The organism is Puniceicoccaceae bacterium, assembly GCA_040224245.1.
GTDB lineage: Bacteria > Verrucomicrobiota > Verrucomicrobiia > Opitutales > JAFGAQ01 > JAKSBQ01.
In genome coordinates, this window is record JBEGIR010000012.1 from 1 (window position 1) to 57,671 (window position 57,671).

Consider the following 57,671-nt stretch of genomic DNA (forward strand, 5'->3'; position numbering starts at 1 on the left):
AAGCGAGGAACCCACCTGTGGAACGTACATCGCGTCTTTCACGATGTCATCAAGCAGGAGAAAAATCCCAAATCACTCATGTCCACGCTCAATCGCCTCTATCCCCATCTCTCAGCACTGCCCCTGCCAGAGGCACTCAAAAAGGACCATGACAACATGCTGATGACGCTCAACCGTATCACCAACGACCTTTCTTTCATCGATGTGCATGAAATGATCGGCGACGATCCGGAGGATCATCTGCATCAAATCATGGACTTTTTCTCCCGACATCAGCGCGAATCAGAAAAACTCTCCCAACTCATCCAGACCTACCTTGAGCTGTTTGAAACCTATATTCGCGAGCTGACGGAGGATGAGGTCTTCGAGTTTGAACTCTAGTCGATGCAACAATTACCGCCTTCCCATCGCATACTTTGGGCCAGGTTTGCATAACTTGGAACCACCCCAGACACACCACCCCTGCTCGTACAACATCCGTACTGCCCCACGACTCGGCACAGGAATTGCTCAAACACGACGGCTCTCACCATCCATTCCCATGCCGTGCCTTTCATGAATCTTGATCACTACCAAACCGACGCGTTTTATGACGAGATGTTTGAATCCCAGGGGGTTCCCCGCCCGCACTATCGAAACTTGCTCGAACGCCTGAGTGAACTCTCGACCGAAGCCTTTCACCAGAAGCGGGAATCCGTCGACCTGTCCTTTCTGCGGCAGGGGATCACTTTCACCGTTTACGGGGAAGAGGAGGGAACTGAAAAGATTTTCCCGTTTGATTTGATCCCCCGCATCATTCCCAACTCCGAGTGGGAACACCTCAAGAAAGGACTCGAACAGCGCATCATCGCGCTCAATCTTTTCCTTCATGACATCTATCATGAACAGCAGATCATCCGCGATGGAGTGATCCCCAAGCACTACATTCTTTCCGCACGCCACTATCGCCCCGAGTTCCAGAATATCAAGGTGCTCAAAGACATTTACATCCACATCTGCGGAACTGACATGATTCGGGATGAGAACGGGGAATACCTCGTGCTTGAGGATAACGCACGCTCTCCGTCAGGAGTTTCCTACATGCTCGAAAACCGCCAGGCACTCAAACGCGCCTTCCCCAATTTTTTCCCGCGAGCCGGCGTGCGCAGCAATCTCGATTATCCCGCCCATCTGCTCTCTGTTCTGCAACACATTGCTCCAGAATCCGCATCGGATACCCCGGTGATCGCCCTGCTCACTCCGGGAGTCTACAACAGTGCGTATTTTGAACACTGCTTCCTCGCCAGGCAAATGGGCATCCATATTGTCGAAGGACGAGATCTGGTCGTGCAAAATCACAAGGTCTTCATGCGCACCATCTCGGGGCTTCAGCAGGTGGATGTGCTCTACCGGCGCATCGACGATGATTTTCTGGATCCAACCGTCTTTCGCCCCGACTCCGTGCTCGGAGTTCCCGGTCTGGTAGAAGCCTACCGCCGAGGAAACGTGGGTCTGGCAAACTGCATCGGAACAGGCGTTGCCGACGACAAGGTCATCTACGCTTTCGTGCCTGCAATCATCCGCTACTACCTCGATCAGGATCCCATCCTCAACAACGTGGAGACCTGGATCCCCGCTGAGGGGAACAATCTGGACTATGTGCTCACAAACATGTCGAAGCTCGTGGTTAAGGCGGCCAACGAATCCGGCGGTTACGGCATGCTCATCGGTCCCCAAGCTTCCCGCAGCGAGATCGAATCCTTTCGGGAGCGGGTTAAAAAAGATCCGCGCAATTTCATCGCCCAAACCCCCATTTCACTCTCACGCCACCCGACCTGGTGTGGGGATCGCTTCGAAGGTCGTCACATCGACCTTCGTCCCTATGTGCTCTATGGAGACAAGGTCCGGATCACCCCTGGAGGGCTAACCCGGGTAGCACTCAAAAAGGGTTCACTCGTTGTCAACTCCTCCCAGGGCGGAGGCAGCAAGGACACCTGGGTGCTCTATGGTGACTCCTGACCCACAAGAACTTTCACCCGCCGCTTGACCACCCGATTATCATGATGCTCTGCCGCGTTGCCGATTCCCTGTTCTGGATGTCCCGCTACATCGAACGTGCCGAAAACACGGTGCGTTTGGTTGATGTGAATCTGCAGATCCTGCTCGAAACCGATGGTGCCAATCGAGAAACCATCGCCACCTTCTGGCATCCCATCATCGAAAGTACTGGGGATTTGCCCATTTACAGCCAGCTGTACCAGGATTTTGAAAGTCAATCCGTCATGGAATACCTCACGTTCTCCCGTGAGAACCCGAGTTCGGTGATCAGTTGCATCGCAGCTGCCCGCGAAAATGCTCGCATGATTCGGGATCAACTCTCGGAGGACATGTGGGAAATCATCAACCGCTGCTATCTCTTTCTCAAACACACCGACCCCAAGCAGATCTGGAGTTCCGGTCCCTATGCCTTCTACAAGGAAATCCGTGAGTATTCAAACCTGTTTCAGGGCGTCACCGAATCCACCTTCCCTCATGCGGTTGGCTACGAGTTCATCCAAGCCGGACGTTTTCTCGAGCGCGCCGACAAGACAGGACGCATCCTGCGTGCAAAGATTTTGCTGGACCATTTCTGGGGTGACCAGGAAGTCATCAATCCACTGGATGCGGCCCAGTGGCTGTCGGTCCTGCGTGCGTGCAGTGCAGAGGGAGCCTTTCAACAGATGCACTCACAGCGCTTGGAAGGGGATGACATTGTGGAGTTCCTGGCATTGTCGCGCTATTTCCCACGCTCCATCCGCTTTTGCGTCAGCCAGCTGCAACGACACATGCACGCGATCTCCCAATGCCCGCTCACCCATTTTTCGAACGAAGCCGAACGAAAGTGCGGCATCCTGCTCTCCAAGCTCAACTACTGCCGCATTGAGGAGATCACAGGGGTCCGCACAGATCCGTTTCTCAATGATGTACACCGGATGCTGGATGAGATCGCCATCGAACTGAACAATCACTACATGTTCTTTCCCATCGTCGATCCCGCACTCGCAACAGAATCGGTCGAGCCACCATCCGAACAGCAGCAGTCGCTCTGAACGTTCCAACACACAGCAGCATACCCCATTTTTCAACGTTCCGCCATGGCCATCCACGTTGCACTCACTCACACAACCCACTACCGCTACGAACGGCCCACGTCCCTTTCGCCCCAGACCATTCGCCTGCGTCCCGCTCCCCATTGCAAAACGCAACTCCACAGTTATTCACTTGAGATTCTTCCACGCGAACACTTCATCAACTGGCAACAGGACCCCTACAACAACTACCTCGCCCGTGTCGTTTTTCCTGAGAAAATCCCTGAGTTCAAGGTGACCGTCAATCTCGTCGCCGAACTCTCCGTCTACAACCCCTTTGATTTTTTTCTCGAACCCAGTTACGAACGCTTTGCCGAGCGCAGCATCGATCCCGAACTGCAATCCCAACTCGCAATCTATTCCCTCCAGGCAAAACCGAGCGAGCCGTTGCGTGACTATCAGCGCAGTCTGCCGAAACCACCCCCAAACACAGTGGACTTTCTGGTGCAGCTCAATGCACAGCTTCAGAAGGACATCGCTTACACCATCCGTCTCGAACCCGGCATTCAAACTCCCGACGAAACGCTCAAGCTCCGAACAGGCTCCTGCCGGGATTCCGCCTGGTTGCTGATCCACCTGCTGCGTATCTACGGCTTCGCTGCTCGTTTTGTCTCGGGCTACCTCATCCAGCTCACGCCCGATGAAAAATCACTCGATGGTCCAAGCGGAACCGATGTCGATTTCACCGACTTGCACGCCTGGGTGGAAGTTTACCTGCCCGGTGCAGGATGGATCGGACTCGACCCCACTTCGGGCCTGTTTGCCGGGGAAGGACACATCCCACTCGCCTGTGCCCCCGATCCCCAATTTGCCGCTCCCATCACGGGGGCACTCGAGCGCGTCGAAACCCAATTTGATTTTGACATGCGGATCCAACGGGTGAGGGAAGTTCCGCGGGTCTCCCTTCCCTACACCGATGAAGCCTGGCAACGTCTCTACGAACTCGGGGAGCGCATTGATGAACGCATCCATCAGAGCGACCTCCGCCTGACCATGGGAGGAGAACCCACGTTCGTCTCCCTTGACGACATGGAAAGCCCAGAGTGGAACACCAGTGCCGTCGGTGCACACAAACTTGACCTCTCGGCAAAGCTCCTACGCAAGCTCTGGTTGCGCTTTGGGAAGGGTGGATTCCTGCATCACGGTCAGGGCAAATGGTACCCGGGTGAGTCCCTCCCACGCTGGGCATTTACCTGTTATTGGAGCAAGGATGGCACCGTGTTGTGGCACCATCCCGAGCTGCTCGCCGACATCGAAAAGGACTACGGGCACACTCAGGAGCTTGCCGAGCGCTTCGCACGTACACTCGCTCACGTTTTGCAAGTGCGCGTCGACACCCTCATGCCCGCCTATGAGGATACGTTTTATTATCTCTGGAAGGAGCGCAAACTTCCCAACAATGTCGATCCGGTCAACAATCAGCTCAAGGATCCGGAAGAACGACGACGTCTGGCCCGTCTGTTTGAGTCAGAACTCGACTGCCCCAAGGGCTGGGTGCTGCCCCTTCAAAAAATGTGGCAGGCCCGACAGGTATGGGTGAGTACTCCGTGGCCGCTCCGCCAAGCACACTTGTTTCTGACTCCGGGGGATTCTCCCATCGGCCTGCGTCTCCCGCTGGACTCCCTGCCATGGACGCGCAGCAACGACTACCCCTACGTGGTGCATCGCGATCCCCTGAGCAGCTCAGGTGAAGCGCTCGATCCGCCCACCCCCCGTTTTCAGTCCTATCATTCACGGGCTCGTCGCGTGGTCGAGGCGGAAGAGGCACAAATCCCCCTCGACGATACCAAACCCGCAAACCCATCAGATCCCGATGTGCTTGCCCGTACTGCCATCTGCGTCGAACCGCGCAACGGAAAGCTTTGTGTCTTTCTTCCACCCGTTGCGACCCTGGAGGATTACCTCGACCTGGTCGCTGCAGTGGAAGCAACCGCGCTAAGTCTGAACTGTCCCATCATCCTAGAAGGCGAAAAACCTCCCTTCGATCCCCGCATCGCAAGCTTCAGTGTCACACCCGACCCAGGTGTGATTGAGGTCAATATCCAACCCACACACTCCTGGAGGGAACTGGCATACCTGACCACAAGCCTGTACGAAGACGCCCGGCAATGCCGTCTGGGAAGCAGCAAATTCATGCTCGACGGTCGACACACAGGCACTGGCGGCGGCAATCATATTGTTCTGGGGGGCGCCACACCCGAGGACTCGCCCTTTCTGCGACGCCCGGATCTGTTGCGCAGCATGATCGCATACTGGCATCATCATCCCAGTCTCTCTTACCTGTTTTCGTCCATGTTCATCGGTCCGACCAGTCAGAGTCCGCGCATCGATGAAGCCCGGGATGACAGCCTCTACGAAATGGAAATCGCATTTCGCGAGGTCGACTCACACCGGGACTACTATCCACCCTGGCTGACTGATCGTCTCTTCCGCAACCTGCTCACCGACGTCACGGGCAATACTCACCGGGCCGAATTCTGCATCGACAAACTTTACAATCCCGATGCCTCCAACGGCCGCTTGGGGCTGCTCGAATTGCGTTCCTTTGAAATGCCGCCGAGCGCACGCATGAGCCTCGCCCAAAACCTGCTGTTGCGTGCATTGGTCACGCACTTCTGGGAAAAACCCTACGATCCACGTCGCCTGATTCGCTGGGGGACCGATCTGCACGACCGCATGATGTTGCCACACTACCTTTGGGAGGACCTGCTCGATGTGCTCGCAGACCTTCAGGCCAACGCCCTTCCATTCGAAGCAGAGTGGTACAAAGCCCACCTCGAATTCCGCTGTCCAATCCTCGGCCAATTCGAATACCGGGACATGCAGTTCGAGTTGCGCCAGGCGCTCGAACCCTGGCATGTTCTGGGAGAAGAGGGCATGGCGGGCGGAACTGTGCGCTACGTCGATTCATCCCTCGAGCGAGTGCAAATCCGAAGTTCCGGCCTGCTCAGCGACCGCTATGTACTCACCTGCAACCGGCAGCGTATTCCTCTGCGATCCACCGGTACCGTCGGCGAATGCATTGGTTCCATTCGTTTTCGCGCCTGGCAGCCAGCTGCAGCGCTGCATCCCACACTGCCAGTGGATGCACCCCTGGTCATTGACCTTGTCGATACCTGGAACGGCCGTGCTGTGGCGGGATGTCGCTACCACGTCTCTCACCCCGGAGGGCGCAATTATGAAGTCTTCCCGGTCAATGCGTATGAAGCAGAAAGTCGCCGACTCAGCCGCTTCGAGCCTTTCGGTTATTCCATCGAACCCTATTTGATCATTCCCGAAGTGAAACATTCCGTTGATTTTCCCGGAACCTTGGACTTACGTAGGTTCAACTGAACTGCCGTTTCCACGCACAGGTTTGTTTTCGTGATTGAATGATCCCACACCCGATACTCGATTCATACGCCAATCATGCCACTGACTATGATGAATACCACGATGCATCGGGAACCATCCGTCCGATCTGGCAATCCATCACAGATCGGCTGAGGCAACTCCAACCCGCAGAGTTCGAGCGCCGAAACCAACTTTTGCGGCGCTTGATCACCGAAAACGGCATCACCTACAACGTCTACTCTGACGCTGAGATGAGTCGGCAATGGGGCATGGATTTACTGCCCCTGGTATTCTCCAAAACAGAGTGGCAGCGCATCGAGGCCGGACTCCGCCAGCGCGCGGAGCTGATCAATCAGTGCCTGAAGGATCTCTACGGCCCGCAGGAGGCACTCCTGCATGGCATTCTGCCACCCCACCTCGTCTATGCCAATCCCGCCTTTCTTCGACCCTGCCACGGTATCGAACCAGTGGGAGGGGATTGGGTAAATCTCTACGCCGCCGATATCGCACGCTCCCCCGATGGAAACTGGTGGATCCTCAATGATCGCATTGAAGCCGCATCAGGCATGGGTTACGTGCTCGAAAACCGATTGCTCTCCAACCGCCTCTTTCCCGAACTCTTTCGCGAGCAGCCGATCAAACGCCTGCATCCGTTTTATGATGGCTTCAACGAGTGCATCAGCAACCTCCACCCCGCATCTGAGCGGGGTCAGCGAGTCGCATTGCTGACCCCGGGACCCGCCAACGAAACCTTCTTCGAACAATCGTTTCTTTCAAAAAACCTTGGTTTTCAGCTCGTGGAAGGAGCCGATCTCACGGTTCGTGATAACACACTCTTTTACAAGACCCTCAAGGGCATTGTCCCGATACGCAATCTGCTGCGCAGATTGGACTCTGACTGGTGCGATCCGCTCGAACTGCGCAATGAATCACTACTCGGCGTACCCGGTTTGCTCCAATGCCTGCGCAGTGGTCAATTGAGCATGATGAATGGACTGGGAACCGGACTCATGGAAACGGTAGCCATGCCTGCTTTCATGGAAAACCTCTGTCAATTTCACCGTTCTGAAAGCTTACTGCTGCCCTCGGTTGCGACCTGGTGGTGCGGGCAGCCCGCAGAATTTTCCTACGTGATGCAGCATCTTCAGGAGTTGGTGATCAAACCCACCTTCCGCCAGCACTCCGAGTCGGCCGTTTTTGGCCCGGCATTGAGCAAATCCGAACTCCGTGCGCTGCGGGAGCGGATCGAGCGCACACCCGAACGCTACTGCGCCCAACAAATTGTCTCACGTGCAACCGCTCCCGCCTATCATGACGAACAGCTCCACCCCCATCACTTCCTCATCCGCGTCTACCTCACCCGGATGAACGGACAATTCCACATGATGCCGGGAGGGCTGGCACGCATCGCACCCACACCCGGATCTCAAAACGTATCGATGCAGCACGGTGCCATCAGCAAAGACGTCTGGATTCTTGATGAGGCGCGCAAAGGTTCGAGAGCAGCCACACTCCCCCGTCAACTGGCAGAGAGCACACTTCCCCCCATCGAAGACAACCTTTCGAGTCGCACCGCCAACAACCTCTACTGGTTTGGCCGTTACATTGAGCGTGTTGAATGCCTGGCACGCCAACTCCACATTCTCATGCAAACCCTCACAGAGGATGTTCACAACGCCACCCTGGCAAACCTCCATGCCTTTTTGTCAGTGCTGCTGTCTGAAGAAGAACTTCAATCCCTTCAGGCAACGGAATCCACTCGCGAACAACTGACGGTACTCGATGCATTGCTGACTCGCTGTGTTTCAGATCCAAACCACCCCAACTCTCTTGCCAGTGATCTCAACCACGTGCGGCGCATTGCATTTCACCTCAAGGATCGCCTGTCCACCGACAGCTGGCAGATTCTGAGTCACCTGCAGCAGATCTCAACGGATACCCCCGGCACGAAGGGTGCGAGCATCCTGCACGAACACAGCATGGATGTGCTCGATCATACACTCGATTCACTGGCTGCCTTTTCAGGGAAGACCGCAGAGAACATGGTGCGCACTCTCGGCTGGCAGTTCCTGATGCTGGGGAAACGCCTCGAGCGCAGCTATCAGCTCATCGATTTGCTTCGCAGTTCACTCATCGAAAATCCCAACCCGGAGGAAGAACACCTGCAATTGCTGCTGCAATACGCCGACAGTACCATCACCTATCGCAACCGCCATCTCAATGCCATCGACCCGATCCGCGTCTTCACCCTCTTGCTCAAGGATGCTGGCAATCCACGTTCGCTGACCTTCATGGTCGAACACATCATTCAACACCTTGGCAAACTGCCCTGGCGCACCCAGTCTGGAGAATCTCACAACGAATCGAGCCAGCGTCTGAGCGTGCAGTTGATCGAAGCCATGAGTCGCCTGAATGCCGAAACATTGATTCGCTGCAAAGCAGCGGACCCCTTCAATCCCATCACCAGTGCGCTCGACGAACTTCACCTGCTGATCGAACAGCGCTTTTTTGCCAATACCTGATCTTCTGCTGCCATGAGTTCTGCTTCGCCAGTCAACCCTTCCCCTTATTCTTTTCCTTTCGCTGAATACCGGGTCAAACACCGAACCACTTACGACTACACCTATCCCGTCTCCCTCTCCTATCACACCCTGCACCTCAAACCCCGCAACTGGTCCGGCGTACAGCACATTTCCGATTTCTCAATTGAAATGGATCCCGATCCCATGGACTTCACCGAAAACAGGGATTTTTTCGGAAACTCCGTTCATTCGTTCTCCATTCAGGAACCTCATGAGCGCTTCTCCGTGCTCACGCAATTCAATGCGCGCGTGATTTCAAATCCGGCGCCCATTGATGAACTGACGATTAACTGCGCACAGGTGCGAAACGCTCTGCACGGAGACACCAGCTTTCGCATGCTCCAGGCTCTCCAGTTTATTTATCCCTCGCCTCAGACTCACGCCGATCCCGCTATCGCGGAATGGGCTGCTGCGTTCTTCCCCGATCAGCGGCCTTTCATGGAGGCCGTTCTGGAGTTCAATCATGCACTCAAGTCCGAGATTGCCTTTGATCCCGCAGCGACCGAAATCACCACTTCCGTGAGCGAGGTTTTTGCGATGAAGCGCGGCGTCTGTCAGGACTTCGCACACCTCATGATTGCCGCCCTGCGCAGCCAGGATCTCCCGGCACGCTATGTGAGCGGCTACATCCTGACCCACCCCCGTCCGGGTGAACCTCGCCTTGAGGGTGCCGATGCATCCCATGCATGGGTATCGGTCTTTGTCCCTGGCTACGGCTGGATCGATCTCGACCCCACCAACGATCTGCTCGTGAACGACCAGCACATCCGCATTGCAGTAGGGCGCGATTTTGATGATATCAGCCTGATCAAGGGTTCGGTCACTGGTGGAGGCACCTCGACCCTTGCGGTGGAGGTAACGGTATGGCCCATTGATGATGCGTCCAGGCGCATCACGCATCCCGATCTGAGTTACAGCGAATAATCCATGTTCGAAGGCATAATTTCCATCACGATTGCACTGATTCCGGTCTACCTGTTCATTCTCGGGGGATATGCATTTCGCCGCATTGGTTGGCTCAAACCCTCTGCCGATGACAGTCTGCTCAAGCTGCAAATCCATGTCTTCTACCCAGCCCTTATTTTCAGTTTTGTCTTTCGCAATGAGGCGTTGAACCAACCCAGCCTCCTGTTGCTGCCACCGCTGGTTGGATTCCTGTCGATCCTCCTGGGCTTTGCGGTAGGATATGCCATCGCTCGCATGCTCGGACTCTGCAAGGGCAAGGGTTTGCGCACCTTTGCATTCACCACAGGCATTTACAACTATGGCTTCATCGCCATTCCGCTCATCGATTCGCTCTACCATTCGAAGGAGGTCATGGGCGTGCTGATGGTGCACAATACCGGTATCGAGGTTGCGATCTGGACGTTGGGCATCCTGTTGCTCAACGGAAATATCACACGCCACGCCTGGAAAAAACTCATCAATCCTCCCATCCTCGCACTCGCCGCAGGCTTGCTGATGAACCGTATGTTACCCGGCACGGTCGACGCGGATTCAACCCCCCTTGACGCGATGTTCGAGTCCGTGATCACCACCGTTCAACAACTGGGACGTTGCGCGATTCCACTGGCACTCATCCTGATCGGTGCCTCACTGCGGGACTTGATGCACGATGCATCGCTCAAACTGGATTGGCGAGTCGTCAGCGGTGCATGTTTGGCCCGTTTGCTTGTGCTTCCCGCCCTCTTCATTGCGGCGGCCCTTTGTTTGCCGCTCCCCATGGAGCTGCAAGCGGTCATCCTCATTCAGGCAGCCATGCCCTCCGGCATGTTCCCCATCCTCATGGCCCGGCATTATGGTGGCAGTCCTCAAACAGCAGTGCAGATCGTCATCGCCACCACCCTGTTGTCTGTCGTTACGATCCCACTCTGGATCGCAATCGCACAGCGACTCGTGGGTTGAGTTTTGCCTCCCGCATGCATTCGGAATACGCGCGTGAACGATGCGTTGTTGGCTACACGAAACTTTTTAAGCTGTCCTGCAAGTAGTCGCGGTCGCTCCACTCCGGATGTTCCGCACGCACCTGATCGATCAAACGCTGCTCGAGTTCCGATTTGCTCGGTAGTTTCTTTTCGATGTAAACCCCAAACCATCCGGGATAGTCTGCCTCGGCCAATCGGTAGGCTGCCACTTCGTCTGTGGGATCATGACGGGCCGCATCTTCGGGACTCCCGTCTCCTTTCTTTTCATCAATAATCGGAAAGGAACCACCCTTGCGTGGGTTCAAGCCCTCGAATGACCCAAGATTGAAATGGGTGCACTCCGACAAACACTCGATTACCGCAAATCCCGGGTGTGCATACGCACGCTCCAGCATCTCCATCACATGGGAAATGTTCGATGCACTCGTGCGCGCCACAAAGGTCGCTCCACAGGCAATCAGCCGCTTCATCGGATTGATCGGCTCGTCAATCGCACCCCAGGGATCCGTCTTCGATACAAATCCCTTCGGCGATGTCGGAGAGGTCTGCTTTTTGGTCATGCCATAGACCGTATTGTCCATGATCAGATAGGTGAGATTCGGATTCTTGCGCGCGGTGTGATCCAGATGATTTCCACCAATCGAAAAACAATCCCCATCCCCACTGAAAACGAAGAGATGCAGATCGGGTCGCGCCAGACTGACCCCGCTCGCAAAGGGCAACGCTCGCCCGTGCAGGGTGTGCATCCCGTGGCTGTTCACAAAATAGGGAAAGCGCGACGAACAGCCAATGCCCGACACCGTCACAATATCCTGATGTGGCAGCTGCAGCTTCTCGAGCAGCCGGTAGTAGGCCGCGAGGATGGAGTGGTCACCGCAACCCCGACACCAGGTCGGCTGCTTGGCGGTGAGGTTCTTTTTGGTCAGTTTACTGTCTTTCGCTAAATTCATGATGAGCGGGGGGTTGAGGATTTTTGAGTGGGAACCAGTTGGGACAGGATTTCCTTCACCTTAAAAGTGAGTCCATCGGTTTTGCAGATGCTGCCAATTTGGCTTAGCCCCGTCACGGCGCGCAGGTACAGAGCGAACTGACCCACACCATAGACGCCCTGGTCGTTGAGTTCCACGGTCTTCACCTCTTCAAAGGCTGCAAGCATGTCGCCCACCGCCGAACTCAGGGGGAACAATAGTTTCAGGTGCAGGTGCGAAACCCGTTGGCCTTGTGCAAGCAGTGCATCCACAGCTACCCGGGTCGCCCCAAAAGAGGAACCCCAGCTCACCAATAGCAGGGGTCCAGAGTCCTCCCCGTAAATTTCCGGTGCAGGTTGATGCTGCGCGAGTAGCTGAAATTTCCGACGTCGCTTGGCACTCATTGCCACGTGATTGGCTGCACCCGCATTGGGTCCGCCTTTGGGGTCGTGCTCCAATCCTGTCACTGTGGGGTATTTCCCACTACCAATCACACTTCCCGGTGGAGCGTGTCGGGTGATCGAATCGAGCGGATATGGCTCCCAGTGCTCCGGACGCTCCGAGGTATCCAGCACGGGTTCCAGCATGACTTCATCCAGATTTGGCATGCGAAACCCTTCGATGCGCGTGGCAAGCCCCTGATCCGAAAGGATGATCACTGGAGTGCTGTACTCCCGGGCAAGCTGAACCGCCTCCCTGCAGATATAAAAACACTCCTCTACGTCGCGTGCAGCCATCACAATGCGGGGTGCATCTCCATGGCTGCCAAAAAGGGTCTGCATGAGATCACTCTGCTCGACTTGCGTCGGAATACCCGTGCTCGGACCTCCGCGCTGCACGTTGACCACAATCAGCGGAATCTCCGCCATGGTAGCCCAGCCCAGTGCCTCCATTTTCAGGGACATGCCCGGACCTGATGTGCTCGTCACCGCCAGATGCCCCGCATACGACATCCCGATCGCCGCACAGGCAGCTGCAATTTCGTCCTCGGTCTGCAAAAAGATGCCCTTATACTTGGGCAGCTCTTCGCGCAGCACTTCCATGATTGAGGTTGCCGGAGTGATGGGATAGGCTGCGCCATAGCGCACTCCCGCAGCAATCAGTCCGAACGCAATCGCACTGTTGCCGTCCATGGTCACATGTTCTGCCATTTCTGCAGGTTTGGTCAAACCCACCTCAGGAACACTGCCAGACCACTCGTAGTCAAAGCCCGCATAAAGCGTGCGTTTCACATTCGCGAGCACCGCTTCACCCTTGCGGCCAAATTTATCGAGGGCCAGCGCCTCAACCTGGACTCGCTCAATCCCCAGCAAATGGCAGAGCATGCCAAGCACCACCATGTTTTTGCCTTTGCCGACTTTGCCTTCGCTTCCTTCTTCGAGCAGCGAAGTCAAGGGCAGGGGTCGCAAGTCGAAGTTACCCGAAATAGACGATACGTCGATCTCATCGCAGTCCACCATCAGCGTACCACCCTCACGCAAAACATTAAGGTGTGCTTCCAGGCTGTCCGGGTGAAAAGCCACCAGCACATCCACCTCATCCCCCGAAACTCTTACGGGATCCACCCCGATGCGAACCTGATAAATGGAGTTTCCTCCGGCAATGGTCGCGGGTATGGTCATGTAGGTCATGACGTGATATCCCGAACGTCCGGCAAGTTTTGCCAATAGGGTTCCAAGGGATTGGATGCCGTCCTGGGCATGGCCGGCAATGCGAATTGTGATGCTGCGGTTGTCTGACACGGTAAGCTATGATCGCGGTTGAATGTGACGGGAATGGAAGTTCCCGCAGCCAGGAGCACAGGCTCAGCATGCTTCTCCTGGATATAAATTATTTTGATGAGGAATATGATTGTAATAAGCAATTCTTTTTTTATCATTAAATTCTCTTGAATGTGAAAATCTGTCACACTGCTCCCCTAATGCTTTCCAGCATCTGCGTATTCGCTACGCTTGGACACTGGCGAAATACCCCTCACGGTCCTCTGCAGCACAGCTGCATCCCTCCACCTATTCCAACGGATCCACCGTCTCCGCCAGTCCCCACTGGATTCACAATCAATTTATAATCAACACTTTACTTTATTCATCATGCCTCAACAATCACTCGACCGTATTCGGAATTTCGCCATTGTCGGCCATCGGGCCTCGGGCAAGACGCTGCTTGCCGAAGCCATGCTGGCAACTGGCGGAAACCTCAATCGCATGGGAACCATCGAAGCGGGAACCACCGTTTCCGATTACCACGCCGACGAACAGAGTCGGCAGATTTCCATCCACTCCTCGATTCTGCACACGGTGTGGCTGGATCTAAAATTCAACATCATCGACACTCCGGGATACCTTGATTTTATCTCTGAAGCCATGGGCGCCCTGCGCGTCGTGGACTTTGCCATGATCACGGTTGATGCCCAATCGGGTATCGAAGTGGGCACCGAGCAGGTCTGGCAGTTCGCCGAGTCCTATCAGCTTCCAAAATTCATCGTCATCAACGGTTTTGACAAAGAAAACACGAATTTTGAAAACTTGCTCGCACAGCTGAGAGAACGATTTGGCAGCAAAGTATTTCCCCTTGCGATTCCGGTCAACGCAGGTCCGGGATTCAATCAAGTTCTCGATGTCATGCGTTCCGACATCGTCACGTATGCGGATGACCAGAGCGGGAACTATACAGAGGTGAAAGCCGATGGAGAATGGGCGAGCCGCGTAAAGGAACTTCACCGCGAACTCATCGAACATGTCGCTGAGGCAGATGACTCCCTGCTCGAAAAGTTTTTCGAAAATGAGGGTCTCTCTGAAGACGATCTGCGTGCTGGTGTTCACACTGCCATACAGGAGCAAAGCTTTATCCCGCTCTGGGTAACGGCAGCAAGTCGGAATGTGGGCGTTGCCCGACTGATGGACTGGATCGCAAAGTATGGTTCTTCTCCCGTCGACCGAGCGCGCGTGCAGGCGGAATCCACCGACGGACAGGCCGTCGAGGTGGATCTCAATGACAGCTCTCCGGTAGCCTATGTCTTCAAGACCATCGCAGAACAACACGTTGGCGACTTGTCCTTTTTTCGAGTCTACAGTGGTGAGGTTGGTACCGGAATGGAACTGTATAACTCTGACCGCGATGTGATGGAAAAGGTCGGGCAGCTCTACCTGATCAATGGAAAACAGCGCGAACAGGTTTCCAGTCTGCAAAGCGGCGACATCGGAGCCGTGGTGAAAATGAAGGACACCCACACTGGCAATACCCTCTGTGCCAAGGACCGCAAAATCCGCCTGCCAAAGGTGCACTACCCCGAGCCCAATATTCACAGTGCCATCCGTCTGACCAACACGGGAGACGAAGACAGGTTGTCATCCGGTCTCGCCTCACTGCACGAAGAGGATCCTACCTTTCTATATCGGGTCGATGAGGTGACCCACGAAACCGTGATTTCCGGTCAGGGAGACCTGCACCTGCAAGTGATTAAACAGGGGCTGAAAGAGCGGTTCAACGTTACCATTGAACTCGCCGAACCCCGAATCCCGTTTCGCGAAACCATTCGAGGAAAAGCCGAATCCAAGTACCGCCACAAAAAGCAAAGTGGTGGTGCCGGTCAGTTTGCAGAGGTTTGGATGCGCATCGAACCGCTCGAGCGGGACTCAGGGGTCGTCTTTGAACAATCCCTGGTGGGACAAAACGTAGATCGCGTGTTTGTCCCCTCTGTGGAAAAGGGAGTGATGAAGGCCTGCCGGACTGGCGTCATTGCAGGATATCCCGTTGTCGATGTGCGTATCGACTTCTATGATGGGAAAATGCATCCGGTGGACTCGAAAGATGTCGCCTTCCAGATCGCAGGAGAGAAAGCATTTCGCGAAGCTTTCGCGTCAGCCAAGCCCTGTCTGCTCGAACCGATCTTTATGATTACCGTGAAGGTTCCGGAAGATTCCGTGGGTGATGTCATGGGTGATATTTCTTCCAAGGGAGGCCGCATCCAGGGGATCGACATGGACGGTTCGATGCAGATCATCAACGCATTGATTCCTCAGCGTGAACTCTATCACTATTCCACCCGATTGCGCTCCATTACGGGAGGTCGCTGCCTCTACGCCGAGAAACTCGACCACTACGAGGATATGCCCAAGGCCTACGCTCAGAAGGTGATCGAGGCCTGGAGCGGTCATCACGATTGATCAGCACAGCGGTTCACTTTTCCCGATCACCGCTCCAGAGCGCTGATTGAGGAACCAGGTCCCCTTCCTTCCCTTCAGGAGGGGGACCCCCAACCCTGAATCCGCCGTGTGATCGGTTTGGGGATTTATCATCACTAAGGTGGGGCATCAGCTGCAAATGACACCTGAAGGGATCACGCGTGATGCATTTTCAGATTGCGCCCTCGCTGTATTGCGCTAGGGTTTGCACGCTCTCACTTCTTGTCCTCTTATACCTCCTGATTCTCCTCCATGTTAGCTGAAACTCAATCCGCCGCACTCGCTGGCATTGAAGCACTGCCTGTACAGGTCGAGGTCAATACCGACCTTGAAGGTGAACCCCGCCAACTTGTGGTGGGGCTGCCCGATGCCAGTGTTCGCGAATCCCAGGAACGCGTGCACTCCGCCATCGTTAACAGTGGCTTCCGCGCCCCTTACACCCGCACCGCGATCAATCTCGCCCCCGGCGATCTGCGCAAGGAGGGCCCATCCTTTGACCTGCCCATCGCAATAGGTCTGTTGGCTGCTACCGGTCAGATCCGCGATGCAATACCCGATGATTTGCTGATCGCAGGAGAACTCAGCCTCTCTGGGGAAACCCGCGCCATCAAGGGAGGGCTGCCCATGGCGCTGATGGCAAAACGGCGAGGCTACCGTGGGCTGTTGCTCCCGCTCAAGTCGGCGCAGGAGGCCGCACTGGTCGAGGGAGTTGCCGTCTACCCACTTGGCAGTTTGGCGGAAACCGCACGCTTTTTAAACGGGGAACTATCCCTGCAACCCCTTCCAACAGCCGACAGTCTCGTGAGGGCACGCGAAGAATCTGCCCATGGACTCGATTTTTCCGAAATCAAAGGTCAAACCGCCGCAAAGCGCGCGATCGAGATCGCTGTGGCAGGTTCGCACAACCTGCTGATGATTGGACCACCCGGTTCGGGCAAGTCCATGATCGCCAAGCGCATCCCCTCCATCATGCCGGAACCGAGCATGGATGAGTATTTGGAGATTCTCAGCATTCATTCCAGCGCTGGTATTTCCCTGCAAGAGGGAACCCTGCGATTGGAACGACCGTTTCGCACACCTCACCACACCATCAGTGATGTCGGTCTGCTCGGAGGAGGCAGTATCCCCGGACCTGGTGAAATTTCACTGGCACACCATGGTGTTCTGTTCCTGGACGAACTTCCAGAGTTCCGGCGCTCCACCCTGGAGGTGCTGCGCCAGCCACTCGAAGATGGGCAAGTCAGTATCTCGCGCAGCCGGGGAAAACTCACCCTGCCCTGCTCCTTCATGCTGGTTGCTGCCATGAATCCGACTCCCTGCGGGGGAGACAGCCGCTCCGGACAGGTCGTCCGCTCCACCCCTGCCCAGATCCAGCGCTACCGCTCCAAAATCAGCGGACCGCTGCTCGACCGGATCGATATCCACATCGAGGTACCCGCACTCACCCTCAAGGAGCTGCGCACCACTCGCGAGGGCGAAAGTTCCGCCTCCATCCGGGAACGCATCCTTCAGGCAAGGGAAATACAGCAACACCGCTTTGCACAGACCCGCCTTTACGCCAACGCTCACATGGGACAGCGACAAATCAAAAAATTCTGCCAGATCCGGGAGCAGGACGGTCTGATGCTCGAACACGCCATGGAAGAACTCAACCTCTCCGCACGCGCCTACGACCGCATCCTTCGCGTTGCCCGTACCATAGCCGATCTCGCCGCATCACCATCCATTGAAAACAACCATCTGATGGAAGCCATTCAGTACCGCAGCCTTGATCGATCCGTCTTCCAGTGAGCCCATTCAGATGGAGGTTGTGTCATCGAAACGATTCATGAACTCCTTTGGGAGCGGATTGCCTTACTCGGATCGCCAAGGACGCTCACCCCAGCGGTTTCACTATCAGATTTCGAACCACTCGCAAGTCCCCCCAATCCGCACCTTTCAACACGGCAAATCGGGCTTTCCGCTTCTCGGAAAACCAATCCTGATGTCGAACATGAAGTTTCTTCAGAAATCCGGAACTTCCTAGAGCCATTCCATCACTGAAATACCTTACTCTGCACCTGAGCACCTCCGCCATCTCCAACTTACCCCCGTTTGCCAACACCTGCTCAATCTTCTCTTCGCTGATCCGACCATAGTCCTTACCCCTCTCCCCCTTACTCTGGAAACCTTTGCCATACAAATAGATACGATAGGAGCGAATAAATGACCTCCAAGCTCTTCCAAAGTAAATGACCGCATAGCCCCTGCGAGCTTCCAACTGCCCTCCCATCGCTGCACCGTAGCTGCAGAAACGATATGATGCAGGGTCATCCACCAACTCTGCACGCACAGGATTCAAGTCAATGTAAGCTGCCACCTTGCTCATTGCTTCCCGACTGGGTTCCACAATCAAGCTCTTGAACCGGTCCGCCCAGATACTTCCTCGATTCTGGTGTCGATGGTTATACCAAATTCCAAACCGTTGCTTTAGTTCCCGCATGAATACCGACACATCTCCCATCCGCTCTTTCAGTTTTTCCCGCCACTGCTCAGCTTCCTCTCCACCAGAGCGAAACAGGGATTCGAGCTTTTCGGGATCAATCGCCCTCCCTCCTGCACGATCTCCTCCATACAATGCACGATGTCGTTCCAAAAGTGCTGCATCCGATAAATTTGGCTCATGCCTCACTTTCGCCAGGATATGGAAGTGATTGCTCATCATGCAGTAAGCTAATACATCCACTCCACAAAACTCCGCCTGCTTGCGCATCATTCGCACAAACACTTCCTTCTCTTCATCCCCAAACAGAAATTGACCACAACTGGTCCGACTCACCAGATGATACACCGCATCCATCCCCCGAATCACCGCCCTTGGTCGTTTTTTGCTTCTCATGCTCAACCCTACCCCACTCTCCTCAGATATCAAGCCAAACTCGTATAAACAGCCTGGGTGTTTATTGTAAGTTTGATTTTTATCATTTTTCACTGTGTTGTTTCCCCAACTTGCTTCTGCGGCGTGAGTTGCTTTTGATAGGGCCATGTCGCAGACGGAGTCGAAACGTGCCGCGCCGCACAGGCGGCAGCGCAAGCGATCCCGCTACCCTTATACCCGCAAGGAAAAATGGATCGTGGGGTGGGCGTGTGCACAGCTTTCGCTGGCGCTGTGGATGCTCGCGCTCACACCACTGTGGGCACAATGGCTGATGATGGGAATGTCATTTATCGGTCTGACCTTCAGTCTGCTGCCGCAGTTTTATGCTCCGGAATCCCAGAGGGACCCGCGCTTACATTCTCGGCCCTCCCTCGACCGACTTCTGCGCTACCCGGTATTCTGGATGGGGGCACTGCTGCTTAGCTACATGCTGGTGCAGGCGGTGAATCCAGCCTATGGCTACGAATCAGATGCGGACTATTGGCGTGCGTTTCCAATCCCCTCGATCTCCTGGCTACCGAGCGGCGTGGACAGTCCCTTTGCCAAAATGAATGCTCAGCGACTGGCACTCATCGTTGCTGGTGCCTGGGCAATGCAGTGCTACTTGAAAGTGGGTATCGTTCGTCGACCCTCCTTTCTGTTTCTGCTTTGGTGGATCACGCTCAACTTTGTCGCGATGGGCGTGTTGGCGATTGCACAAAAGCAGACCGATGCCATGGATGTGTACTGGAGCCTTTCAATCAGTCCTAACTTTTGGGGTCCGATTCCCTACAACCATCGAGCGGGATGCCTGCTCATCATGGGCATGGTTTGTGCGATGGCACTGTACTTTCTTCACCTCAAAGCCATGCGCATGGAATTGCGCCACTCCGGTCCGCACTTGGTTGTATTGATTGCGATCGTTTTCATTTTTGGACTCTTGTGGTCCACTCAATCCGAGGCCACCGTCATTTTGGGATCCTTACTGATGGCAGTATTCCTGCTACTGACCCTGATTCCCAGCCTGCGGGACGGTTCCACGCTCATGCACAAGGTCATCCTGTCAGTTACGATGATACTGCTCGGTGTGATGGCGGTGTTCTACACCCTTCGCTTGCCCGACCGCAACCTCACCATCGAGCAACTCGGCAACTTGCGCGAGGAGATCCAGAACATCGACTCAAGCGCACGCGCTATCGCCACACGCATTACCTTGCAGATGGTCGCGGAACGTCCATTCCTTGGGTGGGGAGCAGGCAGCTGGCGCTATGTGTTTGCCTACTACCAACTGGAACACCCGGAAATCCAGTATCTCGACGCCACCCAGACGGTGCCCGCGGTGTGGGATGATGCACACAATGACTGGGTACAGTATCTATCAGAACTGGGTATTGCAGGCATGGTGCTGTTGCTGGGTCTGCTGCTTTGGCCGCTGATTGAATCCATCATTTTCATCCGCTCACTCCACCTGACCCAAGTGATGCTGGCCCTGGGTTTAATTGCGGTATTTACCCATGCCTTTCTTGAACTATTGCTGCAAAATCAGGCGGTTCTCAGCTACGTAGCTTTTCTGAGCTTTCTGATCAACCGACTGAATGTTGAGCAGGTTCGTGTCAAACACTAAGGAATGGCACACCTTTACCCCTTTATTTTACTCGATTTTAGCATTGCGGGTTTGCATCCGCGTGAAATGAGCCTTTGAATATAGGTTGAAACACCTTCATACGACTATGAAAACGTTCAAAAATGTCCTCGCACTCAGCGTGCTCCTGTTCGCATTTGTCATGAATGCACAGGTATTGGAAAGATCGGAATCCCTTGCTGATGGCACGGTGATTCCCGCTGGTGCTGAAATGATCATTGGTGAAGACGGAACTGTCCAGTATGTGGACGAAGGAATTATCCTTGCTTCTGTCAAAACCTTCGTGAGTTCAGCAGGTACCACGACCGAAATCACCAAACGCCTCCGTGATGGAAGCTATGTTCTGGTGGTCATCGCTCCCAATGGAACTGTCAGTAATCCCGTTCCCACCTCTGCTCCTACTCCTGTCACCCCAGGAACCGGAGGATCAGTTGGCGGTAGTGGTGCAGTACAGGGTCCTTCCGGAGCCAGTATCCCGAATAACCCAGCAACCGTGATCTGATTCTTTCATCAGTCTCAATTGTTGTAACCAAAAACCTCAGGATCACTCCTGAGGTTTTTTGCTATCCAAATTTCTGCACCTGACAGACAATCCATCAGCGTGCGGGGATCTGCCCAGAAGGGAACTCCCATCAACCCGAAGCAAGTGCCTCGTCAATACTGGAATGGATCTTCCAACCCTTGGACTCCTCAAATGCACGACACTCCTGAGAAATTTTGTCGTTCCCGATGATGTAGTATTTGAGGGTCAGCTCCATGCAGTTTTTCATGGCATCGAGCAGGAGTTTGATCACGTTCATGTTGAGCACCTCGAGGTCGTGCACATCAAAAACCACCTTCTTGAGTCCGGCATCCACTGCTTTTGAGATTTTATCGATCAGGAACCCATTGACCTCGTTGATGGCGTGAGTGGTCGGATTCGCTGGCAACATGACCTTCAGGTAGTCCTTTTCGATCACAAAGTATTTCTCAGAGGTATCCAAGTTTGCAGCATTGGCGATCTTGGTTTCGACCTCGTGAAAATCAATCGGTTTGGTGATGATGTTCGTAAAACCGGTATCCTGCGCTCGTGTCTGCTCGTGCAAGTCTGTTTTCACCACCAGTGCAAAAATGGGAGTGTATTTGTTTCGAGGATTGGAACGAAGAATGCGAAACAGCTCGATTCCCTGATCACGCGGCAGCGAGAGACTGATGATGATGATATCCTGCTTGCTCTCCTGAGCTGCATCAATGGCCTCCCCTGTTGACGATACACAGTTAACCGTCCAGGCGGGATTCGAAAAGCCCGTCTTGAATTGCTCTTCAATCGCAGGTTTGTCTTCAACCAGAAGAATATTGAGCGGGTCGGTCAACTTTTTGCGCACCTCCTGTTGCTCGGAAATCGGACGCAGGTCGATCACACGCCCAACCTTTTCAATCAGTGTGTCTTCGCTGAACGGTTTGACGATGTAGTCCCGAATACCGATCTTAGCAATCTTCAACACCGTTTCCTTGCCAGCCTCTGCAGTCAGCATGATCACCGGAATGTGACGTAGATTTGCATCCGCTTTCAGCTTGGTGAGCATCTCGATTCCGTCCATCACGGGCATCGTGATGTCGAGAAGGATCAGATCCGGGGCTTCTTTGCTCGCCGCTGCGAGTCCTTCTACCCCGTTTGTAGCTTCAGGAATTTCAAGATCAAAGTCCTTGAAGGCCTTTTTCACAATCATTCGTACGGCCTTCGAGTCATCGATGGTAAGGAGTTTCTTGCTCATGCTCGTGATTCAGAATGATGGATTATTCGTCACCCTTTCGGATGAAAAGATCGGCGACAAAGCGCTGTCCTTCGGTGTCAAAATAGAAAGTTTCCCGCTGAGCCTGTGAAGTCGACTCCACCGTAAATGCGGTTCCACGCAGAATGGAAGGGATCGTCAGCTGGCAGCTGTAGCCCTTATGGCTCAATTGGTTCTTAAACCCGCCCACGGTCATGTTCGCAAGTTCTCCGAGGGCGTCATTGATCGTCTCATGGTCGTCGGCATCCACATCGTCCATGCCCAACATCTGCATGGTGAGTGAACGTGCGAGACTCACATCCATGCAAAGGTAAACCATTCCGTAAATTTTTCCGCTGAATCCCACATTCGCTGCAATCATCTCCGATGTGGTGCTGAATGCCGGAGTACAATGCTCTTCCGAAGGCACGGAGGACTCATGTTTATCGAGGTCGACCTGAAGACTCAGCATCGTTTTGAAAACGTCCTGAACCGAGGACATCATCATTCCGACGAGTTCTTCTTCTGGAATATCTATTAACTTTGACATATGTTTGGAACTAAGGATTTCTGAATTACTTCACGCCTGGATCGGGAACCTCTATCCCTTCGATTCGATACTGGTTAATCTTATTTCGAAGGGTTCGAATACTGATATTGAGCATTTCGGCGGCATGCGTGCGATTACCTTGGGTCAGGTCGAGGACGCGAAGGATGTGATTTCGCTCCAAGTCCTCGAGAGTCACCACACTACCCGCTTCCTGTCCATCCATTGAATAGTCGTCCATTCCGCTCGATTCACCCTCCAGAACGGCTACATCAGCTACACTTCCGTTCCCCTGCACCGAAGGCACGGGTTCGGACATGCGGATCAACCCCAAGTTGGATGGAGTGATGTAACTGTTGCTGTCGCTCAGGATCACGGCTCTCTCTACGGTATTTTGAAGTTCACGGACATTTCCGGGCCAATCGTGGCTCACTAATGCTTGTTCGGCAGTTTTTGAGTATCCTTTAACCCGATGCCCATGTTTTCTCGAAAATGTATGAAGAAAGCGCTCAGCCAACAGCATGATGTCGTCCTTGCGTTCCCTAAGTGCCGGAACATGAATGGGAAATACATTCAAACGGTAGAACAGATCCTGCCGAAACCGGCCTTCCTTGACTTCCTTGATCAAGTCCCGGTTGGTCGTCGCAAGCACCCTTACGTTCACCTGTATCGTCTTGTTGCCACCCACGCGCTCAAACTGTTTTTCCTGCAGGACCCGCAGGAGTTTGGCCTGCAACTGCGGTGAGATTTCACTGATTTCATCGAGCAGAATGGTTCCATTATTGGCCAGTTCGAAGCGTCCCTCCCGACGCTGTGTCGCACCCGTAAACGAGCCCTTTTCATGCCCAAAAAACTCGCTTTCGATCAGGTTTTCCGAAATCGCAGCACAGTTCACACGAATAAAAGGATTGGCCGATAAGGAACTGAGACGATGGATGTCATTGGCAACCATTTCCTTGCCAGTACCATTCTCTCCCATGATCAGTACCGTTGCCTCTGTTGCTGCAACCTTGCGAATCACGTTCTTGAGTTCCTTCATCTTGGGGGACTCTCCGATGATTTCACTCTTGGCGCTCGCCTCTGTATTCAGGTAGCGACTGACCTTCACCAGCTGTGAATAGGACTCCGCCTTCTTCAGAGTCACTTCTATCTGGTCTGCGGAAAAGGGTTTGATGATGTAGTCAAATGCGCCCAAACGCATGCACTTCACTGCGGATTCCACAGAACCATAACCAGTCATCATCACCACCATGGGTTTGTCCGGATCCTCAGCAATCCGCTCCAGCAGTTCGGTGCCATCTCCATCCGGCAATCGCACATCCAACAGAATCAGATCAAATTGATCCTTCGCAAGATAGGCTTCGCACTCCGCAATGGAGGAGGCACTCGCCACAATGTAACGCTTGTTTCGCAGTTGCTGTTCGAGCGTCTTTCTGATGATCATTTCGTCATCAACCACGATAATTTTGTCAAATGCCATGCTATTGGGTCACTGATGTCGGGGTTCAGATCGGTAAATCCTATGAAAACCAAGGATTTTTACCACAAATAACGGAAGGATTCACGAAATTTAAAGGCCATATCCCAAATTCTATGCCATGATGCTATCCGCTTCCCTTGATCCTGCTATGCAAGGGTTGATCTTTTTCAGAAATTCTCCGATGCTTGCTACTTCAATCCAGCATAGCCTGCCGCGTGAAAACCACACCCATCAACTTCACCACCTTTCTCGAACCCCACCTCATTCGTTTCTGGAAAGGCCATGCATCCTGCGACGGGAAACACATCGAGGTCCAACGCACCCACAACCTCAATCTCTCCCAGACAACACTCAACGCGATTGCACGGGAACCCGCTGGCACGGCAACTCTTCTCGGCAGCATTCAATTGGTGCAGATCCCCCAGCAGGAAAAAAATCCTGCGATTAATGCCCTCATACATCTGCCCCATCTTGACCAACCCACGCCGTTGCTCATGGTATTCAAATCCGCTGGTGACAACGAAAAATGGGCCGAGCGCCTCGTGAAGCGTCTCGAAAACCTGATGGCAAGTGCACCCAAGCCAGCAGAACCGGAACCCACTTCCACCAGCGAGAGTGCTCCATCAAACTCATCTGCTGATGCTGACACGGATGCATCGGAGACAACCGATGAACCTGCTTCCGAATCCTCCGAAGCATCGACTCCAGAACCGCCGGAAAAACCAAAACCTAAACGTCCAACAGCACCTCCAGCCAGCGAGTAAACCTACTGTCCAGGGATTCGGTGTTTTTCGTAAATGCCCTTGATGGATTCCATGGAACGTTTGGGAGGATTGGAGCCTACCTTCGGCAACAGCGCCTTCAGCAGCAGCTGCTCGTTCTCACGATCAAGCAAGAGGATGCGCATGATCTTGTTCTGCGCTGTTTTGAGCTTTTCCTGAATGGCTGGCAGAATTTCAGGAGATTGCTCATGCAAGGTTTTGAGCGCGGCGAGCGAAGCATCCAACTGTGGTAACAACTCCCGCTTCTGCGCAAGCAGCTCATCCTCAACCTCTGCTGGCTGACGACGCAACATGCGATTCTCCTCACTTAGAATGGCAAGAATATCCTCGCACAAACGCAGATGCTGATCCACGACCTCGCTGTTCGTTGCTGCACACATTTGTAGAAAGTATCGAGCACAGCTCAGCAATTTGCAATCACTTCTGACAGGAGTTCCTTCAAGCAGGAAGCGGGAATCTTTCCCTTTGCATCATAGGGAAGGGCATTCACCCACTTCCATGTTTTGGGAATCTTGTATGCCTCAAGCCGCTGCTCCAACGCTCGCCGTAATACCGATAGCTCACGCATCTCATTATCAGGCATCGGCACCAATGCACAGACAACCCGCTGCCCCCACTCCAAATCCGGGACTCCGGCAACCAGGCAATCCGCCACGCCCGGAACGGATCGCAGCACCTGCTCGACCTCCCTCGGATTGACCTTTTCACCACCAGTGATGATGAGATCGTCCATGCGACCCCTGACGTACAATTTTCCATCCCGCGTCACGCTTCCAAGATCACGGGTACCCCAACCTGAGCTGCACATGCGTTCGAGTTGAAGCACTCCCTGTTCGTCGATTCGGACATACCCGTCGCACAAGCTCTGCGACTGTAGCAGGATTTCCCCTTGCGCCAGTTCCTCCGAATCCGTTCCCGAATGATCCCCCGTGTCGATGCGCACTTTGGTTCCCGAAAACACACTCGCACCCCTGTCCCAATCCCCTTCCCGACAGATTGCATTGGCCGCGATCATGCCCAGCGTTTCGGTCATGCCATAAGTCAGCCAAGGATGAATCCCGGCATCGAGACAACAGCGCATCAGGTCCACCGGGCAGGGTCCACCGCCAAGGATCACAAAATCAGCTGCGCGCAGTTGCTCAAGGCCCTCGTCCTCGTGCAGCATACGGCGCAACTGAGTGGAAACCAGTGACAGCCATTTTCCTTTGGGTTGACGCATCCACCTGCTTCGGGCCGATGCCTCCACTCCATAACTTGCGCCAGAGCATAGGGAACGCATCACCTGCATCCACCCACTGACATGCCAGAGTGGCAATCCGTGCACGTAGTGAAAATCCCCAGCTTCAGTTGGTCTGCCGAAAAAATGTTGTGCTACCGCCTGCACTGCCGCCTGCACTGTTTCCTGTGAGTGAATCGCAAACTTGGTGCGACCCGAACTCCCGCCTGTCGGAATCAATAGCCGTTGCGTCAAACTCAAATCACCCAACCCCACTTCCCTGAGTCGATTTCCGGTCATCGCCATGCGTTCCCACCCGCTCCCACCAACCACCCAGTCCGGGCTGACGGTGCGGGCCAGTTGTGCAAGTGACCCGGATTTCCAGTTGGGTGGAACAAACCACGTGGTCGCACCCCATCGCAAACTTGCAAGTGCACCTCCAATCCACAGCTCGGGATTTGGCGAATGAATCCAGACATGGCAGGGTTCTGTCGAGGACTCGGATTGACCACGGGTCAAATGGCGTAGTCCCGACTCGTAGGCATTCAACGCCTGATGAAGTTCATTTGCTTTCAACCAGTCGATGATGGATGCATCCGTCCACATGCTCATGCCAATCGCTCCCACACTTCCGATGCACTCACCTGCCCAGGCACATACACGTTGCCCCGATGTGGATAACTGAGTTCATCTTCAAATACATTCTGAGTCTGCAAACCCGGCACCCGCTCAAACGGAGCCAATTCCAGCAAACTCGAAAACCCGATGGCCGTCTCAAAAACAGACGAGATGACGACGCGTGCCATCGGGATCTGCATCTCCCGTATCCAACGCAAATCTCCCAAGCTGGGTTTTGCGACAAAATGAAAGTTATTCAAATCCTCCGATTGCAGACCCAGGCCCGGCAGGATGGAGAGAGATTCATCGAGCGCGACAGGGATCGGTGACTGTTGCGCAAGCGTTCGCAGATCCTCAAAAATCCAGCGATCCAGGGGCTGTTCCAGAAACTCGATCACATCCTTGTAGACGTCCAGCGCTTCCACCCAACGCATGGCCGTATCCGGTTTCAATCGCTCGTTTGCATCGAGCCGCAACCGCCACCCGTGCTGCTGCGCGGCTTTTGCCAGTTTACACACTTGCTCTATTTCCTGCATCATCTCCGCTTCAGGTGCACCAATCTTCAGTTTCCAAACCTGAGACTCCCCAGCTGCAGGGATCGATTCCAATTCATCCGACTGCAAGAGTGCCGCACTGATCACCTTGCCCTGAAATCCCTTACCTTGAGTTGATGTTCGCATCGAGCCTCGGGCACATTCGAGCGCGTATCGCAGGCACGGATATTCCTGAGGATCCAAACTGTCGATGCCGTCGTCCCGGATCACTCCACAAAATCCTTTCAGAAGCAATTCCGCCCGATGAACCGATTCCGAACCAAACGATTCGAGAGGAGCAACTTCCCCATATCCGACATGGCCTTGATCGTCGTCGAATCGAATCAAGATGCCCGAACGCACCTCCGCAGGGTAGGCACCCAATCGAATCGCACGATTCAACTTCCGGCGGTAAGGGCGAAACTGCAAACGGTAGCGCATGATGAACCGAACTTGATCTTCGGAGTCTCCAGTATGACTTGCATGAAGTCAAATGCACACCGATTCCCTCGCTCAACACTCAACCAAAGGCACACTCGACTCGAACGTCAGCGTCGTATGCTTGCCTCAATGGAATCGCCTAATCTGGAAAATCAAGATTTGACGACCTGCGGTGTCAGCCTAAGCTTGGCGACGATTGATTCGAGGAAGCACTAACCCATCAACGCATGACCGAAGGTGAGCAAAGGTAAAAAAATCCTGGTAATCGACGACGAACCCGATGTAACCGATTTGCTGGAATACAAACTCAAGAGTGAAGGTTTCAGCGTCCGCACTTCCAATAACCCAGCCCTGATCCTCGGCGAGGTGAAGGACTTTCTTCCCGATTTGATCGTTCTCGACATCATGATGCCCGAACTCGATGGGCTTCAAGTGTGTCGCATGATTCGCTCCAATGCATCATTGGAACGCATCCCCATTATTTTTCTGACCGCCAAGGGGGAAATGGAAGATCGCGTGGAGGGCCTGGAAGCAGGTGCCGATGACTACCTCAGTAAACCCTTCAACACGAGGGAACTGGTCCTGCGGATCCACTCCATTTTCAAGCGCATCGGCGACGGGGATGAACGAAAATCCTCCACCTTGTCGGTCGGCGGCATCACCATCGATATCGAGCGACACCGTGTTACGATCCGAGGTGAAGACCTCACCCTGACTGCAACCGAATTTCGCCTGCTACACCTGTTGATGAGTCGCATCGGCAAAGTACTCAGCCGGGACGAGCTGCTCTCCCATGTCTGGAACTACAGTGCTGACGTTGAAACGCGAACCGTGGATACGCACATCCGTCGACTGCGTGAGAAACTCGGAAGCGAAGGGGACATCATCAAAACCGTCAGAGGAGTTGGTTACAAGATTGTCGATGTGTCCTGAGTTCTCACTTCCCTGCACTTCCAGCAATCTTTGTGGATGACTGATATCTTGCTCATTCTGCTGGCCCTCGCCAGTCTGTTCCTGGCGTGGCAGTTGTTTCGAATCTGGAGCATCCTACAGGATTTTTCTGAGGCGATTGAACATCGCAATCCATACCTGCAACACACACCGTCCCGCACGGTGAAGTTCTTTCGAATAGACCTACTGATTGAACACTACACGCGCTTGCTTGACCACGAGCGCCGCATGCAGGGATTTGAATTGGAAATGCAAAATCAGATCGAAGCCGTGCTGGGAAAAATCCAGGAAGCCGTGTTCTCGATCGATTCCAACAACATCATCATCCACGCCAACCAATCCGCATGCACGACCTTCAACGAAGGCCGCCCCATCCGGGGAAAACGCATGGAGGAACTCATTCGCAATCCCGAATTTCTCGACAGTGTGCATCACGCAAAGCGCGGACGTTCGCGTTTCAACAGGGAAATCGCCATGCGCGTCTCCGGTAAGTCGCTCTGGTTTGAAGTTTCGGCCACGCCCATCCCCAAATCAGCCGCCCACCCCTATGGTTCTATCATTTTTGTGTTTCACGACATCACTCGACTCAAAGAACTCGAAACGGTGAAAAACAACTTCGTGGCCAATGTCTCCCACGAACTCAAAACACCCATCACAATCATCAAGGGCTTTACCGAAACCCTCATCGACGAAGGCCATGCGATGGATGAGCAGACTCGCTCCAAGTTCCTGAAAAAAATCGAGACCAATTCCGAACGCCTGCATTTGATCGTTCAAGATTTGCTCACTCTCTCCCGTATCGAATCCGAACCATCCTATCTGCAAAAAACTCCTACGCCCATCAAGCCCATGCTGGAAGCTGTGGCAGATACCACACAATCCCTGATCCGCCCTCAGCAGCACTTCACCCTCAACAATGAGGCAGGGGATATTGTCGTTCCGATGGATGAATTCAAAATCAGCCAGGTACTGCAAAACCTGATCGACAATTCCATTCGTTACGCCGACGAAGACAGCCACATCGAGTTACACGTTTTCACCCGAAGTGAACCGCAACCCCGTCTCATTTGCCAGGTAATTGACGACGGAAAGGGCATCCCTGAAGCGGATCTGCCCAATATTTTTCGACGATTTTATCGTGTCGATAAGGCTCGGTCACGATTGCGTGGCGGCACTGGACTCGGGCTAAGCATCGCCCGGGGCATCGTGCAGCTGCACAACGGTGATATTTCAGCCCACAACCGGAAATCCGGAGGATTGTGCGTCGAGTTTCATCTACCGCTCAATGAAGTGGACGAAGCTTCGCCCACTTCGCGTCATTGACCTTTCCCAAACTCCGGCCAAGGGACGACAAACGCCGATTTGATTCGCTGCAGCACCCAGCCCATTACCGGGTGCCGACAATCTCATACCCATTCTTGTTAATAACACTGATCATCAATCACGTTTCCGTAGGGCTCGCGTTCACCGCGGTGCCGCATCTTGTGAGGTAACGGAGGTCTCCGACTAGCGAAGACCCTACGTTTCTGTTCAGTGAACAAAACCAGAACCCGTGTCAGTTGTGACGGACTGCCGAATCCGATGACGATTCCCGATCATCCTTCTCTGCGGTTTCCGGGCGATCCGGGTTCACGGACGCTGCTTCCGAATCAGAAGCAGGAGGATTCACGGCTGATGCCTTCTCAGATTTTGATTTTCCTTCGGTTTCGGTAGAGGCATCGTCATTGACCACCATCACATCGGCGGTCTCAGATGGCTCTGCAGTCGCCGTGTCGGAATGCCGAGCTGTTTCCGGATTCAAAGGAAGGCTTTTGCGGGCAGCTTTACCCGTCTTCACCCGCACTCCGACTACCGTCACGTTAATATTTCCCAACTTGCGAATGCCTAATCCCTCCTGCAGAGCCTCGCGCAGGTGCTGTTGCAGGATCTCCGAAACCTCTGCCAGACGACGACTCGGCAACAGCCGAATCTTCACATTGATCTGGAGCTTTCCCCGGCGATTGTGAATGCTAACCCCTGGCTTGTGTTCGATATCCACCTGCTCCGACTTGGAACGGATGATATCCACAAGCGCAGCTCGCGAGATCTCAACATAACCGTTGTTGTTCGCAAATGCCCGCACTCGGGAAGGTTGCCTGCGGGAAAGCAGCACGAGCAATCCTGCCGCAACCAATAGCAACAGCAGTGAGCCATAGACCCAGGGATCGCTCAAATAGGTGCCGACCGCCTGCAAGCCAGCCCAGACCGACTGCCATAGCCCCTGGACAAAGCTCTTGAAACTATCCATCAGTCAGCCTTGGTTTCCTTTTCCGGTTTCGGCTCGGAAGTCTTCTTTTTGGAAGCCTTTTCGGTGCTCTCCTTGGCAGGGGCTTCGTCAGTTGTTTCTGGTTTTGGACGAGCCTTCTCAACCTTGTCGATGAAAACATCCACCTTGGTTACCGATTTGGACGTCATCTTCGCAATGCGGTCGATCACGAGACTTTGGATCGTGTAGGCAACACTTGCCAATTCCACCCCAAACTGGAGCGACACCCTGATCTCGATGGAATATCCACCTGCCTCGTCTTCGCTCACACGCACACCGGAGCGGTTTTCACCCTTGTTGGAAAAGATACCGGAGATGGCATTGGAGGATCCACCCAAAACATCGACCACCCCATCCACTTCGAGCGTGATCATGCGCACCATGTTTTCGACAACGGGCAGCGCGATTTGGATTTCACCCAGCTTGCCCTGATCATCACTGATCTCGGGTACACCGGCATCATTACGGATTTCTTCAGAATTCAGTTCATTCATGATAGGAGGTAAGTAAGTTACTGTAGATTGAGTTTATCGATGTTGTCTGCAATGAAGCGGGTTGTTGTCTCCCCGCGCTGAAAAGTGGGATTTCCCAGGATTGCTTTCAGGAATGTCGTGTTGGTTTTGATACCATGAATTATACACTCATTTAGTGCTCTGTCCATTCGCTGGATGGCCTTCTCACGATTTTCACCAACCGCGATCACCTTCGCGATCATGCTGTCATAGTGAGGTGGAATGTGATACCCGCTGTAAACATGGCTGTCCACGCGCACCCCCAAGCCGCCTGGAGCATAGAAGAGTTCAACCATGCCCGGACTGGGCATAAAATTCTTCTTCGGGTCCTCCGCACAGATACGGCATTCGATCGCATGTTTGCTGAATTTCACCTGTTCCTGTGTGAAGCTCAGCGGCAGTCCGGACGCGATGCGCAGCTGTTCCTGCAACAAGTCCACTCCCGTAATTTCTTCGGTGACCGGATGCTCCACCTGGATGCGGGTATTCATTTCGATGAAATAAAAACTGCCATCCGTATCGACAAGAAACTCGACCGTGCCCGCATTTTCGTAGTCCACCGCTTTTGCCGCCTTGATCGCAGCATCCCCCATCTGCTGGCGCAGTTCAGGGGTCAAAAAGGGAGAAGGAGCTTCTTCGATCACCTTCTGGTGCCGACGCTGGATGGAGCAGTCCCGCTCCCCGAGATGCACGACATTGCCAAAGGAATCTGCCAAAATCTGAAACTCGATGTGGCGCGGATTTTCAATGAACTTTTCGATGTAAACATCCCCATTCCCAAACGCTTTCTCCGCCTCGTTTTTGGCAGTGGCATACTCTTTGGCAAAGGCCACTGCATTGTGCGCCACGCGCATGCCTCGACCTCCACCGCCAGCAACTGCTTTGATGATCACAGGAAAACCGATTTTCTGTGCTGTTTCGATCGCTTCCTTCTCAGATGAAAGCGGTCCATCGCTACCCGGGATGATGGGCACGCCAGCTGCCTTGACCGTTTCTCTGGCAGTCGCTTTGTCGCCCATGAGTCGAATGGCCTGGGGTGAGGGTCCGATGAATTTGATGTTGCACGACGCACACTGCTCAGCAAATTCCGCATTCTCTGCAAGAAAACCGTAGCCGGGATGAATGGCATCCACATCTCCAATCTCGGCTGCGCTGAGAATGCGTTCCACGCGCAGATAGCTCTGGTTGCTCGGCGGTGGACCGATGCAGATGGCCTCATTCGCCAATTGCGTGTGCAGGGACAATTCGTCCGCCTGTGAATAGACTGCAAGGGTTTTCACGTCGAGTTCCCTGCACGCCCGGATGATGCGCAGAGCAATTTCTCCACGGTTCGCGATCAGTACCTTTTTGAACATGATGTCTGGATCTATCGGGTATCAGTGCGCAGTCTGGCCTCAGGCCTTCACCTTGAACAGGGGCTGCCCAAATTCAACCGCATCCCCGTCCTGAACGAGGACTTCCACAATCGTCCCGCTGACTTCCGACTGAATCTCATTCATCACCTTCATTGCCTCGATGATGCACACCACCGTGTCAGCCGATACTTTTTTGCCCTCGGCAACAAAGGGTTCACTGTCCGGCGAAGGTGCACGATAAAAGGTTCCAACCATCGGAGATTTGATCACATCGGTCCCGGCTTCATTCGCTGCAGGTGCTGGAGCTGCCGCAGGTGCAACCGGTGAAGTCGCAGGCGCCGTTGGCGCAGGTGCATACACAGGCGTATGCACGGGTTCAGCTCCACGACGAATCCGAATCGAAAAATCTCCCTCATCGAGTTCAAACTCTCTCAGGTCATTTTCAGTGATGATTTCAACTAGTTTGCGAATCTCCGTAATATTCATGCTGTTGTTATATCGATGATAGAAAAGATCGTTCGATGAACCCAAAAGACGCACTATCCGACAAATCGATTCAAAATGCAATCGAATCCATGTTTGCAGCGCTTCCTCACTCTCCTTCAAGTTCAGGGATTCCCCTTTTGCAACCCACAATCTTCCCGCTGCTGGATTGACTCCAGTCCTGTGCGATTTCAGACTCCCTGCTGTATGAGTGATGCACAGCAAACCCCGTCAACCCAACTCACCGGGCAGGTTGCCGCGATCATTTCCTCCACCCCTGACCGACCTTCGTGGGACGACTATTTTATGTCGACAGCGCTGTTGATCTCAAGCCGTTCAGCCTGTGAGCGCCTGCATGTCGGTTGCATCATCGTATCAGGAGGAAACCACAAAAATCGCATCATCGCCGCTGGTTACAACGGATTTCTGCCCGGTGCGCCACACACATCGCGCGTGAGAGACGGACACGAACAGGCCACCGTACATGCAGAGCAAAATGCCATTGCAGATGCAGCACGACGCGGGATACCGCTCGAGGGTTCCACAGCCTACATCACCCATTTTCCGTGCATCAATTGCGCAAAGATTCTCGCTGCAGCAGGTATCAAGCAAATCAAATATCACCTGGACTACAAAAACGATCCCTTCGTCTGTGAGCTGCTTGCCGAATCAAAGATTACCATAGTGAAGCACTAATTGTTCCTCATGCACCCTACCCGGGATCTGCCGCCTGCACGATCAGGCACTGACGCTTCTGCCCCGCTCCTGCAGGTTCGCGGCATGGGGAAGCGCTATCCCGACGGCTGGGAATTGCAGCCCTTTGATCTCGAGGTCCACCCTGGCGAAATCGTAGGTTTGCTTGGACCAAACGGAGCAGGCAAAACCACAACTCTCGAAGGCATCCTTGCGCTTCGCCCACCCGACACGGGAAGCGTTACCATCCTGGGAATGGATGCACTGGCAAATCCGCTGCCCTGTCGGGAACACATTGGTGCCCTGTTGCAGACTACGGCACTGCCCGATGCCATGACGCCACTGCAAGCCCTGCGAATGATGGGCGCATTCTACCGCACCCGCATCCATCCCGGGGAGCTGCTTGAGGACCTTGGCCTCACGGATCAGGCGCACCAGCGCTTCCACACGCTGTCGGGTGGCCAACGTCAACGTCTCGCCCTGGCACTTTCTCTGGTCAACAATCCCAGGTTGTTGCTGTTGGATGAACCCGCAACCGGCCTCGACCCTGCCATGCGACATGAACTTCTCTCGCTGCTCGTAACACGAAAGAAACGGGGCAACGGCATCCTGCTGGCCACCCACCTGCTTGAGGATGCCGAACGATTCTGCGACCGGGTCATCATTCTTCACAATGGAGCACCGATTGCCTCGGGGACCCCGGTCGAACTGATCCGGCAAGCTGGACTTGCAACCGAACTGAATCTGCAAACCCAGCGTCCCGTGCAACTCGATTCCATCGGTCCCATCCGTGGAGCCATTCGCCTGCGAGTTCTCGACGACACGTTGCACGTGCTGACGAGCGACCTGCAATCCAGCTTGCTCGATCTGATACTGTGCCTGGAGCAACTGCAAAACCCACTGCTGCACCTCGACATGCACCCCCCCTCACTCGAGAGTGCCTACCTCGCCTTGACTCAAACAGAGTCGACTCCCTTTCCAGCCAACCTCAACCCTACACACTGATATGCGCGGTTGGTGCCAACACTTCTGGATCACACTGCAGCTCAACTACCAAAGCTGGCGCTCCCTGTCCTACGGGTATCTCATGCCAGTGCTGTTTCTGTTGGGATTTGGCAGCGTCTTTCAACAGGGACAACCGAGGTTGCTCGAACAGATGGGGCAAATCCTGACGATCACAATTCTGGGCAGCACCTGCATGGGCATGGCGACCGCCCTGGTTTCAGAGCGGGAGCGCGGACTTTGGCGACGCTATGAACTTCTGCCCATTCCCACGCATTATCTATTACTCAGTGTCGCAGCCGTTCGCCTGATCATCGTGCTGTTGGCGGTGCTGCTGCAACTTGTCCTCGCCCGCTGGATCTATGGAACCCCATTTCCGACACATGGATGGGCCTTCGCCGCCATCTTACCAGTGGTCTTCGGCGGGTTTCTCGGACTTGGCCTGATGCTTGCCGCCCTCGCAAAGGATGTTCCATCCGTTCAGGCTCTGGGGCAATGCATCTTCCTTCCCATGATTCTCATCGGCGGAGTCGGCATTCCTCTCTCTGCCCTGCCGGACTGGGCAGCACGTGTCGCATGCTTCATGCCTGGGCGCTACGCCGTCGAACTGCTTCAAGCCTGCTACCGCACCGAAATGCCTCCTTGGACCGATCTGCAGTTTGCCCTGCTCTCCCTCGTTGGGATCGGCGCATGTGCCAGCATCGCGGCCTTTCGTCTGGTGCGCTGGGATACCTGTCTACACCTTTCCCGCTCATCAGTGGGCTGGATCAGCTTTGCGCTGATCGCCTGGGCTGGAGTGGGAGGCCTTGCGATGGTAACAGATCGCACCGCTTCATCCATTCCGCTCAAGGGACCCGATAGCTTGCTGATCGGTCAAAACGAAATTGCTCAAATCTCTTTTGAAATCCTACCGGAAGATCACGGTTTTTATGCTCCGCTGGCTCCTCCTCTTGCAGGTCAACGCCTCACCCACCGCATGACCGAATTGCAGCCACGCCTGAACGCATGGGCACCCGGAAAAATGCAGGACCCCATGCAAACAACACTCAATCTGCTCAGTGTAGCCGCCATCGCCGACATCAGCCAGGACCGCTCCGAGGCGATTGTCGCCCGCATGGTCTTTGATCAGCTGAAGCTGCATTTTGATGAAGCAACCCTGACTCACACTCTCGCCTGGGTGATCCTGAACCCCGACCAGGGAAGGGTCATCACCTCCGCTCCCGAACTGGGATTTGTACACCAGGTCAATCCGCAAATCGCCCGGGAACGCTGCGACTGGTATGCGCGCAAGTTTCTGGGCAGGTTGATTGGAAAAATCCCGGAAAACCCGTAGCCTCACACCCGCCCCGAACCCATGGATCGGGTTTGACACAAGCGCTTGCTGATCCACCAGCTCAAGCCTGCGATGGCAAACACTGCTCCCGCAATCCAGGCACCGTGCACAGCGTTCACGGATAACGCTCCCGCAATCGCGTAAATCAGTGCTGGTGGAAATGCTCCCAGTGCACTGGCAATCATGACACGCTTCCAGCCCATGCCGACAAGTCCCGCCATAATCGAAACCGTCTCGCTGAGGATTGGCAGCATGCGCGAAATCACAATCGCCAAAAGTCCATACTGTTCAAACAGCTGCAGCACTCGGTCCTGTTCAGCCTGAGCGATGTGTCGCGAAACCCATGCCTTGCAGTATCGACCGATCCACCAGCCCAGCATGGCTCCACCGATTGATGCCACCCACGAGACTAGAAATCCAACGCCAACGCCCAGCATTGCACCATGCGCCATCATCACCACCGATGATGGAACCGGAATGAACACATCTGCCAACAGCAATCCACCGCCAATCAGCGCGGCCCAGCCCGCACCCTGTTGCATCGTGCTCGAAGGGTCGTTCAACCATTCCACACCCATCCACTGCACTCCGACAAATCCTGCTATTACAAACAGGACGATACATGCCGCGATCATTCCATAGTGCTTCATTCCTGCCAACGCATCATGAACATGCGCTACATGCAATCAACTGAAAAGGCAGCCCATCGGCATCCACAACAACCGTGGGCGGATACCCGAGCCTATGGCTTCAAAAACGTTAACAACTATCGCTTGCGGGTGATCGCCTTATGCGGATAGTAAACAAAAAAGTCCCCATTTCTTGGTGGAGACCCAGTGGCTGTGCCATCCGAAGCTTCATGCGTAGGATGGTGCTGAGGGAGGGACTTGAACCCTCACGACCTTGCGGTCACTAGAACCTGAATCTAGCGCGTCTGCCGATTCCGCCACCCCAGCAATCCAGGAAAACGCATATCAGAAGCAACGCAGCTACGCTTGTCAAGACCCGCATTCCAACAGAATGCAGAAATCTATGATTTCTAAGAATGGGGAGGTTTTCCCGGAAGCGAGTCCACCTCATCCATTCCATGGACATAGCGGATGCACTGTTGCATGGAATCCAGCAATGCCTTGATATTCACAGGTTTGGTGAGGTAATCATTCATGCCCGCATTCAAACAGCGCTCGCGGTCTCCCGACATGGCATGCGCGGTTAGCGCGACAATCCATAACTTCCGTTCCCGCTCCGTGTCCATCTCCCAGTTGCGGATGGCTTCCGTTGCTTCAATTCCATCCATTTCAGGCATGTGAATGTCCATCAGGATGAGATCGAAGGGTTCGGCCTGCACACGCTCGAGCGCCAGTCGCCCATTCTCGACAAAGGTTGCCTCATATCCGAGTCGTTTCAGGATCAGCCGAACTACTTTTTGGTTGGTTAAATTGTCCTCGGCAACCAGAATGCGAATGGGGAATCCGCGCCCAAGGCCATTGTTCATCAATTTCTGAAAATTCACTTTTGGATCGTTTCCGGCAGGTGGAATCTCAAATCCCTCAGGGCCTGGTACTCGTTTGGCCTGGACTTCAAAACTGAAGGTCGATCCTACGCCCTGCTCACTTTTCACTTCAATGTCTCCCTGCATGCGGCGGCAAAGGTTTCGCGCAATCGCCAGTCCCAATCCCGTGCCTCCGTATTTTCGAGTCGTGGAGGAATCCGCCTGGGAAAAGGGTTTAAAAATAAGGTCCAGTTTGTCTTCTGGAATACCAATACCCGTATCCTCAATCTCAACGCGAAGCCGCTGCAGCGATTCACCCGGCGTTGACATCACGTTAGCCCGAATCGCAATGCTTCCCTTCTCCGTAAACTTGATCGCATTTCCAAACAAGTTCACCATCACTTCCTTCAGCCTCGAATCATCCACTTCCAACCAAATATCTGAAGGGGGAAGTTCGGTCGTCACCTCAATGCCTTTGTCATGGGCCTCGTGTTGCAGCAACTCAACCGCTTCCTGCAAGACATTCACAATCCGGTTGGGTTTGGCATGGAAGGAAACCTCACCCGATTCCAGCTTTGAAAAATCGAGAATTTCATCCACAAGGCCAAGCAGACTCTTTCCGCTCAGTTGTACCATGTGCAGCCATTCCATGTATTCTTCCGGAAGATCACTGTCGAGCAGTAGGCTGGTGAATCCGATGATGCTGTTGAGCGGTGTGCGGATCTCATGGCTCATGTTCGCCACAAACTCACTCTTTGCCTGATTGGCCAGGCGAGACTCTTCAGCTCGCGCCTCTGAAATCCCAATTTGTCGCTTCAACTCCTCCTGCTTGCGATCAATCTCAAGCTGCTGCAAGCGATTCCGTATCGCAAGGGAAATGGCATCAACTGCCGCGACAATGATGCGCCGGTCCACGATTTTCCAGCGTTCCATGCCATCGATTTTTCCAAATGCCATGAACCCCCACAACTTGCCCTCTACCCACATGGGAACCAGAAACAGCGAGTTCGCGCCCGTTGCCTGCATAATGGGATGGGCAGTCGCCCAGGCAAACTCCGACTCCACCCGTTCAATCACGGCCCTGCGGTTCTGCAAGCGGCTTCGCCAGCTGGTTGCCGCACCCGCCCAGGGAAAGACCTGCTCCGACCAGGACTCGTCCGGAGCCATGCCCTGCCGATACCAGGAGTCCATGATGGCAAACCCATCATCACTGTGGCCCAGCAACGGGCTGGAATCTGGGTCGCAGGTCGCAATCAACGCAACATCCACCTGCAATGCCTTGCCAAGGCGCTGCAGCATCTCACGAAAAAAGGATTGTGTTGCCTGCGGTTCCCAGGCCGATCCATCGAGCAACTGGTTCATGGAGTGCACCAGTGCATGAATCAGTTGATCCCGGCGTGCGATTCGATGCTCTGCGACGCGCTCGAGCGTCACATCAACCACATGCACAAGGGAATATCCACCCCCAAGTCCATGGCCTCTGAGTTCAAAGCGCTGTTCAATCTGGCTGCGCGGATTGCATTGAATCTCGACCTGAGCCTCACCCAAATCCGACAGAGCCGCAAACCAGCGATCCAAGTCCCGTGCATTGGATGGACTCAGCAGATCCATCACCGTACAGCCCGGAGGGATTTCAGCACCATACCCAGTCTTCCGCCGCATTTCCTTGTTCAACTCAACGATGCACCCTTGCGCGTCGAGGATCATCACACCGCCAGGAGCGTTCTCCAATGTCATCTCAACATAGTCCCCACTCGTCGGCAATCGCTCGGAGTGGCGCTTCCACTGGGAAAGGTCCCAGCGTATTCCCTGAACCTCCACAACCTTGGCCGATGCATCCAACATCGGCACAAACTCATCGCGAACCCAATAAACGGACCCATCTCCTCGCACAAACCGGTATTCGAGCGCAGCAGGTTGACCCGATGTCAGCATGTCCAACGTTTTATCCATTCGCTGCCGATCCTCCGGATACACATGATCCCACCAGGTCTGTGGATGCTGCAGCAATGCATTGGGATGCATTCGCAGGATTTGCTCAGCATTGGCACTCAGGTGCTTGAGCTTCCACCCCTCACGAATATCGAATCGAAAAAACAGGGTGTCTCCCAGATGGGTTGGACAATTCAGCGTCGGATCCGGATCGTCCTTCGTGCCTTTCGAGGAACCAAAATACAGTGCTCCAAATACACTCATCGCACTGAATACCAGTGACTCCGTTCCGTTTCCACCCATCGAAGATGAAACAATTTCGCAGCCACAAATGACTCCAGCCACACAAGCAATCCTGCCCCAGACACGCCCCAAAGTCAGGTACCAGCGAAGGGGCATTTGAGGACAATAGGCAAAGCCCCCAAACGAAAGCGTGGTTTGACTGATGTTGTTGAGATGCATCCGAACGGTCTACATTCCATCGGATGCAAATGCGCTTCCTTAACCTGCAATCCTACCCAAATTCAGGCAAACAACGTGTAATTTGGGGGTTTTGATGCATTTTAACAGATTCTTCATCACTCGGTTGCGAGTGTCAGTCGAACGACAGCACATCGCTGCCCACACGTCCTGTCAGGACCGATGGCACGCGAATGCGTCCGTCCCCCAGGTGATAGTTTTCAAGGATCGCTGCGAGTGTTCGAGCCAAACCGAGTGCAGATCCGTTCAAGGTGTGTACCGGGACCACCTTGCCGTCTGCATTGCGAAAGCGAATGCCCGCACGCCTGGCCTGAAAATCTGTAAAGTTGCTGCAGCTCGAAACCTCCAGCCAACGCTGCTGCCCTGCCGCCCACACTTCCAAATCATACTGCTTGGAATGAGGAAATCCGATATCCCCGGTGCAAATCTGCAAGACGCGATACGGTAGTTCCAGTTTGCGAAGCATGTGTTCGGCGTTTTGGCGCAATTGTTCCAACTCCTCGAAGCTGGATTCAGGGTGTACCCATTTGACCAGCTCCACTTTGTCGAACTGGTGCAGCCGGTTCAATCCACGCACATCCTTGCCCCAGCTTCCAGCTTCTCTTCGAAAACAGGGTGTGTAGGCACAAAACCGAATGGGAAGTTCTGCGTCCTGCAGAATTTCATCGCGAAAATAGTTGGTCACCGGAACTTCGGCAGTCGGGATCAGGTAGAGATCATCCCCGGTAACGTGGTACATCTGCCCTTCTTTGTCAGGCAGTTGTCCCGTCGCTGTTGCACTGTCTGCGTTGACCAGCAGAGGTGCCTGAATCTCCTCGTATCCCAAGCTTGTTGCCTCATCGAGAAGAAACTGAATCAACGCCCGCGACAACCGGCTCAACGGGCCGCGATAGAATGGAAAACCCGCTCCGGTCACTTTGACACCGCGATTGAACTCCAGATACTTCGAAACGTTGGGGATGTCCCAATGCGGTTGACGTTCCTGAGTCTTGTCAAAACCCTCAGGCTCCCACTGATCCACCGCCACATTATCGGCTTCCCCCCGCCCCTCGGGAACGCTCTCGTGTGGAAGATTGGGGATGCTGAGCATTGCCTGTTTCCACTGTTCGTCGATCTGCTTCGTCGCCAGCTCCAATTCTTTCACATTGGCGGAGAGCTGCTTCATCTCCTGCACCTTTTGCTGAAATTCGGGAGACCCCTTGGGAAGACTGCGCATTTCCGAATTTGCTGCGTTTTGCTGTGCGCGCAATTGCTCAGTCGAGGTCACAATGCTGCGCCGTTTCTGGTCGAGTTCCAGCACCGCATCTACGTCGCACTGGAATTTCTTCTTTGCGAGACCGCGCTTCACAAAATCAACGTTCTGTCTGAGGAAATGGATGTCCAACATGATTCAAAAAGTTTAAGTGTTCCAACCTTTGCGGGCTTAGTGCTCACGAATGCACTTGTCGAGTGAATAGCACTTCACAGCCCTGAAACCCACGATCCAATTCGACACCTTGAGCATGGGTCTGCCCGCTATCTGCGAAAGAGAGTAGCGCAACAACCCATGGAGCCGATGCGTTCTATTTCGAGAGCATTGATCCCCGACGGGACTGACGCCACTTGTCGCGATGGTTGCGAATCCAGTCCAGCAACGCACGCTCAAAACCAATATCCCGTCCAATCTTTTCAGACTCCAACCATTTGTGTCGGAGAATTTCTTCACGCTCCTGCAGAAACTCCTGATACAAGCTGGATTTGTCAGCAAACATTGCTTTTTTTTCTGTTTCCTCAGCGTCGGCCATCAATCCCCTTCAAATTGAATGTGCTTTGATAATCGTGATGATTACCCAAACCTTAATTTGAATCAATCACATTCTACAACGTTCATTATTTTCCGCGCAATACTCAAAAAGGTTTGCCCTGCAACACCTTCCGGATCGGCCACTACCTGAGGGATTCCCCGGTCACCGCCCTCCCGAATGAAGGGGTCGAGCGGAATCTGCCCCAGCAACTCGGTGCCAAGCGCATCTGCAACCTTCTGTCCGCCCCCTTTTCCAAAAATGAACTGCTTGCTGCCATCTGCCAGATTCAGAAAGCTCATGTTCTCGGCAACTCCGAGTATCTTGACATTCACTTTTTCGAATAGACCGGCGCCGCGACGGGCAACGGTGTAGGCTGCGGTCTGCGGAGTCGTCACGATCAGTGCACCATCCAGCGGAAGGGTCTGCGTCAACGAGATCTGCGCATCACCCGTTCCCGGCGGAAGATCCACGAACATGAAATCCAACTCGCCCCAGTCAACGTTCTGCGCAAACTGCTGGATCGCCTTCATCACCATCGGACCCCGCCAGATCACGGGTTGATCCTCGTCGACGAGAAATCCCATCGACATGATTTTCACACCGTGACTGACCAGGGGATGGATTTGGTTTTCCGAAACCTCTGGACGACCGTTGGCCCCCATCATCAATGGAACTGAGGGTCCAAAAATATCGCAGTCCATGATTCCCACACGTTCGCCATTTCGCCCTTCCTGTTTGAGCAGTATCGCCACCGCTGCAGCCAGATTGCTCACAAAGGTGGACTTGCCGACTCCACCCTTGCCACTGGCCACCGCTATGATGTGCTTCACCCCTTCGAGTTGATCGGGCGGTGTGGGTGCGGACTTGGAGGCATTGGTTGAACCCGCCTCCGGGGCTGACTTTACAGAAACCACAACCTCACAGCCCTTCACGCCATCGAGCGCACTGACATTCTGCTTCACCGCCTCCTGAATCTTTCCCGGGATCTCCGCCTGGGCAGTGGTGATCTCCAGTAACACCTCCACCTGTCCTGCTTTGACCGTCAGGTCCCTGACCAGCCCAAAGGAAACGATATCCCGGCTGTAGCCCGGATAGGGAATCTTGCGAAGGGTTTCAATGACTTGCTCCTGAGTTACCATCAACAGGCACCATAAAATTCCGTTGCAAAATTGCAACACTGCCTCTCTTCGATTTTCCGTACTGGCAATTTCCTCAGCCAGTTATCAGACCACCCCCACTCAGCCTTCGCCCTTGCCTCCATTGCTGCGACGCTTGCGATTCCGCACATGCAGGGTTCCTCCACCATTGGAATTTTCAAGTCGCCGCACCTCAAACAGATCAATCGCCCGAAACAAATCGCTCAGCTTCGAAAATCCATAGTTGCGCGAATCAAATGCTCCCTGATTGGAGATGTGCGAACCGATCGGCCCCAGCGGCGCCCATCCATCTTCATCCTCCACTGCACTGATGGCAGTCCGCAGGCGATTGATCAGGCGGGTATCGCGCTTGAGCGTATCCACACTCGATGCCTTCTGCTTACGCTCGGTTTCCGCATTCTTGTTTTCATCAAGATACAGAAAATGCGAACAACTGTTCATGAATGGCACGGGAGTCTGCTTCCCTCCAAAACCAATCACTTTTTTCCCATCTGCACGCAGTCGCAGGATGAGCGGGGTAAAGTCAGCATCCGAAGAAACCAGACAAAATGTCTGCACTTGTTTCGTGTAAAGGATGTCCATCGCATCAATCGCCAGCGACATGTCGGTCGCATTCTTCCCCTTCACAATATCAAAATTCTGCACCGGTTGCACGGCATACTCATGCAGCACCTGTTCCCAGCCCGCCAACCCGCGTTTCTTCCAGTTGCCATAGGCACGTCGAATGTTGACCACTCCATAACTCGCGAGTTCCGCGATGATGAAGTCAATTTTTGCGGCGGGCGCATTGTCCGCGTCAATCAGGAGCGCAATGCTGTCGTGACCAGATGCCGAATGATCCATGGACGCAAGGTAAAGGGTTTATCGGGAAATGACCACTGTTTATTCCGGCTCCACCCTGTTCAGCCTCCACTCGCCAGCACATCAATGTGACCCTCCTGCGTTTCCACCCACACCCTTACCGCACCTTCCATCGATTGCATGAGTTCCAAAATGGCTTCACGATCCATCAAAAAACAGGCCGTTGACAATCCATCGACTAGTGCCGCATGTGGACCCATTACCCACACACGCCTCCACCGGGCATCCCGAACCACCTTCCCGTTCTGCAGGATGTGCGCGCCTTTCACCTCAAATCCCGAACTGCTCAGGCAGGCATTTTTCAATTCCCATTCGATCTCGTGCTTCGCACCGCACAACCGCGTGTTCCATCCGGCTCCTGCTGCTGTTCGCGCACCGCTCGCCTTGAGCGTGCTTCCACCCGCACTCAACAGAAAATCCCGCACCTCCATTTCCTCGAGCAGTCGGGAGAGCTCTTCCAATGCAAAGCCTTTGCCTATGCCTCCAAGATCGATCTGCAGTCCCGCTTCCAGGCAGCTTACCCTCGGATTTTCCGGATCGATCTGCAGGCTTCCTCTGCTGCGCCGCTCCTTCGCGCGCGCCCACTCTTCCTCGGTTGCAAGCACGGGTTCACCTTTCAGATCCCGCAACAGCTCCATAAACCCACCCGTTGCCATGTCAAAAACCCCATTCGTGATCACTTGCAACTCCATGGCCTGGATCAGGCACTCGTGACAGGTTTCACTGATCAACACAGTCTCCCCTGGATGCATGCGGTTGATGTGCGAGATATCACTGCCGTCACGAAATCGACTCAACCGGCTCTCAATAATCTGCAGGTCCCGAAACAGGAGGTTTGCAGCACTGTGAGCCAGCTCACGGTCCTCATGTCGAATCCAGCATTCGAAGTGGGTTGCCATCGCTTCTTCACGAAAGCGGTGAATCGGCGCATCTGCTGCCGGTGTGTTTGCACTGTTGAGCATTTCTTCAGTCATCGGAAGGATCAGATTCGTTAGGGAGACAGACATAGACCGGAACATTCGGACGCAGCGAAAACGGAAACAACTGGCGTTCCTTCATCCATCCCGGCTGTAAGGCAGCATAAGAGGCATCTGTCAGGATCCAAATGTTCGCAGTCGGACGTGGTTCTGTCCCCGGAACATACTCAACGCCATGGAAACGTCGCAGATACCACGGAATTGGCCAAATGTAGTCCCCCACTACCACAATGTCAGTATCGGATGCGGTTCCCTTTGTGCGCCATTCCAGAAAATGGGGAAGGTGTTCAATGTTCGCAGAGGTCGGAGCGTAGGCCAGCGGATTGCGCGGGTCAGAGTGGTAAACTGCATTGAGTCGATGAGCGTTCTGGAGCTGAACTCCCGCAAGCAGGATCAACACCACCCACGCCAGCCAGCGCAAGGGGGAAATCGACCATCCCCCTATCCATCGCGCACCTACGCCTGCAAGAAGAGCAGCATGCAACCACACTCCCAGCATCAACCATGGAGTTTTATAGGCTACGACAGTGTAGGAAATCAGCTGAACGACCGCGCTCACGCCCACAAAGCCTGCAAACCGACGAGTCCGCACATCCAAAGCCAATGCATGCTTCGGCGGAATCAGGCACGCCACAACCCCCGTAGCTGTCATTGCCCACAGCAGCCAGTCATAACTTCCAAAGGGTGCCTGGCGAATGGGCAAGAGCAAGTCAGTGAAATAATACGTCCAGGGCTTTTCATGCTCCACTGCCGTGCGATAGTGCCAAAGGGAGCGGATCGCATCCCCTGCACCTGCGGGATGACGCAGTCCATCCGTATACAGCAGTGCGGCAACTCCCAGTGCGAACAGAGCGGCAACCCCAAGCTGCACCCACCCCTGTTTCACCAACACCTTTTTGCGCAGATCTGGAGTCCACACCAGCAGGAACAGTGACGCACACCCCCAACCTGCAAACCAGATCAAGGCAGTCTGTTTCGTCGCCAACATGCATCCCGCGATCAGACCCAGGAGCCATGCACGTGTCCACGTCCGTTCATGCATCCATTGCCACCCGACCCATCCTGCAAGCAGTCCCAGAGCACCGAGCAGCGTTTCATGGATCACCATGTTCCCATAGTAGGTGAGCAGGCCGGATGTGCCTGCCACTCCCATCGCAATCAGAACACCAACCCGTCCCAACACCCGGGAAAATCGCACCAGCACCAGCAATGTGAGCAATCCCACCGCCCACACTGCTGCGCGCAAGGGGCGCATCTCCATCTGCGCGTAACTTTCATACCGAAACAGCTTTGCCGGCAAGCGCAACCAGGCATTGAGCACGGGTCCATGGTGATGTTCGGGGCTGAAAACATATCCGGCACCGGATTGGTCCTTTGCCAAAATCCAGGCATTTTCCGCCTCGTCTGTATGCACGGGTCGCAGATCCAGACTCTGCCATCGCAGGACTCCCACCACCAGTATCAATCCTGCAACCAGCGACCACACACCCATGCGTCCAAACATGGGACGCTCTCGAATGGCTGTCGGACGGTGTTGCATGGGGAAAGCCTAGCTGTTAGGATCTGGATTTGAAACCCCAAATTCGTCCCATTACCACCATGAATTTGTCCGAGTCAGCGCAGACCGCTCCCGAAGCAAACCTCAATGCGATTGCATCCCCCCAGCCCGCTCGCTGCCGTCTGGTACTGCCTCATTTCCAAAGTCTGCCCACCCTCAAGGCCTACTTGCCCGACCTGCTGCGATCCCTCAACTCCCATGCTGTGCCGGTGGAAGTAAAGATCGTGGATGATGGTTCATCCCGCCTAATGCAGAAGTGGATACTCAGCTGGACGAAGCGCCTGTCACAAACACATCCGGAATTACTGGATACCCAGTTGCTTGAGCAAAACCATGGAAAGGGATATGCCATACGGCAAGGTTGGAACGGTGTGTCAGATTCCATTGAACTGCTGGCATTTGTCGATGCCGATGGCAGCATTCCGGCAGATGCAGTTTCCAACCAGCTGCTGGCAGCGCTGCAGGAACCCCATCACCTGCACTGCGGCATCCGCCCAGCCCCTTCCCGTGCGACACGCTCTCTCAAACGACGTTTCATGGCCGCTTGCTTTGCCACCTACGCACGTCGCATGCTGAGGATCGAGGTCAAGGACCCACAGTGCGGGTTCAAGATGGTTCCCCGATCACTTTACCAGCAGTTGCACCGTCGCTTCAAAGTCAATCGCTTTGCTTTTGACTGCGAACTGCTCGCGCATGCAGCGCTCCTGAATACACCGATTCGGGAAGTGGAACTGCCCTGGGTGGAGTCTCCGACCAGCACCGTGCGCTCGATTCGCGACGGTTGGCGCATGATGCTGGATCTGCGCAGAATTCGCCGCTCTCTGCAATTGCGCAACCGTTTGCGGCGATCTGGCGACACCCACTGAAATTGAGAACTTCTGCGGAAGGCTGCATGGGGCACCCAAGAATCGCTTCCCTGCACGCCCCATCCGGCTTCACTGCGTTGAAGTGCGGACCGCTGCAGCCACTCAGATCACGCGCTGACAGCACTCATGATCGCCATGATCCAGGCAAGAATGACCGCACCCAGGGCTACCCATCCGGCCAAACGTGATACCCACTCACGGGAGAGTCCGGGAATCCACGAAACACTGCAGCCAATTCCCAGCCCCGCCATCAGTCCAAATAGGTGCCCCATGAAATCCGTATTCTCCCCAGAACTTCCCCACCAACCCAACACACCAAAGGCCACAAAAAGCGGTAGCATCAATTCGCGCAGGCGCAGCAACTCCCGTCGCAACATCAGGTGAGCCAGAGCATGCCCAGCCACCAGTCCCACTGCTGAGAATACAGCTGTCGACGCTCCGATGGCGGCAAAACTTTGCTCACCCCGCAAACTGGCGTTCAGGGTGTTGCCCAATGCCCCACTCAGCAGAATCAGCAACCACCCAAGTCTCACACCAAACTGCTGCAGGACAAAGAGCGAAAAAAAACACCCCATGCCAAGATTTCCGATCAGGTGGGCAGCGTCCGCATGCAGTGTGAGCGCAGTCAGTACACGCCACCATTGCCCCTTTTCATGAATAGCCTGCACATCCAGGCTTCCCGCCTCATTAACTGCAGTTCCCCAGAACTGCTGCGCCAGAAACATCAGAACGAGGATTGCCGCTGCCGGAAGAAATGCACCGATCCCGACCAGCCGAACTGGCTCATGTGCTTCCATCCGCTGTGGCCAGAAACGATTCTCGCGTCGTGATCGTTTCAATTGATTGATCACTTGTTGCGCAACTTGCGGCTGCACCCGTACCTCATAGCCCTGTTCTACCGGAACCATCCAATACGGCAGCCCCATGGACAGTATCAGCAGAGTGTCGTCATTGGCTTGGCGCGGGCGACGGTAGCGTCCCACGGTCACAAGTTCTGCCGGAATCTCCTCTTCCTCTGCTTTCATCCGATTGTCTACGAGTTAAAATCCATGCAAATCCACCGGGTGATCCCCCAAAAACCAGACTGAAGGTAAGGATCGAGTAGCCGTTCACGATCATCTCCATTCCGATAGATACCTGCCACATGCACCGATTCTGGTGTATTTCCATAATAAGCAAACCTCGATCAGAGAAATGTTACAATTTCCAAACCCCAAGCGATCTCGCTTTTTTTCTACACCCTCATGTGTTACATTTACGTCACATTGTTACAGTTTCGTAACATTGGATCGATTAGTTGTTTGAGAGCATTACCATCGTTGAACCCTTACCCAGGAACACCACCATGAAATCCATTACCCTATTCGCCGTCGTGCTCACCGCCTTCTGCAGCATCGCCAATGCCGCACCAAGCGACACCATTCAGGATCTTCCGGCACAAGTCATTCAATATGGATCGCTGCCTGCCCCAGAGGTGCAACCCATTCCCGCGCTACCTTCATCCATTGCTGATTCCGATGGCTATGTGCTGATGCGTTTCGAGATTCTTGAATCCGGACGCCTCGCCAACATCGAAGTTCTGGAGGCCAGTGATCCTCAGATGGCCAAGTTCTCCCGGGCAATGGTGCGTCGCTGGAGCTATGACAACCCTGGCGAATCCGTTGTTGCCCTACAGCCCATCGTCTTCGAAGCAGGATCGCATCGCCCCCTGCTGCTCGCATCCCGTTGACCCGAATCCAAGCCTTTTGAATCAAGTAGGTTGATTCAATTTGAGAAAAACACCCCGCACACAGCGGGGTGTTTTTTTATCCGACAGTGTTATATTGTTTCGGAAAACTCCGAAAGGGTGCGGGAGAATGCGGGATCCGGCTTCGCCTGAATCCATACTTCGTTTCCCGTCACGGGATGCTCAAACCGCAGGGATGCCGCATGCAGGAGCAATCGATTCACCTCAAACTGCTCCCGAAAAAAACGATTTTGCACTCCATCACCATGTCGCGTATCTCCAATAATGGGATGTCGCAAGTGCGCGAGATGTCGACGGAGCTGGTGTTTTCGTCCCGTCACCGGGTGAAGCCGCAACAGGGAAAACCGTGCGGTTTCATACCTTCCAACAGGTTTTTGGAACTCCACAGTTCCCAAGCTCTTCCACCGGGTATAGGCCTCCTGCTCAACTGCGGTGCAAGCCTGTGTGTAGGCATCCACCTCTCGCCGAAGCGGGGAGTCGACGCATCCTTCCCCAGTCAACCATCCCCGCACCACGGCGAGATAATGCTTCTCCGGGGAATGCTCCGCAAAGGCTTCCATCAGTCGTCGGGCAATTTCTGCATCCAGTGCAAACAGCAGCACTCCCGATGTCGGACGGTCCAGGCGGTGCACGGGTTGCACCCAGGCACCCAGTTGGTCACGTAATAACTGCACCGCAAACTCCGTGGCATCCGTATCCATCCAGGATCGGTGCACCAGCAGTCCCGTCGGTTTGTTGATGGCGACGATCCATCGGTCCTGATACAGCACTTCCAGCATTGTGCTCAAAACTGCATCGTTCCATTGCCCTGAACTCAAGTCCGAAACCCGAAATGATGCATTGACCATGGCATACTTCCGATTGACCGCTGCACTCGGAAATTTCTACGATGCAGACATGAAAATTTATACCTACAAGGGCTGCAGCACCTGCCGAAATGCCGTCAAATGGCTTCACAACAAGGGTCATGTGTTTGAGGAACTCCCGATCCGCGAACAACCCCCAACACACCAGGAACTGGAAACCATGCTCAATCATGTTGGAGGCCAGCTGCGCCGCCTCTTCAACAGCTCCGGACAGGACTATCGCTCCATGGGCTTAAAAGACCGCCTGCCCCAACTTTCGACCTCCGAAGCACTGGATCTGCTGCAACAGAATGGAAACCTGATCAAACGTCCGTTCCTGCTGACAGATGACTGGGGTACTGTAGGATTTAAGGAGTCGGTCTGGAGCGAGCATCTCGGCTGATTTCTCGCTGCATCCTGCCAACGCAAACCTTGACTTTGCGCCTTCACAACGGCATCACCAAGGCTTCATCCCATGAGCATCCAACTTCCACACGAAAAAGGTTTTCACATCAGTTGGGAACAGTTGCATCGCGACTCCCGTGCCCTCGCCTGGCGCTTGAACAGCAAACGCACTGGCTCCATGTGGAAAGCAGTTGTGGCGATCACACGCGGTGGCATGGTGCCTTCGGCGGTGGTCGCACGCGAACTCGATATCCGAACCATCGATACGATCTGCGTGAAATCCTATGACCATCAGGATCAGTCCAAACTCAATGTGATGAAGCTCCCTGAGCAATCGTTCATCGGAAAGGGAGAGGATATTCTGATTGTCGACGACCTCGTCGATACCAGCAAAACGCTGAAACATGTGCGGGAACTTTACCCCAATGCTCACTTTGCCACCGTATACGCCAAACCCAACGGAGCCAATCTGGTGGATACATTTGTCACGGAAGTCAGTCAGGATACCTGGATCTTTTTCCCGTGGGACATGGCCCTGCAGTATGTTGTCCCGTTTCGGGGCAAGGATTAATCCTCCCCGATCCCGAACACTAAACTCCCGCCATCAGGGACTGTCCTCATCCGACAAACCCCGCTTGTCGCTCACTGCACATCAGACACATCGGTAAATCCGTCGCTTGAACGTCGCGAGTTACCCCAGTGCTCACGACCCAGATCACGGGCGCGCTGACAACCCCGTCGAATCGCAGATTCCAGGTGTTCCGAAGTTTCCAGACTGCGAATACCTTCCTTTGTGAGATCCTGCACCCAAATGGGTTCTCCAAAATGAATCACGACCCGGGAAAACGGATACGGCAGTCGGGCTTTGTTCCAGGAGCGCTCAAAGATGCGGCGATGCTGGCTTGCCACTCCGGTTGGAATAATCGCACAGTGGGCCAGCTTGGCGATTTCGAAAACACCCGGTTTGGCTTTATAAATCGGCCCCCTTGGACCGTCGACCGCAATGGAACCGTTGTAGCCGGACTTCATGAGCCGCAACAAACCCCGCAACGCTTCAGAGCCACCGCGGCTGGAAGATCCTTTTGACGTCGCCCCGCCCATTCGCCGAATGACGTAATCGATCAGCTGTCCGTCCTTGCTTCGTGAGGTCATTGTCGCAATGCGATACCTTGCAACACAGTGCAGCACTGCAAGTTCGTCACGGTGCCAATGCGCAAACAGCACCGGCTGATGATGCTGCATCGCATGGGTCAGGAATTCAGACTCCACGATGCGTATCCGCCACGTCGCGGACCAGGTGCGATAGAACCCATAAATCAGGCGGGGCAACAGGTAACGTCGAAACATGCGGGGCACAGGCTATGTTACCAACCCACAGCATTTCGTCCCAAAAGGGAAGCATGGAAACAGGCCCTACCCCATAAAATGGCAATGCCAAATTGACGGGATGACTGGTACCGCCGACTTTAGCTGGCTCAGATGAGTCCCAACTCCATCTTTCCCTCTTCAGAAATCATGTCCTGATGCCAGGGTGGATCCCAGACGATTTCCACATTGGCACTGTCCACACCTTCCACAGCAAGCAGTCGGCACTTGGCATCATCGGCAATCACGGGTCCCATGCCACAACCTGGTGCCGTCAATGACATTGCCACTTCAATATGGTTCCGTTCGTCCTTCTTCTGGATTTCGACGCTGTACACCAGACCCAGATCCACAATGTTGACCGGAATTTCCGGATCAAACACCTGTTTCAGTTCCGCCCAGATGTCTTCAATGTCAGGCTCAGCTTCAGAACCAGAGCCTCCCGATGAAGCCGATACCGGAACCTCAGGTTCTGGAGTTTCACCAAGGGCATCAGCGTTATGCCGCGAAATGCGGAACATGCCATTGGCAGTCATCACAGTGAAATTGCCTCCCAGGCGATGCGTGATCACCACATTGCTGCCTTCCTTCAGGGTGAAGGGTTCACCTTGGGGAATCAAGGTAGCTTCCACATCGCGGGTTAGGATGCGATCATCTTCCATGGTATTCTATTCGTGGATGGTTGAACAAACAGGAGACGGAAGTCGGCCGCACTCCACAGAGAAACACAACCTTTTCCGAACTCCCTTTCGTCAGGTTCTAGAGGTGAAACTTCGATTGCACAAGCTTGCGCACACTTTCCTGAATTTCCGGATCTTCAAATTTCTCAATCACTTCCTCGAAGAAGCCGAAAACCATGAGCTGCTGCGCCACACGCTTTGGAATGCCACGCTGCATCATGTAGAACAACTCTTCGGGATCCAGCTGCCCCGTCGTCGCACCATGACTGCACTTCACATCATTTGCCTTGATCTCGAGACCGGGCAATGAATTGGCATCGGCGGTGGGACTGAGCAACAAATTGCGGTTCGTTTGATACGCATCGGTCTGCTGCGCATCCTTTGCTACCTGAATCATGCCGGAGAAGATCGTTCGGCTGTTATCCAGCAACGCGTTCTTATACAGCAGATCCGAAACCGCATTGGGTGCGTCGTGTGACTGGAAGGTGCGCTGGTCAAACTCCTGATCACCCTGCGCGACGGTCAGGGAATACAATGTTGCATGGGAACCGGGTTCCGCCATGCGGACTTGATTTTCAAAACGCGAGCGTTTGCCACCGAGATTCACCGCAAGGGTTTTGGTGGTGGCGTCCCGGCGTACAGCCGTCGCGTCCGCCTGAAAGGAAAGAGTCTGCGAACTCCAATTTTGCACACACTTGCGCAAGACCTGCGCATTTGCGCCAGCGTAAATGTTTCCCGATGCAATGCACAGAGCCGGAAGCGTGGGACTCACAGACTGGAAGACGTCAATGACATTTACCGATGCAGACTCCTCCGCGATCACGAGTGTATGCGGAAAGACCGCTACATTCGGCTGCGTGGTCCAGTGGTAAATCATCAGGGGCGATTCGATCACAACTCCCTTGGGCACAAAGACAACGCCTCCACCATGCGACAAGGCATGGTGCAGTGCCATGAACTTTTCACTGCCAAGGTGCGCCTCTTCCTGGAATAAGTACCGCTCCAGCAAATCAGCGTGTTGCACAATCGCCTCTGGCAGCGATTCAAAAATCACGCCCTTCTCGCTCAATTCCGGCGAAATGGGATCCACATGCACCAGATGATTGTCGGCAAAAACAAGCCTTGCTTCGGTGCGCGAATGCAGATTGGAGCCGGATACCACACAATCGACCACCTCCGCAGCAGGTTTGTCACCCAGGTGATAGTCGGCAAAATCCAGCTGCAGTCGACTGGCAAAGCGCCAGGTCTCGTCCTTGCGCTTTGGCATTTCCAAGGCCTGAAATTGCTGCCATGCCTCACGGCGCTTGCTTTCGATCCAGGCATTTTCTCCCGCGTGTGACTGCAGGAACGCCTCAAAGGTCGATTCCTGCGCAAGCGGTCCTGAAGGTACCGGCGCAGCCGGGTTCACTATCGTGTTACTCATAGAAATCATGATGGTTTGATAATGCGGTAACAGACCTGCTCAACCGACCGACCCTTCCATCTCGAGGTCGATCAGGCGCTTCAGTTCCACGCTGTACTCCATAGGGAAATATTTCACGAGATCGTTCACAAAACCGTTCACACTGAGGCTCATGGCTTCTCCTTCACTCAGGCCGCGCTGCATCATGTAGAAAATCTGCTCGGCACTGACCTTGGAGACACTCGCCTCGTGCTGCACGGAATTGCCATTGCCGCGCACTGTAATCGCAGGAAAAGTGTCCGTCTGACTGTTCGTATTGATCAGCAGCGCATCACATTCCGTATTGTTCTTGCACCCCTTGAGGTGATCGGGAATGTGCACCTGCCCACGGTAGGTGGAGCGCCCATTTCCGATCGAAATACTCTTCGATATGATGTTGCTGCTGGTTTCATCGGCACGGTGAATCATTTTCGCACCTGTGTCCTGATGTTGTCCATCGTTGGCCAGTGCAATGGAGAGCACCTCTCCTCTCGCCTTGCGTCCATTGAGCACAACCCCCGGATATTTCATGGTCAGACGGGAACCAATGTTACAGTCAATCCAGCGAATTTCTGCCTCTTCTTCTGCTAGACCGCGCTTGGTCACCAGATTGAAGACATTGTTCGACCAGTTCTGAACCGTGATGTACTGGATTTTCGCACCCTTGAGTGCCACGAGTTCCACCACCGCACTGTGCAGCGTTGCGGTTTCAAATTTCGGGGCGGTACAGCCTTCCATGTAAGTCAGTTCCGCTCCTTCATCAGCAATGATCAAGGTGCGTTCGAACTGGCCAAAATTCTCCGCATTGATTCGGAAATAGGCCTGTAAGGGCTGCGACACCTTTACACCGGGCGGCACATAAATGAAACTGCCACCGCTGAAAACGGCTGAGTTCAGTGCGGCAAACTTGTTGTCGTTGGTCGGGATTACCTTTCCAAAAAACTTTCGGAAAATCTCCGGATGCTCTTTCAACGCATCAGAGGAACCCATGAAGATGACGCCTTCCTTCTCGAGCCCTTCCTTCATGCGGGAATACGCAGCTTCCGAATCAAATTGCGCCTCAACTCCCGCCAGAAACTTGCGCTCCTGCTCCGGAATGCCCAGTCGTTCAAAGGTTTGCTTGATCTCGTCAGGCACTTCTTCCCATGTCCGACTCGCGCGCTGCCCCTTGGAGAGGTAGTAGCGGATCTTGTCAAAATCGATGTTTTCCAGATCCTTCGTCGCCCAATGGGTCGGCATGCCCATGCGTTCAAAGGTACTGAGCGCTTTCAGTCGAAAATCCCGCACCCAGTCGTCTTCGCCTTTGACGTCACTGATGTACTGGATCACTCCTTCATTCAATCCCGTTCCGGCGTCAAACTCATAGGTGGTTTCGTAACTGAAATTCCCCTTTTCCCTGTCAATATCAATGGCTGTTGCTTGTGTCATGTTCTTCTCCTGGTTGGATGATTCTGCGGCTCGAACAGTTCGAGCCGCCTGACCTGAAATCAGGCTCCGACAAGGGAGTCCTTCACCCAGTCATAGCCCTTCAATTCCAGTTCCTTGGCAAGTTCCTTGTCACCTGTCTGGACAATGCGTCCATCCCACATCACGTGAACCTTGTCCGGTACGATGTAGTCGAGCAGGCGCTGGTAGTGCGTGATCACCAAAATTCCGCGGTCTTCGTTGCGCATCAGGTTCACCCCGTTGGACACGATCTTGAGCGCATCAATGTCCAGCCCACTGTCGGTTTCGTCCATGATGCAGTAAGCGGGTTTGAGCATCGCCATCTGAAGGATCTCGCAACGTTTTTTCTCTCCTCCCGAAAAACCTTCATTCAGGGAACGTGAGGTAAAACTGCGATCCATTTTGAGCAGATCCATTTTTGCATACAGCTCGCGGTAGTAGCCTGGAGCGTCAAATTTGGCACCTTCCTCCATACGCCCCTGCAATGCAGCACGAATGAAGTTGGCGATGGTCACTCCCGGTATTTCCATGGGATACTGGAATGCCAGAAACACACCTTTGTGTGCAATTTCATCCGGCTCCATTCCCAAAACGTTCACTCCGTCCACAAGAATCTCACCCGACTCCACTTCGTAGTCTTCGTGCCCTGCGATGACCTTCGCGAGCGTGCTCTTTCCGGTACCGTTGGGTCCCATGAGGGCATGAACTTCGCCCTTGGGAATCACAAGCGAAAAATCCTTGAGAATCGGTTGTCCCGCAATGCTGGCGTTGAGATTTCGAATTTCTAACTGGTTCGACATGATATTCTGAATTGAAGTTAAAGGTATGTATGGGATTCGGTAAAGTCAGTGCGTGTTCTCAGGCACTGACATCTCCGGCTCACAGCAGCGTCCGCTCAGGGTGAGATCAATTTTTTCAATGGAATACCCCTTTGGCAGAAATTGAGAAAGATTCTCAATAAATGCGTTTGGTAGATGAACGTCAATGACTTTGCCCGTCTCCTGGCAGTGGAAGTGGGCGTGATGCCTCGAATGATCCTTCGCCTGGCAAAAGCGCGATGGCTCCCTTTCAAAATTGACTTGTCGGATCAAGTCACAGTCAACGAGGGTTTCCAGGCAGTTATAGACTGTCGCAAGCGAAATCGTGGGGCAGGATTCTTTGACGCGTGCATAGACCAGGTCTGCGGACGGATGATCATCCGATGCCAGAACGACCGAAAAGACCTGCTCCCGCTGTCGGGTCGCGCGCAGTCCTTTCCGTTCCAGCGCACGTTCCAGCTTTTCTTTTGCATGTGTTTCAAGTTGCATGGCAATATCCCAGACGTCACAGCGGTGACGATTGAAAATTAACAATAATTGGAATCATTCCAATTACAAATAAGAAGTCCAGTTTTTTGTGAATTCTCTCTTGTTCATTTGCACCGGAAACTACTACCGGAGTCGCTACGCGGAGGCCCTGTTCAATCACCAGAAGGGGATTCCGCTTTCGCATTGGCGGGCTTTTTCACGGGGTCTGATGATCGAATGCGCGCCGCAGTCGATTTCACCCCACACCCGCAACGCCATTCAAAGCAAAGGCATAACAGACGACTGCTACGAATCCCTCCCCACCGCGCTCACCCTCGCCGATCTCAAACGTGCGGACCTCGTTGTCGCACTCAAACGCGAGGAACACCATGCCATGATGCAGCACCAGTTCCCCGAGTGGGTGGAGCGCATCCGCTATTGGGACGTACACGATCTCGATGTCTGGAGTCCCGCTCAAACACTGCCCGCCATCGAGACACGAGTGCAGTCGCTCATCGCTGAACTCAGCACCTCATCGAAAAAATAACCGGGTTAAAGCAGGCTAACAACCCCTCAATATCGACGATCTCTATCGCGGTGTTGCCCCAAAAAATCCGTAAAAAAAGGCGCCTCCCCGAAGGAAGGCGCCCGTTGATTTCGATTTTATATTAGGTGGTGACTACGATTCATTGGAACCCCGTGCCTTTGAG

52 protein-coding genes and 1 tRNA gene (1 of these 53 running past the window's edge) are annotated in these 57,671 nt (G+C 54.1%); 22 read left to right on the forward strand and 31 right to left on the reverse strand.

All coding sequences use genetic code 11. The annotated features are described in order from the left end of the window. The 7 genes from ABQ298_01565 to ABQ298_01595 all read left to right on the forward strand — a co-directional run. On the forward strand, positions 1-381 hold a 381-nt coding region (locus ABQ298_01565; GenBank protein MEQ9823051.1), incomplete at its 5' end, for an alpha-E domain-containing protein. Positions 382-555: 174 nt separating this feature from the next. Then, positions 556-1,998 (forward strand): circularly permuted type 2 ATP-grasp protein, encoded by a 1,443-nt coding sequence (locus ABQ298_01570; GenBank protein ID MEQ9823052.1) that lies wholly within the window; start codon positions 556-558, stop codon positions 1,996-1,998. A gap of 41 nt (positions 1,999-2,039) precedes the next feature. Then, positions 2,040-3,068: an alpha-E domain-containing protein gene (locus ABQ298_01575; GenBank protein MEQ9823053.1), complete on the forward strand. Its 1,029-nt coding sequence runs from the start codon at positions 2,040-2,042 to the stop codon at positions 3,066-3,068. 45 nt (positions 3,069-3,113) lie between these two features. Next, positions 3,114-6,440, forward strand: coding sequence for a transglutaminase family protein (locus ABQ298_01580; protein MEQ9823054.1), 3,327 nt, complete (start codon positions 3,114-3,116; stop codon positions 6,438-6,440). Between the two features lie 38 nt (positions 6,441-6,478). After that, positions 6,479-8,962 carry a circularly permuted type 2 ATP-grasp protein gene (locus tag ABQ298_01585; protein MEQ9823055.1) on the forward strand — a complete coding sequence of 828 codons (2,484 nt, stop codon included), beginning with the start codon at positions 6,479-6,481 and terminating at the stop codon, positions 8,960-8,962. Positions 8,963-8,974: 12 nt separating this feature from the next. After that, on the forward strand, positions 8,975-9,946 hold the full coding sequence (locus tag ABQ298_01590) for a transglutaminase family protein (GenBank protein ID MEQ9823056.1): 972 nt from the start codon (positions 8,975-8,977) through the stop codon (positions 9,944-9,946). Between the two features lie 3 nt (positions 9,947-9,949). Beyond that, on the forward strand, positions 9,950-10,927 hold the full coding sequence (locus ABQ298_01595; GenBank protein MEQ9823057.1) for an AEC family transporter: 978 nt from the start codon (positions 9,950-9,952) through the stop codon (positions 10,925-10,927). Between the two features lie 52 nt (positions 10,928-10,979). Here the strand turns inward: ABQ298_01595 and ABQ298_01600 are convergent, their stop codons facing one another. Together ABQ298_01600 and ABQ298_01605 are read right to left on the reverse strand one after the other, a co-directional pair. Continuing rightward, the gene (locus ABQ298_01600; protein ID MEQ9823058.1) at positions 10,980-11,897 is read right to left on the reverse strand and encodes a thiamine pyrophosphate-dependent enzyme; all 918 of its coding nucleotides are present in this window, start codon (positions 11,895-11,897) and stop codon (positions 10,980-10,982) included. Then, positions 11,894-13,657: a 2-oxoacid:acceptor oxidoreductase subunit alpha gene (locus tag ABQ298_01605; protein ID MEQ9823059.1), complete on the reverse strand. Its 1,764-nt coding sequence runs from the start codon at positions 13,655-13,657 to the stop codon at positions 11,894-11,896. The genes ABQ298_01600 and ABQ298_01605 overlap by 4 nt, the downstream gene beginning before the upstream one ends. 348 nt (positions 13,658-14,005) lie before the next feature. Here ABQ298_01605 and fusA point away from each other — a divergent pair, with 348 nt between their 5' ends. After that, on the forward strand, positions 14,006-16,081 hold the full coding sequence (gene fusA, locus ABQ298_01610) for an elongation factor G (GenBank protein MEQ9823060.1): 2,076 nt from the start codon (positions 14,006-14,008) through the stop codon (positions 16,079-16,081). A 270-nt stretch (positions 16,082-16,351) separates the two neighbouring features. Next, positions 16,352-17,890: a YifB family Mg chelatase-like AAA ATPase gene (locus ABQ298_01615; protein MEQ9823061.1), complete on the forward strand. Its 1,539-nt coding sequence runs from the start codon at positions 16,352-16,354 to the stop codon at positions 17,888-17,890. A gap of 85 nt (positions 17,891-17,975) precedes the next feature. Here the strand turns inward: ABQ298_01615 and ABQ298_01620 are convergent, their stop codons facing one another. Beyond that, a complete protein-coding gene (locus ABQ298_01620) occupies positions 17,976-18,977 on the reverse strand; it encodes a transposase (protein MEQ9823062.1) in 1,002 nt (333 codons plus the stop codon). Between the two features lie 145 nt (positions 18,978-19,122). Between ABQ298_01620 and ABQ298_01625 the strand changes: the two genes are divergently transcribed. Together ABQ298_01625 and ABQ298_01630 are read left to right on the forward strand one after the other, a co-directional pair. Beyond that, positions 19,123-20,619, forward strand: a complete 1,497-nt coding sequence (locus ABQ298_01625) for an O-antigen ligase family protein (GenBank protein MEQ9823063.1) — start codon at positions 19,123-19,125, stop codon at positions 20,617-20,619. A gap of 106 nt (positions 20,620-20,725) precedes the next feature. Next, on the forward strand, positions 20,726-21,139 hold the full coding sequence (locus ABQ298_01630; protein ID MEQ9823064.1) for a hypothetical protein: 414 nt from the start codon (positions 20,726-20,728) through the stop codon (positions 21,137-21,139). A 130-nt stretch (positions 21,140-21,269) separates the two neighbouring features. On the opposite strand, the gene ABQ298_01635 is transcribed toward ABQ298_01630, so the two are convergent. From ABQ298_01635 to ABQ298_01645, 3 genes are read right to left on the reverse strand one after another with little or no spacing between them, the layout of a single operon-like run. After that, positions 21,270-22,391, reverse strand: a complete 1,122-nt coding sequence (locus tag ABQ298_01635; GenBank protein ID MEQ9823065.1) for a response regulator — start codon at positions 22,389-22,391, stop codon at positions 21,270-21,272. A gap of 22 nt (positions 22,392-22,413) precedes the next feature. Beyond that, a complete protein-coding gene (locus tag ABQ298_01640) occupies positions 22,414-22,938 on the reverse strand; it encodes a chemotaxis protein CheX (protein ID MEQ9823066.1) in 525 nt (174 codons plus the stop codon). Between the two features lie 25 nt (positions 22,939-22,963). Continuing rightward, positions 22,964-24,415 (reverse strand): sigma-54 dependent transcriptional regulator, encoded by a 1,452-nt coding sequence (locus tag ABQ298_01645; GenBank protein ID MEQ9823067.1) that lies wholly within the window; start codon positions 24,413-24,415, stop codon positions 22,964-22,966. A 215-nt stretch (positions 24,416-24,630) separates the two neighbouring features. Here ABQ298_01645 and ABQ298_01650 point away from each other — a divergent pair, with 215 nt between their 5' ends. Continuing rightward, positions 24,631-25,179: a hypothetical protein gene (locus ABQ298_01650; protein MEQ9823068.1), complete on the forward strand. Its 549-nt coding sequence runs from the start codon at positions 24,631-24,633 to the stop codon at positions 25,177-25,179. Between the two features lie 2 nt (positions 25,180-25,181). On the opposite strand, the gene ABQ298_01655 is transcribed toward ABQ298_01650, so the two are convergent. The 3 genes from ABQ298_01655 to menC are packed head-to-tail and all read right to left on the reverse strand — an operon-like array spanning position 25,182 to position 28,005. Continuing rightward, complete coding sequence (locus tag ABQ298_01655; protein ID MEQ9823069.1) at positions 25,182-25,577, reverse strand: hypothetical protein; 396 nt, start codon at positions 25,575-25,577, stop codon at positions 25,182-25,184. Positions 25,578-25,600: 23 nt separating this feature from the next. Next, entirely contained in the window at positions 25,601-27,025 is a 1,425-nt protein-coding gene (locus ABQ298_01660; GenBank protein MEQ9823070.1) for an AMP-binding protein, read from the reverse strand. Further along, a complete protein-coding gene (gene menC, locus ABQ298_01665) occupies positions 27,022-28,005 on the reverse strand; it encodes an o-succinylbenzoate synthase (GenBank protein MEQ9823071.1) in 984 nt (327 codons plus the stop codon). Before menC ends, ABQ298_01660 begins: the two co-directional genes overlap by 4 nt. Before the next feature lie 237 nt (positions 28,006-28,242). Between menC and ABQ298_01670 the strand changes: the two genes are divergently transcribed. Both ABQ298_01670 and ABQ298_01675 read left to right on the forward strand, forming a co-directional pair. Beyond that, the gene (locus ABQ298_01670) at positions 28,243-28,938 is read left to right on the forward strand and encodes a response regulator transcription factor (protein MEQ9823072.1); all 696 of its coding nucleotides are present in this window, start codon (positions 28,243-28,245) and stop codon (positions 28,936-28,938) included. Between the two features lie 36 nt (positions 28,939-28,974). Continuing rightward, positions 28,975-30,279, forward strand: a complete 1,305-nt coding sequence (locus ABQ298_01675; protein MEQ9823073.1) for an ATP-binding protein — start codon at positions 28,975-28,977, stop codon at positions 30,277-30,279. A gap of 232 nt (positions 30,280-30,511) precedes the next feature. Here the strand turns inward: ABQ298_01675 and ABQ298_01680 are convergent, their stop codons facing one another. From ABQ298_01680 to accB, 4 genes are read right to left on the reverse strand one after another with little or no spacing between them, the layout of a single operon-like run. Beyond that, a complete protein-coding gene (locus ABQ298_01680; protein MEQ9823074.1) occupies positions 30,512-31,243 on the reverse strand; it encodes a hypothetical protein in 732 nt (243 codons plus the stop codon). Then, on the reverse strand, positions 31,243-31,755 hold the full coding sequence (locus tag ABQ298_01685) for an Asp23/Gls24 family envelope stress response protein (GenBank protein MEQ9823075.1): 513 nt from the start codon (positions 31,753-31,755) through the stop codon (positions 31,243-31,245). Before ABQ298_01685 ends, ABQ298_01680 begins: the two co-directional genes overlap by 1 nt. Positions 31,756-31,772: 17 nt before the next feature. After that, positions 31,773-33,128 carry an acetyl-CoA carboxylase biotin carboxylase subunit gene (accC, locus tag ABQ298_01690; GenBank protein MEQ9823076.1) on the reverse strand — a complete coding sequence of 452 codons (1,356 nt, stop codon included), beginning with the start codon at positions 33,126-33,128 and terminating at the stop codon, positions 31,773-31,775. Between the two features lie 39 nt (positions 33,129-33,167). Continuing rightward, positions 33,168-33,614, reverse strand: a complete 447-nt coding sequence (gene accB / locus ABQ298_01695) for an acetyl-CoA carboxylase biotin carboxyl carrier protein (protein MEQ9823077.1) — start codon at positions 33,612-33,614, stop codon at positions 33,168-33,170. A gap of 204 nt (positions 33,615-33,818) precedes the next feature. On the opposite strand from accB, the gene ABQ298_01700 reads away from it, so the two are divergent. From ABQ298_01700 to ABQ298_01710, 3 genes are read left to right on the forward strand one after another with little or no spacing between them, the layout of a single operon-like run. After that, positions 33,819-34,307 (forward strand): cytidine/deoxycytidylate deaminase family protein, encoded by a 489-nt coding sequence (locus ABQ298_01700; GenBank protein ID MEQ9823078.1) that lies wholly within the window; start codon positions 33,819-33,821, stop codon positions 34,305-34,307. A gap of 9 nt (positions 34,308-34,316) precedes the next feature. Continuing rightward, on the forward strand, positions 34,317-35,309 hold the full coding sequence (locus ABQ298_01705) for an ABC transporter ATP-binding protein (GenBank protein ID MEQ9823079.1): 993 nt from the start codon (positions 34,317-34,319) through the stop codon (positions 35,307-35,309). A 1-nt stretch (position 35,310) separates the two neighbouring features. Further along, a complete protein-coding gene (locus tag ABQ298_01710) occupies positions 35,311-36,639 on the forward strand; it encodes an ABC transporter permease (protein ID MEQ9823080.1) in 1,329 nt (442 codons plus the stop codon). 2 nt (positions 36,640-36,641) lie between these two features. On the opposite strand, the gene ABQ298_01715 is transcribed toward ABQ298_01710, so the two are convergent. From ABQ298_01715 to ABQ298_01755, 9 genes are all read right to left on the reverse strand, one after another. Then, complete coding sequence (locus ABQ298_01715) at positions 36,642-37,289, reverse strand: VTT domain-containing protein (protein MEQ9823081.1); 648 nt, start codon at positions 37,287-37,289, stop codon at positions 36,642-36,644. 219 nt (positions 37,290-37,508) lie between these two features. Further along, a tRNA-Leu gene (locus ABQ298_01720) sits at positions 37,509-37,595 on the reverse strand. 83 nt (positions 37,596-37,678) lie between these two features. Then, on the reverse strand, positions 37,679-40,525 hold the full coding sequence (locus ABQ298_01725; protein ID MEQ9823082.1) for an ATP-binding protein: 2,847 nt from the start codon (positions 40,523-40,525) through the stop codon (positions 37,679-37,681). A gap of 133 nt (positions 40,526-40,658) precedes the next feature. Next, a complete protein-coding gene (gene serS / locus ABQ298_01730; GenBank protein MEQ9823083.1) occupies positions 40,659-41,930 on the reverse strand; it encodes a serine--tRNA ligase in 1,272 nt (423 codons plus the stop codon). A gap of 175 nt (positions 41,931-42,105) precedes the next feature. Next, on the reverse strand, positions 42,106-42,327 hold the full coding sequence (locus ABQ298_01735) for a DUF4032 domain-containing protein (protein ID MEQ9823084.1): 222 nt from the start codon (positions 42,325-42,327) through the stop codon (positions 42,106-42,108). Between the two features lie 62 nt (positions 42,328-42,389). Further along, positions 42,390-43,466, reverse strand: a complete 1,077-nt coding sequence (locus ABQ298_01740) for an Mrp/NBP35 family ATP-binding protein (protein ID MEQ9823085.1) — start codon at positions 43,464-43,466, stop codon at positions 42,390-42,392. A gap of 99 nt (positions 43,467-43,565) precedes the next feature. Next, positions 43,566-44,327, reverse strand: coding sequence for an NYN domain-containing protein (locus tag ABQ298_01745; protein MEQ9823086.1), 762 nt, complete (start codon positions 44,325-44,327; stop codon positions 43,566-43,568). Between the two features lie 59 nt (positions 44,328-44,386). Then, positions 44,387-45,319 carry an FAD:protein FMN transferase gene (locus ABQ298_01750; GenBank protein ID MEQ9823087.1) on the reverse strand — a complete coding sequence of 311 codons (933 nt, stop codon included), beginning with the start codon at positions 45,317-45,319 and terminating at the stop codon, positions 44,387-44,389. Continuing rightward, positions 45,312-46,862 carry a hypothetical protein gene (locus tag ABQ298_01755; GenBank protein ID MEQ9823088.1) on the reverse strand — a complete coding sequence of 517 codons (1,551 nt, stop codon included), beginning with the start codon at positions 46,860-46,862 and terminating at the stop codon, positions 45,312-45,314. Before ABQ298_01755 ends, ABQ298_01750 begins: the two co-directional genes overlap by 8 nt. A gap of 59 nt (positions 46,863-46,921) precedes the next feature. Here ABQ298_01755 and ABQ298_01760 point away from each other — a divergent pair, with 59 nt between their 5' ends. After that, positions 46,922-47,746, forward strand: coding sequence for a glycosyltransferase (locus tag ABQ298_01760; protein MEQ9823089.1), 825 nt, complete (start codon positions 46,922-46,924; stop codon positions 47,744-47,746). 107 nt (positions 47,747-47,853) lie between these two features. Here ABQ298_01760 and ABQ298_01765 read toward each other — a convergent pair whose 3' ends face one another. Then, entirely contained in the window at positions 47,854-48,771 is a 918-nt protein-coding gene (locus tag ABQ298_01765) for a rhomboid family intramembrane serine protease (GenBank protein ID MEQ9823090.1), read from the reverse strand. A 320-nt stretch (positions 48,772-49,091) separates the two neighbouring features. Between ABQ298_01765 and ABQ298_01770 the strand changes: the two genes are divergently transcribed. Next, positions 49,092-49,475 (forward strand): energy transducer TonB, encoded by a 384-nt coding sequence (locus ABQ298_01770; GenBank protein ID MEQ9823091.1) that lies wholly within the window; start codon positions 49,092-49,094, stop codon positions 49,473-49,475. An 89-nt stretch (positions 49,476-49,564) separates the two neighbouring features. Here ABQ298_01770 and ABQ298_01775 read toward each other — a convergent pair whose 3' ends face one another. After that, positions 49,565-50,341, reverse strand: coding sequence for a pseudouridine synthase (locus ABQ298_01775; protein MEQ9823092.1), 777 nt, complete (start codon positions 50,339-50,341; stop codon positions 49,565-49,567). A gap of 49 nt (positions 50,342-50,390) precedes the next feature. Between ABQ298_01775 and ABQ298_01780 the strand changes: the two genes are divergently transcribed. Next, a complete protein-coding gene (locus ABQ298_01780; GenBank protein MEQ9823093.1) occupies positions 50,391-50,741 on the forward strand; it encodes an arsenate reductase family protein in 351 nt (116 codons plus the stop codon). A 72-nt stretch (positions 50,742-50,813) separates the two neighbouring features. Then, positions 50,814-51,314 carry a xanthine phosphoribosyltransferase gene (gpt, locus tag ABQ298_01785; GenBank protein ID MEQ9823094.1) on the forward strand — a complete coding sequence of 167 codons (501 nt, stop codon included), beginning with the start codon at positions 50,814-50,816 and terminating at the stop codon, positions 51,312-51,314. A gap of 71 nt (positions 51,315-51,385) precedes the next feature. Here gpt and ABQ298_01790 read toward each other — a convergent pair whose 3' ends face one another. The 6 genes from ABQ298_01790 to ABQ298_01815 form a co-directional block, all read right to left on the reverse strand. After that, a complete protein-coding gene (locus ABQ298_01790) occupies positions 51,386-52,090 on the reverse strand; it encodes a DUF374 domain-containing protein (GenBank protein ID MEQ9823095.1) in 705 nt (234 codons plus the stop codon). A 128-nt stretch (positions 52,091-52,218) separates the two neighbouring features. Next, positions 52,219-52,770, reverse strand: a complete 552-nt coding sequence (gene sufT / locus ABQ298_01795; protein ID MEQ9823096.1) for a putative Fe-S cluster assembly protein SufT — start codon at positions 52,768-52,770, stop codon at positions 52,219-52,221. 97 nt (positions 52,771-52,867) lie between these two features. Continuing rightward, positions 52,868-54,211 carry a Fe-S cluster assembly protein SufD gene (gene sufD / locus ABQ298_01800; protein MEQ9823097.1) on the reverse strand — a complete coding sequence of 448 codons (1,344 nt, stop codon included), beginning with the start codon at positions 54,209-54,211 and terminating at the stop codon, positions 52,868-52,870. Positions 54,212-54,250: 39 nt separating this feature from the next. Then, on the reverse strand, positions 54,251-55,657 hold the full coding sequence (gene sufB, locus ABQ298_01805) for a Fe-S cluster assembly protein SufB (GenBank protein MEQ9823098.1): 1,407 nt from the start codon (positions 55,655-55,657) through the stop codon (positions 54,251-54,253). A 59-nt stretch (positions 55,658-55,716) separates the two neighbouring features. Next, positions 55,717-56,475: a Fe-S cluster assembly ATPase SufC gene (gene sufC / locus ABQ298_01810; GenBank protein MEQ9823099.1), complete on the reverse strand. Its 759-nt coding sequence runs from the start codon at positions 56,473-56,475 to the stop codon at positions 55,717-55,719. Between the two features lie 45 nt (positions 56,476-56,520). Then, positions 56,521-56,982 (reverse strand): transcriptional repressor, encoded by a 462-nt coding sequence (locus ABQ298_01815; protein ID MEQ9823100.1) that lies wholly within the window; start codon positions 56,980-56,982, stop codon positions 56,521-56,523. 100 nt (positions 56,983-57,082) lie between these two features. Here ABQ298_01815 and ABQ298_01820 point away from each other — a divergent pair, with 100 nt between their 5' ends. Beyond that, on the forward strand, positions 57,083-57,508 hold the full coding sequence (locus ABQ298_01820; protein MEQ9823101.1) for a low molecular weight phosphatase family protein: 426 nt from the start codon (positions 57,083-57,085) through the stop codon (positions 57,506-57,508). 132 nt (positions 57,509-57,640) lie between these two features. Here the strand turns inward: ABQ298_01820 and ABQ298_01825 are convergent, their stop codons facing one another. Continuing rightward, positions 57,641-57,671 carry the end of a hypothetical protein gene (locus ABQ298_01825; protein ID MEQ9823102.1) on the reverse strand. It continues 311 nt past the right edge of the window, so only the last 31 of its 342 coding nucleotides appear in the window; its start codon lies off the right edge, out of view; it ends in the stop codon at positions 57,641-57,643.

What these genes read in the sequence shown, in the direction of transcription:
- ABQ298_01570 (MEQ9823052.1), top strand. Translation starts at nt 556, where the DNA reads ATGAATCTTGATCACTACCAAACCGACGCGTTTTATGACGAGATGTTT.
- ABQ298_01575 (MEQ9823053.1), top strand. Translation starts at nt 2,040, where the DNA reads ATGATGCTCTGCCGCGTTGCCGATTCCCTGTTCTGGATGTCCCGCTAC.
- ABQ298_01580 (MEQ9823054.1), top strand. Translation starts at nt 3,114, where the DNA reads ATGGCCATCCACGTTGCACTCACTCACACAACCCACTACCGCTACGAA.
- ABQ298_01585 (MEQ9823055.1), top strand. Translation starts at nt 6,479, where the DNA reads ATGATCCCACACCCGATACTCGATTCATACGCCAATCATGCCACTGAC.
- ABQ298_01590 (MEQ9823056.1), top strand. Translation starts at nt 8,975, where the DNA reads ATGAGTTCTGCTTCGCCAGTCAACCCTTCCCCTTATTCTTTTCCTTTC.
- ABQ298_01595 (MEQ9823057.1), top strand. Translation starts at nt 9,950, where the DNA reads ATGTTCGAAGGCATAATTTCCATCACGATTGCACTGATTCCGGTCTAC.
- ABQ298_01600 (MEQ9823058.1), bottom strand. Translation starts at nt 11,897, where the DNA reads ATGAATTTAGCGAAAGACAGTAAACTGACCAAAAAGAACCTCACCGCC.
- fusA (MEQ9823060.1), top strand. Translation starts at nt 14,006, where the DNA reads ATGCCTCAACAATCACTCGACCGTATTCGGAATTTCGCCATTGTCGGC.
- ABQ298_01615 (MEQ9823061.1), top strand. Translation starts at nt 16,352, where the DNA reads ATGTTAGCTGAAACTCAATCCGCCGCACTCGCTGGCATTGAAGCACTG.
- ABQ298_01620 (MEQ9823062.1), bottom strand. Translation starts at nt 18,977, where the DNA reads ATGAGAAGCAAAAAACGACCAAGGGCGGTGATTCGGGGGATGGATGCG.
- ABQ298_01625 (MEQ9823063.1), top strand. Translation starts at nt 19,123, where the DNA reads ATGTCGCAGACGGAGTCGAAACGTGCCGCGCCGCACAGGCGGCAGCGC.
- ABQ298_01630 (MEQ9823064.1), top strand. Translation starts at nt 20,726, where the DNA reads ATGAAAACGTTCAAAAATGTCCTCGCACTCAGCGTGCTCCTGTTCGCA.
- ABQ298_01635 (MEQ9823065.1), bottom strand. Translation starts at nt 22,391, where the DNA reads ATGAGCAAGAAACTCCTTACCATCGATGACTCGAAGGCCGTACGAATG.
- ABQ298_01640 (MEQ9823066.1), bottom strand. Translation starts at nt 22,938, where the DNA reads ATGTCAAAGTTAATAGATATTCCAGAAGAAGAACTCGTCGGAATGATG.
- ABQ298_01645 (MEQ9823067.1), bottom strand. Translation starts at nt 24,415, where the DNA reads ATGGCATTTGACAAAATTATCGTGGTTGATGACGAAATGATCATCAGA.
- ABQ298_01655 (MEQ9823069.1), bottom strand. Translation starts at nt 25,577, where the DNA reads ATGTGTGCAGCAACGAACAGCGAGGTCGTGGATCAGCATCTGCGTTTG.
- ABQ298_01660 (MEQ9823070.1), bottom strand. Translation starts at nt 27,025, where the DNA reads ATGAGCATGTGGACGGATGCATCCATCATCGACTGGTTGAAAGCAAAT.
- menC (MEQ9823071.1), bottom strand. Translation starts at nt 28,005, where the DNA reads ATGCGCTACCGTTTGCAGTTTCGCCCTTACCGCCGGAAGTTGAATCGT.
- ABQ298_01675 (MEQ9823073.1), top strand. Translation starts at nt 28,975, where the DNA reads ATGACTGATATCTTGCTCATTCTGCTGGCCCTCGCCAGTCTGTTCCTG.
- ABQ298_01680 (MEQ9823074.1), bottom strand. Translation starts at nt 31,243, where the DNA reads ATGGATAGTTTCAAGAGCTTTGTCCAGGGGCTATGGCAGTCGGTCTGG.
- ABQ298_01685 (MEQ9823075.1), bottom strand. Translation starts at nt 31,755, where the DNA reads ATGAATGAACTGAATTCTGAAGAAATCCGTAATGATGCCGGTGTACCC.
- accC (MEQ9823076.1), bottom strand. Translation starts at nt 33,128, where the DNA reads ATGTTCAAAAAGGTACTGATCGCGAACCGTGGAGAAATTGCTCTGCGC.
- accB (MEQ9823077.1), bottom strand. Translation starts at nt 33,614, where the DNA reads ATGAATATTACGGAGATTCGCAAACTAGTTGAAATCATCACTGAAAAT.
- ABQ298_01700 (MEQ9823078.1), top strand. Translation starts at nt 33,819, where the DNA reads ATGAGTGATGCACAGCAAACCCCGTCAACCCAACTCACCGGGCAGGTT.
- ABQ298_01705 (MEQ9823079.1), top strand. Translation starts at nt 34,317, where the DNA reads ATGCACCCTACCCGGGATCTGCCGCCTGCACGATCAGGCACTGACGCT.
- ABQ298_01710 (MEQ9823080.1), top strand. Translation starts at nt 35,311, where the DNA reads ATGCGCGGTTGGTGCCAACACTTCTGGATCACACTGCAGCTCAACTAC.
- ABQ298_01715 (MEQ9823081.1), bottom strand. Translation starts at nt 37,289, where the DNA reads ATGAAGCACTATGGAATGATCGCGGCATGTATCGTCCTGTTTGTAATA.
- ABQ298_01725 (MEQ9823082.1), bottom strand. Translation starts at nt 40,525, where the DNA reads ATGCATCTCAACAACATCAGTCAAACCACGCTTTCGTTTGGGGGCTTT.
- serS (MEQ9823083.1), bottom strand. Translation starts at nt 41,930, where the DNA reads ATGTTGGACATCCATTTCCTCAGACAGAACGTTGATTTTGTGAAGCGC.
- ABQ298_01735 (MEQ9823084.1), bottom strand. Translation starts at nt 42,327, where the DNA reads ATGGCCGACGCTGAGGAAACAGAAAAAAAAGCAATGTTTGCTGACAAA.
- ABQ298_01740 (MEQ9823085.1), bottom strand. Translation starts at nt 43,466, where the DNA reads ATGGTAACTCAGGAGCAAGTCATTGAAACCCTTCGCAAGATTCCCTAT.
- ABQ298_01745 (MEQ9823086.1), bottom strand. Translation starts at nt 44,327, where the DNA reads ATGGATCATTCGGCATCTGGTCACGACAGCATTGCGCTCCTGATTGAC.
- ABQ298_01750 (MEQ9823087.1), bottom strand. Translation starts at nt 45,319, where the DNA reads ATGACTGAAGAAATGCTCAACAGTGCAAACACACCGGCAGCAGATGCG.
- ABQ298_01755 (MEQ9823088.1), bottom strand. Translation starts at nt 46,862, where the DNA reads ATGCAACACCGTCCGACAGCCATTCGAGAGCGTCCCATGTTTGGACGC.
- ABQ298_01760 (MEQ9823089.1), top strand. Translation starts at nt 46,922, where the DNA reads ATGAATTTGTCCGAGTCAGCGCAGACCGCTCCCGAAGCAAACCTCAAT.
- ABQ298_01765 (MEQ9823090.1), bottom strand. Translation starts at nt 48,771, where the DNA reads ATGAAAGCAGAGGAAGAGGAGATTCCGGCAGAACTTGTGACCGTGGGA.
- ABQ298_01770 (MEQ9823091.1), top strand. Translation starts at nt 49,092, where the DNA reads ATGAAATCCATTACCCTATTCGCCGTCGTGCTCACCGCCTTCTGCAGC.
- ABQ298_01775 (MEQ9823092.1), bottom strand. Translation starts at nt 50,341, where the DNA reads ATGGTCAATGCATCATTTCGGGTTTCGGACTTGAGTTCAGGGCAATGG.
- ABQ298_01780 (MEQ9823093.1), top strand. Translation starts at nt 50,391, where the DNA reads ATGAAAATTTATACCTACAAGGGCTGCAGCACCTGCCGAAATGCCGTC.
- gpt (MEQ9823094.1), top strand. Translation starts at nt 50,814, where the DNA reads ATGAGCATCCAACTTCCACACGAAAAAGGTTTTCACATCAGTTGGGAA.
- ABQ298_01790 (MEQ9823095.1), bottom strand. Translation starts at nt 52,090, where the DNA reads ATGTTTCGACGTTACCTGTTGCCCCGCCTGATTTATGGGTTCTATCGC.
- sufT (MEQ9823096.1), bottom strand. Translation starts at nt 52,770, where the DNA reads ATGGAAGATGATCGCATCCTAACCCGCGATGTGGAAGCTACCTTGATT.
- sufD (MEQ9823097.1), bottom strand. Translation starts at nt 54,211, where the DNA reads ATGAGTAACACGATAGTGAACCCGGCTGCGCCGGTACCTTCAGGACCG.
- sufB (MEQ9823098.1), bottom strand. Translation starts at nt 55,657, where the DNA reads ATGACACAAGCAACAGCCATTGATATTGACAGGGAAAAGGGGAATTTC.
- sufC (MEQ9823099.1), bottom strand. Translation starts at nt 56,475, where the DNA reads ATGTCGAACCAGTTAGAAATTCGAAATCTCAACGCCAGCATTGCGGGA.
- ABQ298_01815 (MEQ9823100.1), bottom strand. Translation starts at nt 56,982, where the DNA reads ATGCAACTTGAAACACATGCAAAAGAAAAGCTGGAACGTGCGCTGGAA.